This window comes from Lentzea sp. NPDC055074 (assembly GCF_053608005.1).
The window spans coordinates 109,775-165,342 of the sequence record NZ_JBSGUQ010000017.1 but is presented as its reverse complement, the minus strand read 5'-3'; the positions used below and the strand labels follow the sequence as shown (position 1 = coordinate 165,342).

59 protein-coding genes and 2 riboswitches (2 of these 61 running past the window's edge) are annotated in these 55,568 nt (G+C 70.3%); of the genes, 36 read left to right on the top strand and 23 right to left on the bottom strand.

Annotated features, from left to right (window positions below):
- The 12 genes from ACWF7A_RS32395 to ACWF7A_RS32340 all read left to right on the top strand — a co-directional run.
- Positions 1-205: the 3' end of an enolase C-terminal domain-like protein gene (locus tag ACWF7A_RS32395; protein WP_452254302.1), read on the top strand. 1,106 nt of this gene lie to the left of the window's left edge; only the last 205 of its 1,311 coding nucleotides appear in the window; the start codon falls outside the window, past its left edge; the stop codon is at positions 203-205.
- Complete coding sequence (locus tag ACWF7A_RS32390; protein WP_452254301.1) at positions 198-950, top strand: SDR family NAD(P)-dependent oxidoreductase; 753 nt, start codon at positions 198-200, stop codon at positions 948-950. The genes ACWF7A_RS32395 and ACWF7A_RS32390 overlap by 8 nt, the downstream gene beginning before the upstream one ends.
- A 14-nt stretch (positions 951-964) precedes the next feature.
- Positions 965-1,999 carry a sugar ABC transporter substrate-binding protein gene (locus ACWF7A_RS32385; protein ID WP_452254300.1) on the top strand — a complete coding sequence of 345 codons (1,035 nt, stop codon included), beginning with the start codon at positions 965-967 and terminating at the stop codon, positions 1,997-1,999.
- Positions 1,999-3,474 (top strand): sugar ABC transporter ATP-binding protein, encoded by a 1,476-nt coding sequence (locus tag ACWF7A_RS32380; RefSeq protein ID WP_452254299.1) that lies wholly within the window; start codon positions 1,999-2,001, stop codon positions 3,472-3,474. Before ACWF7A_RS32385 ends, ACWF7A_RS32380 begins: the two co-directional genes overlap by 1 nt.
- Positions 3,471-4,487, top strand: coding sequence for an ABC transporter permease (locus ACWF7A_RS32375; RefSeq protein ID WP_452254298.1), 1,017 nt, complete (start codon positions 3,471-3,473; stop codon positions 4,485-4,487). The genes ACWF7A_RS32380 and ACWF7A_RS32375 overlap by 4 nt, the downstream gene beginning before the upstream one ends.
- A 3-nt stretch (positions 4,488-4,490) precedes the next feature.
- Positions 4,491-4,802, top strand: a complete 312-nt coding sequence (locus tag ACWF7A_RS32370) for an L-rhamnose mutarotase (protein ID WP_452254297.1) — start codon at positions 4,491-4,493, stop codon at positions 4,800-4,802.
- Complete coding sequence (locus ACWF7A_RS32365; protein WP_452254296.1) at positions 4,799-5,755, top strand: aldo/keto reductase; 957 nt, start codon at positions 4,799-4,801, stop codon at positions 5,753-5,755. The genes ACWF7A_RS32370 and ACWF7A_RS32365 overlap by 4 nt, the downstream gene beginning before the upstream one ends.
- On the top strand, positions 5,752-6,582 hold the full coding sequence (locus tag ACWF7A_RS32360; protein WP_452254295.1) for an amidohydrolase family protein: 831 nt from the start codon (positions 5,752-5,754) through the stop codon (positions 6,580-6,582). Before ACWF7A_RS32365 ends, ACWF7A_RS32360 begins: the two co-directional genes overlap by 4 nt.
- Before the next feature lie 249 nt (positions 6,583-6,831).
- The gene (locus ACWF7A_RS32355; RefSeq protein WP_452254294.1) at positions 6,832-9,612 is read left to right on the top strand and encodes an ATP-binding protein; all 2,781 of its coding nucleotides are present in this window, start codon (positions 6,832-6,834) and stop codon (positions 9,610-9,612) included.
- 10 nt (positions 9,613-9,622) lie between these two features.
- A complete protein-coding gene (locus ACWF7A_RS32350; RefSeq protein WP_452254293.1) occupies positions 9,623-10,495 on the top strand; it encodes an alpha/beta fold hydrolase in 873 nt (290 codons plus the stop codon).
- Between the two features lie 9 nt (positions 10,496-10,504).
- Positions 10,505-11,311: an alpha/beta fold hydrolase gene (locus tag ACWF7A_RS32345; protein WP_452254292.1), complete on the top strand. Its 807-nt coding sequence runs from the start codon at positions 10,505-10,507 to the stop codon at positions 11,309-11,311.
- An 80-nt stretch (positions 11,312-11,391) separates the two neighbouring features.
- Positions 11,392-12,009: a DUF1345 domain-containing protein gene (locus ACWF7A_RS32340; RefSeq protein WP_452254291.1), complete on the top strand. Its 618-nt coding sequence runs from the start codon at positions 11,392-11,394 to the stop codon at positions 12,007-12,009.
- A gap of 122 nt (positions 12,010-12,131) precedes the next feature.
- On the opposite strand, the gene dapA is transcribed toward ACWF7A_RS32340, so the two are convergent.
- On the bottom strand, positions 12,132-12,992 hold the full coding sequence (gene dapA, locus ACWF7A_RS32335) for a 4-hydroxy-tetrahydrodipicolinate synthase (protein WP_452254290.1): 861 nt from the start codon (positions 12,990-12,992) through the stop codon (positions 12,132-12,134).
- Between the two features lie 89 nt (positions 12,993-13,081).
- Here dapA and ACWF7A_RS32330 point away from each other — a divergent pair, with 89 nt between their 5' ends.
- Genes ACWF7A_RS32330 through ACWF7A_RS32320 form a run of 3 tightly spaced genes read left to right on the top strand, consistent with a single transcriptional unit; the run spans position 13,082 to position 14,991 of the window.
- Entirely contained in the window at positions 13,082-13,942 is an 861-nt protein-coding gene (locus ACWF7A_RS32330; RefSeq protein WP_452254289.1) for a LysR substrate-binding domain-containing protein, read from the top strand.
- Positions 13,943-13,990: 48 nt separating this feature from the next.
- Positions 13,991-14,803: a helix-turn-helix domain-containing protein gene (locus tag ACWF7A_RS32325; RefSeq protein ID WP_452254288.1), complete on the top strand. Its 813-nt coding sequence runs from the start codon at positions 13,991-13,993 to the stop codon at positions 14,801-14,803.
- 8 nt (positions 14,804-14,811) lie between these two features.
- Positions 14,812-14,991 carry a DUF397 domain-containing protein gene (locus ACWF7A_RS32320; protein WP_452254287.1) on the top strand — a complete coding sequence of 60 codons (180 nt, stop codon included), beginning with the start codon at positions 14,812-14,814 and terminating at the stop codon, positions 14,989-14,991.
- Here ACWF7A_RS32320 and ACWF7A_RS32315 read toward each other — a convergent pair.
- Entirely contained in the window at positions 14,988-15,662 is a 675-nt protein-coding gene (locus ACWF7A_RS32315; RefSeq protein WP_452254286.1) for a FadR/GntR family transcriptional regulator, read from the bottom strand. The genes ACWF7A_RS32320 and ACWF7A_RS32315 overlap by 4 nt on opposite strands.
- A 189-nt stretch (positions 15,663-15,851) precedes the next feature.
- Between ACWF7A_RS32315 and nagA the strand changes: the two genes are divergently transcribed.
- Both nagA and ACWF7A_RS32305 read left to right on the top strand, forming a co-directional pair.
- A complete protein-coding gene (gene nagA, locus ACWF7A_RS32310) occupies positions 15,852-17,051 on the top strand; it encodes an N-acetylglucosamine-6-phosphate deacetylase (RefSeq protein WP_452254285.1) in 1,200 nt (399 codons plus the stop codon).
- A 122-nt stretch (positions 17,052-17,173) separates the two neighbouring features.
- Positions 17,174-17,362 carry a hypothetical protein gene (locus ACWF7A_RS32305; RefSeq protein WP_452254284.1) on the top strand — a complete coding sequence of 63 codons (189 nt, stop codon included), beginning with the start codon at positions 17,174-17,176 and terminating at the stop codon, positions 17,360-17,362.
- A gap of 56 nt (positions 17,363-17,418) precedes the next feature.
- Here the strand turns inward: ACWF7A_RS32305 and ACWF7A_RS32300 are convergent, their stop codons facing one another.
- The 5 genes from ACWF7A_RS32300 to ACWF7A_RS32280 are packed head-to-tail and all read right to left on the bottom strand — an operon-like array spanning position 17,419 to position 22,982.
- Positions 17,419-18,462, bottom strand: a complete 1,044-nt coding sequence (locus tag ACWF7A_RS32300; RefSeq protein ID WP_452254283.1) for an SIS domain-containing protein — start codon at positions 18,460-18,462, stop codon at positions 17,419-17,421.
- Positions 18,459-19,877, bottom strand: coding sequence for a glycoside hydrolase family 3 protein (locus ACWF7A_RS32295; protein ID WP_452254282.1), 1,419 nt, complete (start codon positions 19,875-19,877; stop codon positions 18,459-18,461). Before ACWF7A_RS32295 ends, ACWF7A_RS32300 begins: the two co-directional genes overlap by 4 nt.
- A 3-nt stretch (positions 19,878-19,880) precedes the next feature.
- The gene (locus tag ACWF7A_RS32290; protein ID WP_452254281.1) at positions 19,881-20,699 is read right to left on the bottom strand and encodes a carbohydrate ABC transporter permease; all 819 of its coding nucleotides are present in this window, start codon (positions 20,697-20,699) and stop codon (positions 19,881-19,883) included.
- Positions 20,699-21,697 (bottom strand): carbohydrate ABC transporter permease, encoded by a 999-nt coding sequence (locus ACWF7A_RS32285; RefSeq protein WP_452254280.1) that lies wholly within the window; start codon positions 21,695-21,697, stop codon positions 20,699-20,701. Before ACWF7A_RS32285 ends, ACWF7A_RS32290 begins: the two co-directional genes overlap by 1 nt.
- A gap of 10 nt (positions 21,698-21,707) precedes the next feature.
- Positions 21,708-22,982, bottom strand: coding sequence for an extracellular solute-binding protein (locus tag ACWF7A_RS32280; RefSeq protein WP_452254279.1), 1,275 nt, complete (start codon positions 22,980-22,982; stop codon positions 21,708-21,710).
- A 223-nt stretch (positions 22,983-23,205) separates the two neighbouring features.
- Here ACWF7A_RS32280 and ACWF7A_RS32275 point away from each other — a divergent pair, with 223 nt between their 5' ends.
- Positions 23,206-23,961 (top strand): GntR family transcriptional regulator, encoded by a 756-nt coding sequence (locus ACWF7A_RS32275; protein ID WP_030480591.1) that lies wholly within the window; start codon positions 23,206-23,208, stop codon positions 23,959-23,961.
- The gene (locus ACWF7A_RS32270) at positions 23,895-25,418 is read left to right on the top strand and encodes an MFS transporter (RefSeq protein WP_452254278.1); all 1,524 of its coding nucleotides are present in this window, start codon (positions 23,895-23,897) and stop codon (positions 25,416-25,418) included. Before ACWF7A_RS32275 ends, ACWF7A_RS32270 begins: the two co-directional genes overlap by 67 nt.
- Here the strand turns inward: ACWF7A_RS32270 and ACWF7A_RS32265 are convergent.
- Together ACWF7A_RS32265 and ACWF7A_RS32260 are read right to left on the bottom strand one after the other, a co-directional pair.
- Entirely contained in the window at positions 25,392-26,300 is a 909-nt protein-coding gene (locus tag ACWF7A_RS32265; RefSeq protein WP_452254277.1) for a threonine ammonia-lyase, read from the bottom strand. The two genes, ACWF7A_RS32270 and ACWF7A_RS32265, sit on opposite strands and share 27 nt — an antisense overlap.
- Positions 26,297-27,226 (bottom strand): threonine ammonia-lyase, encoded by a 930-nt coding sequence (locus ACWF7A_RS32260; protein WP_452254276.1) that lies wholly within the window; start codon positions 27,224-27,226, stop codon positions 26,297-26,299. The genes ACWF7A_RS32265 and ACWF7A_RS32260 overlap by 4 nt, the downstream gene beginning before the upstream one ends.
- A gap of 63 nt (positions 27,227-27,289) precedes the next feature.
- Here ACWF7A_RS32260 and ACWF7A_RS32255 point away from each other — a divergent pair, with 63 nt between their 5' ends.
- The gene (locus ACWF7A_RS32255; protein WP_452254275.1) at positions 27,290-27,775 is read left to right on the top strand and encodes a hypothetical protein; all 486 of its coding nucleotides are present in this window, start codon (positions 27,290-27,292) and stop codon (positions 27,773-27,775) included.
- A gap of 529 nt (positions 27,776-28,304) precedes the next feature.
- Positions 28,305-29,285, top strand: a complete 981-nt coding sequence (locus ACWF7A_RS32250) for a S1 family peptidase (RefSeq protein WP_452254274.1) — start codon at positions 28,305-28,307, stop codon at positions 29,283-29,285.
- Positions 29,286-29,338: 53 nt separating this feature from the next.
- On the opposite strand, the gene ACWF7A_RS32245 is transcribed toward ACWF7A_RS32250, so the two are convergent.
- A complete protein-coding gene (locus ACWF7A_RS32245) occupies positions 29,339-30,229 on the bottom strand; it encodes an NADP-dependent oxidoreductase (protein ID WP_452254273.1) in 891 nt (296 codons plus the stop codon).
- Between the two features lie 49 nt (positions 30,230-30,278).
- Between ACWF7A_RS32245 and ACWF7A_RS32240 the strand changes: the two genes are divergently transcribed.
- Complete coding sequence (locus tag ACWF7A_RS32240) at positions 30,279-30,842, top strand: TetR/AcrR family transcriptional regulator (protein WP_452254272.1); 564 nt, start codon at positions 30,279-30,281, stop codon at positions 30,840-30,842.
- On the opposite strand, the gene ACWF7A_RS32235 is transcribed toward ACWF7A_RS32240, so the two are convergent.
- Together ACWF7A_RS32235 and thiE are read right to left on the bottom strand one after the other, a co-directional pair.
- On the bottom strand, positions 30,825-31,586 hold the full coding sequence (locus ACWF7A_RS32235; RefSeq protein WP_452254271.1) for a dioxygenase family protein: 762 nt from the start codon (positions 31,584-31,586) through the stop codon (positions 30,825-30,827). The genes ACWF7A_RS32240 and ACWF7A_RS32235 overlap by 18 nt on opposite strands.
- 31 nt (positions 31,587-31,617) lie before the next feature.
- Complete coding sequence (thiE, locus tag ACWF7A_RS32230; protein WP_452254270.1) at positions 31,618-32,256, bottom strand: thiamine phosphate synthase; 639 nt, start codon at positions 32,254-32,256, stop codon at positions 31,618-31,620.
- A gap of 26 nt (positions 32,257-32,282) precedes the next feature.
- A riboswitch (TPP riboswitch) is annotated at positions 32,283-32,394 on the top strand.
- Positions 32,395-32,397: 3 nt separating this feature from the next.
- On the opposite strand from thiE, the gene ACWF7A_RS32225 reads away from it, so the two are divergent.
- The 4 genes from ACWF7A_RS32225 (at position 32,398) to ACWF7A_RS32210 (ending at position 34,818) form a co-directional block, all read left to right on the top strand.
- Positions 32,398-33,345 (top strand): FAD-dependent oxidoreductase, encoded by a 948-nt coding sequence (locus ACWF7A_RS32225; protein WP_452254345.1) that lies wholly within the window; start codon positions 32,398-32,400, stop codon positions 33,343-33,345.
- A complete protein-coding gene (gene thiS / locus ACWF7A_RS32220) occupies positions 33,342-33,542 on the top strand; it encodes a sulfur carrier protein ThiS (RefSeq protein WP_452254269.1) in 201 nt (66 codons plus the stop codon). Before ACWF7A_RS32225 ends, thiS begins: the two co-directional genes overlap by 4 nt.
- A 1-nt stretch (position 33,543) precedes the next feature.
- Positions 33,544-34,299, top strand: a complete 756-nt coding sequence (thiG, locus tag ACWF7A_RS32215; RefSeq protein WP_452254268.1) for a thiazole synthase — start codon at positions 33,544-33,546, stop codon at positions 34,297-34,299.
- A gap of 75 nt (positions 34,300-34,374) precedes the next feature.
- Complete coding sequence (locus tag ACWF7A_RS32210; protein WP_229693556.1) at positions 34,375-34,818, top strand: MarR family winged helix-turn-helix transcriptional regulator; 444 nt, start codon at positions 34,375-34,377, stop codon at positions 34,816-34,818.
- A gap of 41 nt (positions 34,819-34,859) precedes the next feature.
- On the opposite strand, the gene ACWF7A_RS32205 is transcribed toward ACWF7A_RS32210, so the two are convergent.
- Complete coding sequence (locus ACWF7A_RS32205; protein WP_452254267.1) at positions 34,860-35,288, bottom strand: SRPBCC domain-containing protein; 429 nt, start codon at positions 35,286-35,288, stop codon at positions 34,860-34,862.
- 96 nt (positions 35,289-35,384) lie between these two features.
- On the opposite strand from ACWF7A_RS32205, the gene ACWF7A_RS32200 reads away from it, so the two are divergent.
- Positions 35,385-35,702: a hypothetical protein gene (locus ACWF7A_RS32200; RefSeq protein ID WP_452254266.1), complete on the top strand. Its 318-nt coding sequence runs from the start codon at positions 35,385-35,387 to the stop codon at positions 35,700-35,702.
- Here ACWF7A_RS32200 and thiD read toward each other — a convergent pair.
- From thiD to ACWF7A_RS32185, 3 genes are all read right to left on the bottom strand, one after another.
- Positions 35,645-36,460 carry a bifunctional hydroxymethylpyrimidine kinase/phosphomethylpyrimidine kinase gene (gene thiD, locus ACWF7A_RS32195; RefSeq protein ID WP_452254265.1) on the bottom strand — a complete coding sequence of 272 codons (816 nt, stop codon included), beginning with the start codon at positions 36,458-36,460 and terminating at the stop codon, positions 35,645-35,647. The genes ACWF7A_RS32200 and thiD overlap by 58 nt on opposite strands.
- Positions 36,457-38,097, bottom strand: a complete 1,641-nt coding sequence (thiC, locus tag ACWF7A_RS32190; RefSeq protein WP_452254264.1) for a phosphomethylpyrimidine synthase ThiC — start codon at positions 38,095-38,097, stop codon at positions 36,457-36,459. The genes thiD and thiC overlap by 4 nt, the downstream gene beginning before the upstream one ends.
- Positions 38,089-38,211, bottom strand: a riboswitch (TPP riboswitch). (Overlaps the previous gene by 9 nt.)
- A gap of 709 nt (positions 38,212-38,920) precedes the next feature.
- On the bottom strand, positions 38,921-39,523 hold the full coding sequence (locus ACWF7A_RS32185; protein ID WP_452254263.1) for a LysE family translocator: 603 nt from the start codon (positions 39,521-39,523) through the stop codon (positions 38,921-38,923).
- Positions 39,524-39,595: 72 nt separating this feature from the next.
- On the opposite strand from ACWF7A_RS32185, the gene ACWF7A_RS32180 reads away from it, so the two are divergent.
- Complete coding sequence (locus ACWF7A_RS32180) at positions 39,596-40,534, top strand: aldo/keto reductase (RefSeq protein ID WP_452254262.1); 939 nt, start codon at positions 39,596-39,598, stop codon at positions 40,532-40,534.
- On the opposite strand, the gene ACWF7A_RS32175 is transcribed toward ACWF7A_RS32180, so the two are convergent.
- Positions 40,531-41,112, bottom strand: a complete 582-nt coding sequence (locus tag ACWF7A_RS32175; RefSeq protein WP_452254261.1) for a peptide deformylase — start codon at positions 41,110-41,112, stop codon at positions 40,531-40,533. The two genes, ACWF7A_RS32180 and ACWF7A_RS32175, sit on opposite strands and share 4 nt — an antisense overlap.
- 108 nt (positions 41,113-41,220) lie before the next feature.
- Between ACWF7A_RS32175 and ACWF7A_RS32170 the strand changes: the two genes are divergently transcribed.
- The 3 genes from ACWF7A_RS32170 to ACWF7A_RS32160 all read left to right on the top strand — a co-directional run bounded on the left by ACWF7A_RS32170 (position 41,221) and on the right by ACWF7A_RS32160 (position 44,407).
- The gene (locus tag ACWF7A_RS32170) at positions 41,221-41,499 is read left to right on the top strand and encodes a DUF3263 domain-containing protein (RefSeq protein WP_089910320.1); all 279 of its coding nucleotides are present in this window, start codon (positions 41,221-41,223) and stop codon (positions 41,497-41,499) included.
- A complete protein-coding gene (locus ACWF7A_RS32165) occupies positions 41,499-42,107 on the top strand; it encodes a LytR C-terminal domain-containing protein (protein ID WP_452254260.1) in 609 nt (202 codons plus the stop codon). Before ACWF7A_RS32170 ends, ACWF7A_RS32165 begins: the two co-directional genes overlap by 1 nt.
- Before the next feature lie 143 nt (positions 42,108-42,250).
- Positions 42,251-44,407, top strand: a complete 2,157-nt coding sequence (locus ACWF7A_RS32160) for an AAA family ATPase (protein ID WP_452254259.1) — start codon at positions 42,251-42,253, stop codon at positions 44,405-44,407.
- 54 nt (positions 44,408-44,461) lie between these two features.
- Here the strand turns inward: ACWF7A_RS32160 and pssA are convergent, their stop codons facing one another.
- The 4 genes from pssA to moeA all read right to left on the bottom strand — a co-directional run bounded on the left by pssA (position 44,462) and on the right by moeA (position 48,970).
- Positions 44,462-45,418: a CDP-diacylglycerol--serine O-phosphatidyltransferase gene (pssA, locus tag ACWF7A_RS32155; protein ID WP_452254258.1), complete on the bottom strand. Its 957-nt coding sequence runs from the start codon at positions 45,416-45,418 to the stop codon at positions 44,462-44,464.
- Entirely contained in the window at positions 45,418-46,113 is a 696-nt protein-coding gene (locus tag ACWF7A_RS32150) for a phosphatidylserine decarboxylase (RefSeq protein ID WP_089908648.1), read from the bottom strand. The genes pssA and ACWF7A_RS32150 overlap by 1 nt, the downstream gene beginning before the upstream one ends.
- A gap of 204 nt (positions 46,114-46,317) precedes the next feature.
- Positions 46,318-47,745: a M48 family metallopeptidase gene (locus tag ACWF7A_RS32145; RefSeq protein ID WP_452254257.1), complete on the bottom strand. Its 1,428-nt coding sequence runs from the start codon at positions 47,743-47,745 to the stop codon at positions 46,318-46,320.
- 28 nt (positions 47,746-47,773) lie between these two features.
- Positions 47,774-48,970 carry a molybdopterin molybdotransferase MoeA gene (gene moeA, locus ACWF7A_RS32140; RefSeq protein WP_452254256.1) on the bottom strand — a complete coding sequence of 399 codons (1,197 nt, stop codon included), beginning with the start codon at positions 48,968-48,970 and terminating at the stop codon, positions 47,774-47,776.
- A gap of 70 nt (positions 48,971-49,040) precedes the next feature.
- On the opposite strand from moeA, the gene ACWF7A_RS32135 reads away from it, so the two are divergent.
- From ACWF7A_RS32135 to groL, 4 genes are all read left to right on the top strand, one after another.
- Positions 49,041-49,682, top strand: coding sequence for an AIM24 family protein (locus ACWF7A_RS32135; protein ID WP_452254255.1), 642 nt, complete (start codon positions 49,041-49,043; stop codon positions 49,680-49,682).
- Positions 49,683-49,770: 88 nt separating this feature from the next.
- Positions 49,771-49,977, top strand: a complete 207-nt coding sequence (locus ACWF7A_RS32130) for a cold-shock protein (RefSeq protein WP_030470913.1) — start codon at positions 49,771-49,773, stop codon at positions 49,975-49,977.
- Positions 49,978-50,057: 80 nt separating this feature from the next.
- On the top strand, positions 50,058-51,281 hold the full coding sequence (locus ACWF7A_RS32125) for a serine/threonine-protein kinase (RefSeq protein ID WP_452254254.1): 1,224 nt from the start codon (positions 50,058-50,060) through the stop codon (positions 51,279-51,281).
- A gap of 222 nt (positions 51,282-51,503) precedes the next feature.
- The gene (groL, locus tag ACWF7A_RS32120; protein WP_452254253.1) at positions 51,504-53,123 is read left to right on the top strand and encodes a chaperonin GroEL; all 1,620 of its coding nucleotides are present in this window, start codon (positions 51,504-51,506) and stop codon (positions 53,121-53,123) included.
- A 786-nt stretch (positions 53,124-53,909) separates the two neighbouring features.
- Here the strand turns inward: groL and ACWF7A_RS32115 are convergent.
- Both ACWF7A_RS32115 and ACWF7A_RS32110 read right to left on the bottom strand, forming a co-directional pair.
- Positions 53,910-54,386, bottom strand: a complete 477-nt coding sequence (locus ACWF7A_RS32115) for a carboxypeptidase regulatory-like domain-containing protein (RefSeq protein WP_169746023.1) — start codon at positions 54,384-54,386, stop codon at positions 53,910-53,912.
- A gap of 5 nt (positions 54,387-54,391) precedes the next feature.
- On the bottom strand, positions 54,392-54,997 hold the full coding sequence (locus ACWF7A_RS32110; protein WP_452254252.1) for an RNA polymerase sigma factor: 606 nt from the start codon (positions 54,995-54,997) through the stop codon (positions 54,392-54,394).
- Between the two features lie 354 nt (positions 54,998-55,351).
- On the opposite strand from ACWF7A_RS32110, the gene ACWF7A_RS32105 reads away from it, so the two are divergent.
- A protein-coding gene (locus ACWF7A_RS32105) for a copper homeostasis protein CutC (RefSeq protein ID WP_452254251.1) crosses the window boundary here: on the top strand, positions 55,352-55,568 show its 5' portion. It continues 443 nt past the right edge of the window; 217 of the gene's 660 nt are visible here — the first part of the coding sequence; its start codon is at positions 55,352-55,354; the stop codon falls past the right edge of the window.

The window sequence follows — 55,568 nt, the reverse complement described above, 5'->3', positions numbered from 1 at the left end:
GATCTCCGGAGATGTCGGCGAGCGCGTGATCGAGTGGGTCGACCACCTGCACGAGCACTTCCTCGACCCGGCCGTCGTCGAGAACGGCCGCTACCTGGCGCCGTCGCAGCCGGGCTTCTCCGCCCAGCTCAAGGACGAGACGCTGGCCGACTACGTCTACCCCGAGGGTCCTGTGTGGACTGCTCTGGAGGCCGAGAATGACTGACTTCGAAGGACTCGTCGCCGTCGTCACGGGCGGTGCGTCCGGCATCGGTCTCGCCACGGCGGAGCTGCTGTCGAGCCGCGGCGCCACGGTCGTCGCGCTGGACCTGAACCCGGACGTGAAGGACCCGCTGGTCGGGATCCGCGCGGACGTGTCCGACGACGAGAGCGTCAAGGCGGCCGTCGCCGAGGTGGTCGAACGGTTCGGGCGGCTCGACGTCGTCGTGAACAACGCCGGCATCGGGGCGCAGGGCGACGTCACGGCCAACTCCGACGAGGAGTGGTCGAAGGTTCTGAACGTCAACGTGCTGGGCATGGTCCGCGTCTCCCGGGCCGCCGTGCCGCACCTGCGCACCTCGCCGTCCGCGGCGATCGTCAACACGTGCTCCATCGCTGCCTGGGCCGGGCTCCCGCAGCGTGCTCTCTACTCGGCCAGCAAGGGCGCGGTGTACTCGCTGACGCTCGCGATGGCCGCCGACCACGTCCGCGAAGGCATTCGCGTCAACGCGGTCGCTCCCGGCACGGCGGACACCCCGTGGGTGGGCCGTCTGCTCGACTCGGCACCGGACCCCGCCGCCGAGCGGGCCGCGCTGGAGGCACGCCAGCCGCACGGCCGGCTCGTCTCCGCCGAGGAGGTCGCGGGAGCCATCGCCTACCTGGCGAGCCCGCTCTCGGGTTCCACCGCCGGCACGATCCTCGCGGTCGACGGTGGCATGCACGGCTTGCGCTTGCGTCCCCAGCAGCCATGAAAGGCAAGACAACGATGAAGCGTCGCAACCTCACCGCCGCGGTGTGCCTCGCGCTCGCCGGTGCACTGACACTGTCCGCCTGTGGTGGCGGAGCAGCCGGAACCGGAGCGAGCGGGGTCGGCCCGATCGGTGCCGACCACCCGCGTGCCGACACCGACTTCTGGAACTCCTACATCAAGTACTTCCCGGACAAGGCCAAGGACCTCGGCCTCAACCTGCTGAACCCCACCAACTCGCAGAACAAGGTGGAGAACCTGGTCGCCAACGCGCAGTCCCTGCAGTCGCTGGGCGCCAAGGCGATCATCATGGCGCCGCAGGACACCGGCGCGATCGCGTCCACCCTGGACCGCCTGGAGAAGGCGAACATCCCCGTCGTCACCGTCGACACCCGCCCGGACAAGGGCAAGACCTACATGGTCGTGCGCGCGGACAACAAGGCGTACGGCGAGAAGGCCTGCAAGTTCCTCGGCGACAAGCTGGGCGGCAAGGGCAAGGTCGTCGAGTTCCAGGGCGCGCTCGCGTCGGTCAACGGCCGCGACCGCTCCGAGGCGTTCGCCGCCTGCATGAAGAAGGACTACCCCGGCATCACGGTGTTCGAGGAGCCGACCGACTGGGAGGGCCCGAAGGCGTCCGCGGCCCTGCAGACCCGGCTGAACCAGCACCCGGACATCAACGGCATCTACATGCAGGCCGGTGGCGCGTTCCTCACGCCGACGCTGCAGGTGTTGCGGCAGAAGAACCTCATCGTGCCGCCCACCGACCCGAAGCACATCTTCATCGTCTCCAACGACGGCATCCCGCAGGAGCTGGAGGCGATCCGCAAGGGCGAGATCGACGCGACCGTCTCGCAGCCGGCCGACCTCTACGCGCAGTGGGCGCTCTTCTACGCGAAGGCCGCGGTCGAGGGCAAGACGTTCCAGCCCGGCAAGACCGACCACGACTCGACCATCGTGGACACCGGCGGCGGCCGCCTGGAGGACCAGCTCCCGGCTCCGCTGATCACCAAGGAGAACGTCGACGACAAGGCGTTCTGGGGCAACCAGATCTGATGAGCGAATTCGCGGCTGTCGCGCGTGGCGTGACGAAGAGGTTCGGGCGGACGCTCGCGCTGGACGACGTGGGCATCGAGATCCGCGCCGGTGAGTCGCACGCGCTGGTCGGTCGCAACGGCGCGGGCAAGTCGACGCTGGTCTCGGTCCTCACCGGCATGCAGACGCCGGACACGGGCGAGGTCACCTTCTTCGGCGACCCCGCGCCGCCCGTCGCGGACAGCGCGGCGTGGCGCCGGCACGTCGCCTGTGTGTACCAGAAGTCGACGGTGGTGCCGGAGCTGTCGGTCGCCGAGAACCTGTTCATCAACAGGCAGGACCTCGGCGGCGGGCTGATCAGCTGGAAGAGGCTTCGCGCCGAGGCCTCGTCGCTGCTCGAGACCTACGACGTGGCGGTGCGGCCGGACGCGCTGGTGTCCACGCTGACCGTCGAGCAGCGGCAGCTCGTCGAGATCGCGCGGGCGCTGTCGATCGGCTCGCGGTTCGTGATCCTCGACGAACCGACCGCGCAGCTCGACGGCCCGGCGATCGAGCGGCTGTTCGACCGGATGAGGTCGTTGCAGGACAAGGGAGTGACGTTCCTGTTCATCTCCCACCACCTGCAGGAGGTCTACGAGGTCTGCCAGACGGTGACGGTCTACCGCGACGCGCGGCACATCGTCACCGCCGCGGTGGCCGAGATGTCGAAGCCCGCCCTGATCGAGGCCATGACCGGGGAGGCCGGCGGGTTGAACGTGCCCAGCGGTGACGACCGGCCGTCGTTCACCGAGGAGGTGCTGACCGTGTCGTCGTTGAGCGGCGACCACTTCTCGGACATCTCGCTGTCGGCGACGCGCGGTGAGGTCATCGGGCTCGCGGGCAGCGCGTCGTCGGGCAAGCACGAGTTCGCCGAGACCGTCTACGGACTGCGCAAGCCGTCTCTGGGCACGATCTCGGTCAACGGTTCGGTCGTGCGCGGTGGCGACGTCCCGGCCGCGTTGAAGGCCGGAATCGGCTGTGTGCCAAGGGATCGGCACCACCAGGGCCTCGTGCTGGACCTGTCGATCGCGGAGAACGCGACGATGAGCACGGCGAACGCGTTCGTGTGGCCGTCGGCGCAACGGTCGGCCGGCAGCACGGCGATCGCGTCGTACGACGTCAAGGCCGCGGGCCCCGACCAGCCGGTGTCGGACCTGTCCGGCGGCAACCAGCAGAAGGTCGTGATGGCGCGTGCGCTGGCCGGCGACCCGTCGGTGCTGGTGCTGATCAACCCGACCGCGGGTGTCGACGTGAAGTCCAAGGAGTCGCTGCTCGGGGTCGTCGACGCGCAGGCGCGGCGGGGCAAGGCGGCGATCGTCGTCTCGGACGAGCTCGACGACCTGCGGGTCTGCGACCGCGTGCTCGTGCTGTTCCACGGCGAGGTCGTGAAGGAGTTCGGCCGCGGCTGGCGCGACCAGGAACTGATCTCTGCGATTGAAGGAATGAGCACGGAATGACCAAGGCCATGACACCGCCGGTCTCGGCGACCGCGCCTTCGGAGAAGCAGAAGTTCCGGCTGGCGCGCTACCAGGACCTCGCTCTGGTCCCGGTGATCATCCTGTTGCTGGTCGTCGGGGCGATCCTCTCGCCGATCTTCCTGACGCCGGGCAACCTGATCGCGGTGCTGACCCAGCAGAGCGAGCTGTCGTTGCTGGTGCTCGGGCAGGCGATGATCCTGATCGTCGGCAAGATGGACCTGTCGCTCGAGTCGACGGTCGGTCTCGCGCCCGCGCTGGCGGTGGCGTTGATCATCCCGTCGTCGGCCGGTGGGCTGGACGTCGGGCTCGCGGCCTGGCTGGCGCTGCCGCTGTGCATCCTGATCGGCGTCGCGATCGGTGGCCTGAACGGGTTCCTGATCCTCAAGGTCGGCCTGTCCGGGTTCATGGTGACGCTGGGCATGCTGACGATGCTGCGCGGCCTGCAGCTCGCGATCACCGAGGGCAAGTCGCTGATCGACGTGCCGGAGTCGTTCCTGTACCTGGGTTCCACGACCTGGCTCGGGCTGCCGGCGGCGGTGTGGATCTGCATCGTCTGCTACGCCGTGGGCATCTTCGTGCTGAAGTACCTGCGCGCAGGCCGTTCGCTGTACGCCATCGGCGGCAACTCGGAGGCCGCGCGTGCCGCCGGCATCCGGGTCGACCGCGTGGTGTGGACCGTGCTGATCATCGGTTCGGTGCTGGCCGTGATCGCGGGCATCCTGATGACCGGACGGCTCGGGTCCGTCGCCGCCACGCAGGGCGAGGGCATGATCTTCCAGGTCTTCGCGGCCGCGGTGATCGGTGGCATCTCGTTGAACGGCGGCAAGGGCACGCTGTTCGGTGCGCTGTCGGGTGTGCTGATGCTGGGGCTGGTCGAGCAGATCCTGCGGTTGCAGGGCGTCTCCGGCTTCTACATCAAGGCCTCGTACGGTGCGGTGATCATCCTCGCGCTGATCGTGACGCGGTTCGCCACCGGGCAGAAGCAGGAGTGAGCGTTGGAGACCGTTGCGCTGCACACCCGGCTGCGCGAGGGACGCGAGGCCGACTACGACCGCATCCACGCGACGATTCCCCGGGAGCTGGACGGGGCGTTGCGCGAGGCCGGGGTGCGGTCGTGGCGGATCTGGCGTTCTGGGCGCGAGCTCTTCCACCTCGTCGAGGTCGATGACTACCGCGCGATGCGCGCGCATCTGGCCGAGCACCCCGCCAACGTTCCGTGGCAGGCTCGGATGGCCGAACTGCTGGAGGTCGAGGACGACTACTCCGGCGCCGAACCCGCTGTGCGACTCGTGTGGGAGCTGCCGTGAAGATCGATGTGTCCCGTCTGGGCTTCGGTGGCGCGCCGATCGGCAACCTGTACCGGGAGATCTCCGACGAGGAGGCGCTCGGGGCGGTCGAGGCGGCGTGGCAGACGGGCGTGCGCTACTTCGACACCGCGCCGCACTACGGGCTCGGGCTGTCGGAACGCCGGATCGGACTGGGGCTCGCCGGACGGCCGCGCGACGAGTACGTGGTCTCGACGAAGGTCGGGCGCGTGCTGGAGCCGTTCGACGGCGAAGGGTTCGACGACGAGGGTTTCGCGGTCCCGCGCCACTTCCGCCGGATCCGGGACTACTCGGCCGACGGCGTGAAGCGGTCGCTGGAGTCCTCTTTGGAGCGTCTCGGGACCGATCGGGTGGAGGTCGTCTACATCCACGATCCCGACGAGTACTGGGACGCGGCGTTCTCCGAGGCCTATCCGGCCCTGGAGTCGTTGCGGTCGCAGGGTGTCGTGGGTGCCATCGGCGTCGGCATGAACCAGTGGGAGATGCCGGAGCGGTTCGTCCGCGAGACCGACATCGACGTGGTGATGCTGGCCGGGCGGTACACGTTGCTGGAGCAGCCTTCGCTGCCCTCATTCCTGCCTTTGTGTCTGGAGCGCGGTGTTTCCGTGGTGGCGTGCGGGGTGTTCAACTCCGGACTGCTGTCCAAGCCCGAGGTGGCCGCCGACGCGAAGTACAACTACGAGGACGCGCCCGCTGCCCTGGTGGCACGGGCCCGGGCCGTCGCCGAGGTGTGCTCGCGGCACGGCGTGACGCTGCCCGAGGCGGCGATCCAGTTCGCTCTCGGGCATCCGGCGGTGGTGTCGGTCGTGATCGGGGCGCGCAACTCCGGGCAGATGACCTCGAACGCGGCCTACTTCTCGGCGCCGATCCCCGCCGGGCTGTGGGCCGAGCTGAAGTCGCTGGGGCTGCTGGGCGAGGAGGTTCCGACGCCGTGATCGTCGACGCTCACCACCACCTGTGGGACCTGTCGGTGCGAGACCAGGACTGGATCACCGACCCGCCGATGGGCGTGATCCGGCGGTCGTTCCTGGAGCCCGACTTCGTCGCGGTGGCGTCGGAGGTGTCCACGTCCGTGCTGGTGCAGACGGTGTGCGTGCCGGAGGAGACGCCGGAGTTCCTCGCCGTGGCGGCCTCTTCGGACGTCGTCGGCGCGGTGGTGGGCTGGGTCGACCTGACGTCCGCGGCTGTCGGTGACGCCCTGACGGCGTTGGTGGACTCGCCCGACGGCTCGTGGCTGCGCGGGATCCGGCACCAGGTGCAGGGCGAGCCCGACCCGGAGTGGTTGTGCCGCAAGGACGTCTGGCACGGGCTCGCCCAGGTCGGCGCGCACGGGCTGGTCTACGAGCTGCTGACGCTGCCGCACCAGTTGCCGGCCGCGCGCCGGACCGTGGCGGCGTTGCCGCAGGTGGGGTTCGTGGTGGACCACTGCTCGAAGCCCGCGATCGGAACGGATCCGGGGGAGTGGGCCGCGTCGATCCGCTCGCTGGCGGCGCACGAGAACGTGACGTGCAAGCTGTCCGGGCTCGTCACCGAGGCCGACTGGACGTCGTGGAGCGTCGCCGACCTGCGGCCGTACTTCGAGGTCGTGCTGGACGCGTTCGGCCCCGAGCGGCTGATGTTCGGCTCGGACTGGCCCGTCTGCCTGCTGGCCGCGACCTACGACGAGTGGCTCGGTGCCGCCCGGGAGTTGACCTCCGAGCTGTCTCCCGACGAGCAGGCCTCGATCTTCGCGGGCACCGCCGGCCGGGTCTACGCGCTCTGAGCACGGTCACCGACCGCGGCTGTGCCGGTCGCCGAGTGTCCCGATCGACGTTGTCAGAGCCCCGGCACCGGGGCGTGGATGTGAACCGCACCACCTCGTGAGCGACGAGCCCCGTGGGATGTTCAGTCGGGTGCTCGAATACCCCCGTGGGCAGCGGAGTCCTCGCTTTGCCCGAAGCGACGCGCGTGCCATTCTGCGGACCGCGGCCGCTCGCCGGCAGCGGGACGTCACACGGAAGAGAGAGCGCGCATGCAACGACGGGCGCTGCTGGGTCGCGAGACGGAGCGCCGTGCACTGGCCGCCCTGGTCGAGCAGGCCGCCTCGGGGTCGGGCGGCGCTGTGGTCGTCCTCGGCGCCCCCGGCATCGGCAAGTCGGCGTTGGTCGCGGAGGCGGCGGCGCAGGCCGCCGACCACGGGACGCGGGTGATCACGGCGGTGGGCGTGGAGTCGGAGGAGGACGTGCCCTGCGCCGGCCTGCACCAACTGGTCCACCAGCTCCGAGACGGGATCGACGACCTGCCGGCGCCGCAACGCGCTGCCCTGCGCGCGGCCGTCGGGCTCGTCGACGAGTCCGTGCCGGACCTCTACCTCGTCGGCCTGGCCGCACTGACCCTGCTGTCGGACGCGGCCGTGAAGGCACCGCTGCTGGTGGTCGTCGAGGACGCCCACTGGATGGACCGGGACAGCCTCGACGTGCTCGGGTTCGTCGCGCGGCGGATCGAGTCCGACCCCCTCGCCCTGGTCGCCGTCACCCGCTGCCTCGACGACCGGCTCGGCTGCGCCGGGCTGCCCGTGCTGCACCTGGACCCGCTGACGGACGAGGTGTCGGGGGAGCTGCTCGACGCGGTCGCCCCCGGCCTGGGGCAGCAGGTGAGGCGGCGACTGCTGGTGGAGGCGGCCGGGAACCCGCTGGCGCTGACCGAGCTGCCGGTCGCGCTGCGGTCGGTCGGTGGTGCCTACGCCCTCACGCCGGGGCCGCTGCCGTTGACCGAGCGGCTGGAGCGGACCTTCACGGCACGCGTCTCCCGGCTTCCGGCCGACACACGGGCGGTCCTCCTCCTCGCGGCTCTCAACGGTGACGGAACGATGGACGAGTGCCTCGCCGCCGCTGCCCGGATGCTGGGGACCGCGGTCGGCGTCGCCGCCCTCGAGCCGGCGGTCGGCGCGGGCCTGCTCGAGCCCTGGGGGATGGTCTTCCGGCACCCGCTGGTCCGTTCGGCGATGCACCACGCCGCGACGGCCGCGGAACGCCAGGCCGCGCACGCCGCTCTCGCCCACGAGCTCCAGGGCCGGCCCGACCGGCAGGCGTGGCACCGCGCCGCCGCCACCGCCGGTCCCGACGAGCACGCGGCGCGGGATCTCGACCTCACCGCCGGCAGGGCCGTGCGGCGCGGTGGCGTCGGCGCGGCACTGGCCGCGCTGCGGCGAGCGGCCGAGCTGACCGCGGACCCCTCCGCTCGCGCGGACCGGCTGCTGCGCGCGGCCGAGCTCGCCCTGGAGTCGGGCCAGAGCGACGTCGCGGCGCACCTGGTCGCCCGGGCGCGCTCGCTGGACCTGTCGGTCCGGGACCAGGGCCGTGCGGCCTGGGTCGGCATCGCCCTGGTCGAAGGGGCGGCGCAGGGGGAGGGCACCGCGACCGCCGAGCTGGCCGAGCTGGCCGTCGAGATCGCCGCCGGTGGTGAGCCCGTGCTCGGACTGCGCATGCTGTGGGGCGCGGTCCTGCACTGCTTCTGGGGAGAGCCGGGACCGGCCGCTCGGCTGCGGGTCGCCGCCGCGGCGGGCCGGATGTCCGTGGACGCGGACAACGCCGACCTGGTGGCCCTGCGGGCGTACTGCGCACCCGTCGAGAGCGGACGAGCGGCCCTCGAGGCACTGGCCGGTCAGCTGGAGCGCTCGTCCGAGGACGCCGAGGGCGACCAGCTCCTGGGCGCCGCCGCGGTGACGGTGGGCGCTCCCGCCCTGGCCGGCCGGCTGACCGCGAGGTCGCTGGACCTGCTCCGGGCACAGGGACGTCTGTCGATGCTGGCCCGGGCGCTGTGCGTCCAGGCGGGCAGTGCCGCTCGTCTCGGCGACGTGCGCGCTGCTCACCTCGCCGCCGAGGAGGCCGCGGAGCTGGCCCGGGAGACCGGTCAGCCCCTCGTGCACGCCATGGTGCACGCCATCCGCGCACAGATCGCCGCCGTCTGCGGCGACCCGCGGGCGGAGGCGTGGGCAGCGGAGGCGGAGCGCACCGCTCTGCCCTGTGGCGCGCGTCCGGCACTGGCCATCGTGCAGATGGCCCGCGGCCAGGAAGCACTCTGCCAGGGGCGCTACGGCGACGCCTTCGGTCACCTGCAGCGCGTCTTCGACCCCGTCGATCCCGCTTTCCACCCCTGGCTGCGGTTCTACGGGGTCGCCGAACTGGTCGAGGCGGCCGTGCGCAGCGAGTTCTCCGAAGCGGCGCGGGAGGTTCTGCGGGAGCTGACGCCTCTCGCGGAGGGGACGCCCTCGCCCGCCCTGCACTGCGGGGTGAGCCTGGCCCGAGCCCTGCTCAGCCCGCCGGACGCCGCCGAGCAGCTCTACCGGGCGGCCCTCGACGCCGTGCCCGTCGACTGGCCGTTCGAACGGGCGCGGGTGCACCTCGCCCTGGGCGCGTGGCTGCGGCGGCACCGGCGGCCCGCGGACTCCCGCGTCGTCCTGCAGGCCGCCCGCGAGGTCTTCGACGCGCTCGGCGCGTCGGCCTGGGCGGAGCGGGCACGCCAGGAGCTGCGCGCGGCGGGCACGTCCTCACCACGCCAGGACCCGGCCGCCGTCGACCGGCTCACGTCGACCGAGCTGCACGTCGCCCAGCTCGCCGCGCAGGGGCTCACCAACCGGGAGATCGGCGAGCGGCTGTACGTCTCGCCCAGGACGGTGAGCACGCACCTGCAACGGATGTTCCCCAAACTGGGCGTGACGTCACGGGGCGAGCTCGCCTCGGTGCTGCGCGGCACGATGACGTACGCCGAAGACGTAGTCCAACGGACGCGGCCGGCCCTGCTCGCTCCCTAGGTTTCGTGCCGTGCCCGATCCGCACACGGCGGACGGGCGGGAAGGCACCATGGGAACCATCACCGTCGGCACCGAGGGCTCGACCGATGTCGAGCTGTACTACGAGGACCACGGCTCCGGCCAGCCGGTCGTCCTGATCCACGGCTACCCGTTGGACGGGCAGTCGTGGGAGAAGCAGACCGACGCGCTGGTGAAGGCCGGCTACCGGGTCATCACCTACGACCGCCGGGGCTTCGGCCGGTCGAGCAAGACCATGACGGGCTACGACTACGACACCTTCGCGGGCGACCTCGACAAGGTCCTGACCCGGCTCGACCTGAACGACGTCGTCCTCGTCGGCTTCTCGATGGGCTCGGGCGAGGTCGCCCGCTACCTCGGCACCTACGGCTCGCAGCGCGTGGCGAAGGCGGCCTTCCTCGGCGCGCTCCAGCCGTTCCTGCTGCAGACCGAGGACAACCCCGCGGGCGTGCCGCAGTCGGTGTTCGACGGCATCGCCGCGCAGGCCGAGGCCGACCGCTACGCCTGGTACGAGAACTTCTTCGTCGACTTCTTCAACACCGACGAGACCCTCGGGTCCCGTCTCAGCGACGCCGCGCTGCGGGCGAACTGGGCCACCGCCATCGCCTCGGCGCCCGTGGCGGCGTACGCGTGCGTCCCGGCGTGGCTGACGGACTTCCGGGCCGACGTGGAGCGCATCGACGTGCCGTCGCTGATCCTGCACGGCACCGCCGACCGCATCCTGCCGATCGACGCCACCGCCCGCGAGTTCCGCCGCCGCCTGCCCGACGCGCGCTACGTCGAGATCGACGGCGCGCCGCACGGCCTGCTGCTCACCCACGCGGCCGAGGTCAACGCCGCCCTGATCGCCTTCCTCACAGACTGAGAACCGGACATGCACACGCTCACCCACCGCACCACCGCTCTGCTGCTCGTGTTCCTCGTCGCCGCCGGTCTCACCCTGTTCGGCATCTCGAACGCGGTGGCCGCCTACCCGGCTGCCGGGCAGAAGCCCACGATCGTCCTCGTCCACGGCGCCTTCGCCGACGGCGCGAGCTGGAACCCCGTCATCGAACGGTTGCAGCGACGCGGTTTCACCGCCGTCGCCGTGGCCAACCCCCTGCGCGGAGTCGCCTCCGACGCCGAGGCCCTCGACGCGCGTCTCGCCGCCATCGACGGCCCCGTGGTGCTCGTCGGCCACTCCTACGGCGGCGCCGTCATCACCAACGTGAAGGCACGTTCCCCGAAGGTGAAGGCTCTGGTGTACGTCGCCGCCTTCGCCCCCGCCGAGGGGGAGGCAGCGGCACAGCTCGCCGCGAAGTACCCCGGCGGCACGCTGGGCGAGACGCTGGCACCGGTCCCGCTGCCCGACGGCTCGGCGGACCTCCACATCAAACCCGCGCTCTTCCGGCAGCAGTTCGCGGCCGACGTCCCGGCGCGGCAGGCCGCTCTCATGGCCAGCACCCAGCGACCCATCCGGGACGCCGCCCTGAACGAGGCGTCCGGCACGCCCTCCTGGGCGAGCGTCCCCTCGTGGTTCCTGCTGGCCGGTGCCGACAAGAACATCCCCGTGCGGGCGCAGAAGTTCATGGCCGACCGAGCCGGCTCACGCACCACCGTGACGGTCGACGGAGCCTCGCACGCCGTGGCGGTCTCGCGTCCGAACGCGGTCGCCGAACTGGTCCTCCGCGCCGCGGGCTGACGCCCTCCCGGCCCCGCGACCAGGAGGGTCGCGGGGCCGGTCCGACCGGCCACCCCCTGCTGTCCCGACGAAGGAAAGTCATGCGCTTCAGCCCGTCCGTCGTGCTGTCCCGGATCATCGAGGGCACGCTCGTCCTGCTCGGTTTCCCGATCTTCTTCCTGGACGACCTCAGGTGGATCGCGTTGTGGGACGTCCTCGCCGTCGTCTACCTCGCGATCCGCATCATCCGCCTCAGGCGCGGCAAGCGGGCGGGCGACGACCAGGGCGCGTGGGTCAAGACCGCGCTGGGCCGCCGCAGCGGCACGCTGTTCACGTTGATCACCAGCGTCATCGGGATCATGGCCGGCCTGCTCATCGTGGTCAGCGAGGAGGGCAGCCAGGAGGCCATGAACGGCAAGATCGTGGGTGTGCCCGCGGTGCTGCTGGCGTGGGGGATCCTGCACTTCGGCTACGCCGACCGCTACGCGCAGGCGTACTACGCCGCCCTGCCCGAGAAGCTGCTGGTGTTCCCCGGCACCGAACACCCCACGTTCATCGACTTCGCGTACTTCTCGTTCACCGTCGGCACCACGTTCGCCGTCTCCGACGTCGAGTCGCACACCTCCGGGATCCGGCTGCGGCTTCTCGCGCACGGCGTGCTGTCGTTCGTCTACAACACCGCGATGCTCGGCATCGCCATCGGCGTGATCGGCGGCTGATCACGCCGAACGTCCACCCGGCTCATCTCCGATGCCGGATCGAACACGCCTCCTCGCGCCACCCCCCGCTGCCTGGAAGTGGGCTGGTGGGGGAAGGTCGACGTGCTCCTCCGGTGCTGCAGCTAGGCGAAGAGGGCGTTCAACTCGTTGATCAGCTCCGGCGTCGCGCCGACGAGCGGTTCGCGGACCGGGCCGGACGGCAGGCCGAGCAGGTTCAGCGCGGCCTTGACGGCGACGGCACCGGGCTCGCGGGTCATGATCGCGGTGATCACCGGCAGCAGCGCCTGGTGGCGGCGCAGGGCCTCCTTGTTGTCGCCCTCGTCGTAGGCGTCGAGCATCGCCTTGATCTCGTTGCCGACGACGTGGCCGACGGTGCTGACCGTGCCGACGCCGCCGATCGAGTACAGCGGCAGGATCAGCTCGTCGTTGCCGGAGTAGTAGTCGAGGCCGGTCTCGGCGATCACGCGGGCGGTCGCGAGCAGGTCGACCTTGCAGTCCTTCACGCCGACGATCCGCGGGTGCTCCGCCAGCCTCAGCAGCGTCTCGGTGTCGATCGCGGTGCCCGTGCGGCCGGGGATGTCGTAGAGCAGCGCCGGGAGGCCGGACGCGTTCGCCACCTGCCGGAAGTGGTTCTCGACGCCCTCCTGCGTGGGCTTGCTGTAGTACGGCGTGACGACCAGCAGGCCGTCCGCGCCGCTCTCCTCGGCCTGCTTCGAGAGCTCGACGGTGTGGCGCGTGGAGTTGGTGCCGACACCCGCGAGGATCTGCGTCCGGTCGCCGACGGCCTCCTTCACGGCCCTGATGATCTGCGCCTTCTCGGCGTCGGTGGTCGTGGGCGCCTCGCCGGTCGTGCCGTTGACGACCAGCCCGTCCGCGCCACCCTTGTCGACGAGGTGCGCGGCCAGCTCCTGCGCACCCTTGAGGTCCAGGTCACCGTCGGGGGTGAACGGGGTGACCATCGCTACCAGCACTCGTCCGAACATGACTCCAGCGTGGCTCCAGTTTTCGCAAAGTTCCAGTTAGAAGTTCTGCTCGGAACGTTAAGCTGAGCTTTGTGTTGGATGTGCGACGGTTGAGATTGCTCCACGCTCTGTCGGTCCACGGCACGGTCACGGCCGCCGCCGAGGCCCTGCACGTGACCTCGCCGGCGGTCTCCCAGCAGCTGGCCGCCCTGGAACGCGAGGCCGGGGTCGCCCTGGTCGAACGGGACGGGCGGCGGCTCGCGCTGACCCGCGCCGGGCATGTTCTGGCGGCCCACACGCAGCTGGTGCTGGACCAGCTGGCCGCGGCCGAGGCCGACCTGGCCTCGCTGCGCACGTCCGTCTCGGGTGTCGTGCGCGTCGGGGCGTTCGTGTCCGTCGCCGCCCTGCTGCCGCGCGTGATCCAGGTGCTGCGGCAGGCGCACGGGTCCGATGTGGAGCTGTTCGTGCACGAGATGGAACCGGAGGCGTCGCTCCCCGCCCTGCGGCGCGGGGACGTCGACATCGCGGTGATCCACTCGTACAACATCATGCCGCGGTCGCTGCCCGAGTCCTGCGAGTCGTTCGAGCTGTTCGTGGAGCCCGTGAACGTGGCGCTGCCGTTGAGCGACCCGTTGGTGCAGCAGGACTCCGTCGACCTCGCGGTGCTGGCCGACCGGCCGTGGATCATGCCGCGCACCGACGCCTCGTGCCACGAGCTGACCCAGCGGGCGTGTGGCGCCGCCGGGTTCGTGCCGCGGGCGCAGGCCTACTGCGACGACTTCGGGGTGATGTGCGGGCTGGTCGAGGCCGGGCTCGGGGTGGCGCTGGTGCCGTCCGTGGCGCGGCGGCCCGGGGTGGCGTTGCGGCCGTTGAAGCAGGAGGTGTTCCGGACCGTGTCGGCGGTGGTGCGGAACCGGGCCGACGGGCAGCCTGCCGTGCGGGCGGTGCTGGAGCAGCTACGCCAGGTCTAGGCGCGGTGAGAATCTCAGATTCCAGATCACGCCGATACCGTTTCATTCGTGTCCGAACCCACCTTCCGGCAGCGGCGCCTCGGCAGGGCTCTCCAGGCGCTGCGCGAGAGGGCGCGGCTCAGCCAGAAGGACATCGCCGAGCGGCTGCGCTACAACATCGCGAAGGTCAGCCGCATCGAGAACGGCCAGGTCCCGGACTACAGCGCGTTCGAGACGATGCTCGACGTCTACGGCGTGATCGCCGACGACCAGGAGCCGTACGTCGAGATGTGGCAGCTCGCGGACGAGAAGGCCTGGTGGCACCAGTACCGGCTGGAGGATCAGGGCTACATCAGCCTCGAACACGACGCCACGGTGATCCTGACCTTCCAGGCGAGCTATGTCCCTGGCCTGTTGCAGACGATGAGGTACATGCGCGCGCTGTTCGCCAGCGTGCGGTCGCCTCGGTCGAAGAAGTGGGTCGAGGACCAGATCGCGATTCGAGCACGCCGACGGCAGCGCCTCGAGGCTGACAAGCCGGTCCGGTACCACGCGATCGTCACGGAATCCGCGCTTCGCCACGCAGACCGGGAACAGCTGGCGTACATCAACGAGGTGGCCGGGCTGCCCAGCGTCACGGTGCAGGTCATCCTGGACTCGGTGGGGCTGCACGAGGGGTACAACGGTTCGTTCACCCTGCTGGATTTTCCTTACCCCAGCGACCCCCGCGTGCTGTACGTCGAACACACCGAAGGGTCGATCCACATCGAGGATCCGGCTCGGGTGAAGTCGGCTACCCTCACCTTCAAGCACCTCTCGAAGCTGGCGTTGACTCCGGAGGAGTCCGCCGCGTTGATCGAGAGGTTGGCTGCCGAGAGGTAGGGATCGAAGTGTCCGTCGTGTGGCGCAAGAGCAGCCGTAGCAACAGCGGGGGAAACGGCGACTGCGTCGAGGTGGCGCTGAACAGCTCCACCGCGCTGGTGCGTGACTCCAAGAACACGCCGTCGACCATCGTCGTACCGGGCTGGGGCGTGTTCCTGGACGCCGTCAAGCGCGGCGACTTCGACTAGGCCAGGTCCGACAACCACTGCTCCACGCCGGCCACGTGCACCGTGGACCAGCTGCGCGCCAGCTCCGGCTGATGGGCGGCCAGCGCGTCGACGATGGCGCGGTGCTCGGCGACCGTGCGGTCGACGGCGTTCGACTGGGTGATGCCGCGCCAGATCCTCACCCGCACGGTGGGGCCCGCCAGCGTGTCGAGCAGCTGCGCCAGGTAGGCGTTGCCCGAGCACTGGGCGATGGCGCGGTGGAAGTCGAGGTCGTGCTCGACCAGTTCCTCCACGGACTTGGCGCCCTCGGCGGCGTCGCACAGCGCGCGGAGCTTGACGATCTCGTCCGCGTCCACCCTCTGGGCGGCCATGGCGGCTGCCGCGGGCTCGAGGATGCGGCGGACTTGGAGGACTTCCAACACCGAATCTTCGCCGCGGTGCAGGTCGAGCACGAAGGACAGCGCACCGAGCAGGTCGTCGGCTCTGAGCGAGGAGACGTACGTGCCGTCGCCCTGCCGGACGTCCAACACCCGGACGAGTGACAGCGCCTTCACCGCCTCGCGCAGCGAGTTGCGCGACAGACCAAGACGTTCTGCCAGGTCAGCCTCACGTGGGAGGCGATCGCCGGGCTTCAGCTCGCCCGAAACGATCATCTCTTTGACGCGCAGGATCGCGTCGTCGGTGACTGCCACGGCACCCTCAACTCGTCGTAGACCTCGGATGTCTGGGGACCAGTATGCGCCACGGATGGTCATCTTCGTGGCACGCCGGTCATTTCGGACCTCATTCACCAAGTGGTTTGTGAGATGGTTATCTAGTAACGACACGTGACGTGAACCCCTGTTGTGGCCATAATGGTCTGGACCATTCAAGGAGGGATCTTGGACGCCGTTGTCGCAGCACCGCGCGCTTTGCTCGGTCGCACGATCGTCGGTCCTGCCTCGGTGCGGATCAGGGACGGCCGCATCGTCGAGGTGACCACCGGTGAAGCACCACCCGGCGCGGAGGTCCTGTCCGACGGCCTGCTGACGCCGGGCCTGGTCGACGTGCAGGTGAACGGCGCCGTCGGCGTCGACTTCGCCGAGGTGGACGCCGCCGGAATGCGTTCCGTGGCCGAAGCTCTGCCGTCCACCGGTGTGACCCGGTTCTTGCCCACGTTGATCACCGCACCGGTCGACGTGGTGTTGAGGCAGGCCAGGGCCGTGCTCGCCGCTTCCGCCGCACTGCCGGACGGAGTGGGTGCCCGGCCGCTGGGCGTACATCTCGAAGGCCCCTTCCTGTCGCCCAAACGGGCAGGGGTGCACGACCCGTCGTTCATGGTCGAGCCTGGTCCTGACCAGATCTCGGCGCTCCTCGACGACGAGCTCATCCGCCGCGCCCTGCGGATGGTGACGATGGCTCCCGAACAGCCCGGTGGTCTGGAGGCGGTCCGCCGTCTCGTCGAGGCCGGCGTGCTCGTCGCGGTGGGCCACTCCGATGCCACGGGTGAGCAGACCCGTGCCGCCGCGGACGCGGGTGCCCGGATGGTGACGCACCTGTTCAACGCCCAGAGGCCGTTGGGACACCGTGAACCCGGTGTGCCCGGCGTGGCTCTGGTCGACGAACGCTTCACCCTCGGGCTGATCGCGGACCTCGCCCACGTGGGTCCTGACGTGTGTCGTCTCGTGTTCAACGCCGCCGGGGCACGAGTCGCACTGGTCACCGACGCCGTGGCCGCCGCAGGGATGCCGCCCGGCCGCTACCACCTCGGTGGTGCGGACGTGCTGCTCACCGAGGACGGTGTGCCGCGGTCGCCGGAGGGCACGATCGCGGGTTCGGCGCTCACGCTCGACCGCGCCGTGCGCAACATCGTGTCCGTGGGTGTTCCTGTGGCGGACGCTCTCGCCTCGGCGACCATCGTGCCCGCCGAGGTCATCGGCGAGTCCGGTCTCGGTCGCCTGGCGCCGGGTGCCGTCGCGGACCTGGTGTGGTGGGACGACGACCTGCGGCCCAAGAAGGTCTGGGTCGACGGTCGGGTCGTGTTCGACGCGGCGGTGCCGGCCGTGCCGGTCGCGGCCGGGTACGCCACCGCGGGGCAGTAGGACGAACGACGAGGGGCGCCTTCCCGGAGTGGATCGGGGGAGGCGCCCCTCGTCGCGTTCAGATCCAGTTCGTTGCGATGATCGTTGCGTTGGATTTCCATCCCGTTGCAACGAAATAGTCGATGTCGAGCACGGGGCTGGGGACGATGCGGGACGCACAACGGCGGCACGATGGGCCACGCCGCGTTGATGTACCCGACGGCGGCAGGACCCTGACCGCCGCGCTGAACTACGTCGACGACGCGGACCTGTCACTGGCGCAGGCGTTCCAGGCCGTCACGAAGAAGCTCGTCGAGGACGTTTTCGGCTGAGAGAACGAAAAGAGCCCCGCCTGGGGGGACCAGGCGGGGCTCTTCGGTTCGCGCGATCAGAGCGTGCGCGTGACCTTGTTCAGGCCGCGAGGGCTGTCCGGGTCGCCGCCGCGGGCGAGCGCCAGGCCGTGGGCCAGGCGCTGCACGGGCAGGATCTCCAGGACCGGTGCCACTTCCTCGGCCGTCTCCGGGATCGCGATCGACAACGTCGCTCCGACCTTCTCCGAGGCCGAGCCGACGGCCACCACGTCCGCGCCGCGCTGGTGCACCACGTCGAGGGCGTCGCGCAGCGAGTCGCCGCCCTTGCCCAGCGAGGTGATCGCGAGGACGGCCGTCTCGCCGTCCACCGCCGCCACCGGACCGTGCAGGAGGTCCGCGCCGCTGTACGCGCGGGCCGCCAGGTACGAGGTCTCGGCCAGCTTCAGCGACGCCTCCAGTGCCGTGGCGTAGGAGTAGCCGCGGCCCGTGGTGAGGACGCGGTCCACGAAGCGGTACCGGCGGACCGCCTCGTCGACGGTCGGGGTCGCCTGGTCCAGGGTCACCTGGGCCAGCTCGCCCAGTGACGCCGCCGCCTCGCCGTTGCCGCCGCGGACGGCGTCGATGAGCAGGTAGAGCGCCAGCAACGTCGCCGAGTAGGTCTTGGTGGCGGCCACCGCGTGCTCCACGCCCGCCGAGACGTCCACCGAGAGCTCGGCGGCCGCGTTCAGGGGCGAGGAGGCGGTGTTCGTGACGGCCACCGTCAGGGCGCCGCGCCTGCGGTAGGAGGCGGTGACCTCCAGCAGGTCGGGGGAGCCGCCCGACTGCGAGACCGTGACGAGCAGGACGTCGCGGAGGTCCGGCTCGGCGCCGTACAGCGTCGTGGTCGACGCCGAGACCAGGCCCGCGGGGAGCTGGAGCAGGATCTCCGTCAGGTACTTGGCGTAGATCGCCGCGTGGTCGCTCGAGCCGCGGGCCGCGAAGAGCACGAAGCGCGGGGCCCGTTCCCGGATCACGGCCGCCACCTCGGCGATCGTGGAACGCGAGGCGTAGAGGTCGGAGAAGATCGACGGCTGGGCCGCGATCTCCGCGGCCATGTGCCGGCCTGGCTGGGGCGTGGTCATGTCGTGCCTTTCAGGATCAGCTCGGCCGCGGCTCGGAGGCTCACCCGAGAACCGCCGTGGGTGTCGATGCGGGCGACGCTGCCCAGGTCTGGACCAGGCACGCCGGTTTCGACGTGCACGACGTCCTTGCCCAGATTAGTTAAGTTTGTTACCAGTTGTCGAGCGCCAGTGTGGCGGTGGGCGTCCCGGGTCACGACCACAATCGTGCGGTCACCTGCGGTTTTCGCAACTTCTTCCGCGGGGACGTCGCGCACCGCGATCACCTCCGTGCCCGGAAGTACCTCGCGCAGGTAGGGGCCGAGGCCCCACGGGACGTCGCCGACCGCGATCGACGGGTCCACCACCAGGTCGACGACGACCGGGTCCGCACCGACACTAACCCGGCCCCGCACCTCGACAGCGCGTCGAGCGGCTGTGAGACCGATCTCGGCGTCGTGGGCGTCCACGGAGGTGGGCGGAAGGCCCAGGGCCAGGGAGCGGGCGGCGGCCTGGGTCAGGCGTTCCTCGGACAGGTCGCCGGACTTCACGGCCGCGACGATCGAGTCGATCAGCCACTGCAGGTCCTCGTCGTCGAGGGACATGCCGCCGAGGCACAACGAGTCGACGCCCGCGGCCAGCGCGCGCACGGCACCGACGGCCAGGTCTCCGCCGACGGCCTTCATGTCCAGGCCGTCCGTGATCACCGCGCCGGTGAAGCCCAGCTCGGTGCGCAGCAGGTCGATGGCGTGCTTGTTCAGCGTCACCGGCGCCGGACCCCACTCGGGGATCACGAGGTGGCCGGTCATGATCGAGCGGACGCCCGCGTGCACGGCCGCCTGGAACGGGACGAGCTCCACGGCCCGCAACTGCTCCTCGGTGCGGGGGAGCACCGGCAGCTGCTCGTGAGAGTCCTCAGTGGACGCTCCGTGGCCCGGGAAGTGCTTGGCGCAGGCGGCGACGCCCACGGCCTGCAGTCCCTCCACCCACGCGGCGACGTGCCGCGCGGCGACCACCGGGTCCGAGCCGAACGCGCGGACGCCGATGATCGGGTCGTCCAGCGTCAGCACCAGATCCGCGGAGGGCGCGAGGTTCAGCGAGATCCCGCACTTCGCCAGCCGCGCGCCGATGGACGCGGCCACCGAGCGCGTGAGGTCGAGGTCGTCCACCGCGCCCAGGGCGTGGTTGCCCGGCACCTCGGAGCCGCGACCCGCGTCGAGACGCGTGACGTCGCCGCCCTCCTCGTCGATGCCGATCACCACGTCCGGGCGCACCGAACGCAGTTCGGTGCACAGCTTCGTCACCTGGGCGTCGTCGACGACGTTGCGTCCGAAGAGCACAACGCCGCCGAGGCCGTCAGCGACCCGCCGCAGCAACCAGTCGGGGGCGGTCGTTCCGGTGAAGCCGGGAAGCAGAACGGCAGCGGCCAACTGATCCACGCGTCATCCCTTCACAGCACCGGCGGTGACGCCGGCGACCATCTTGCGTTGCACGATGAGGAAGAACACCAGCGCGGGCACGGTGAACAGGGCGGACGCGGCCATCGCGCCACCCCAGTCGGTGCCGAACGCGGTCTGGAACCCGGACAGCCACACGGGCAGCGTCTCGCTGTCCTGGCTGCGGATCAGCACCTTGGCGAAGAGGAACTCGTTCCACGCCGTGATGAACGCGAACACCGAGGTGGCCACGAGACCCGGTCCGAGCAACGGCAGCGTCACCTTCTGGAACGCTCCCCAACGGCCGCAGCCGTCGACCATCGCGGCCTCTTCGAGCTCCGCGGGGATGCCGTTGACGAACCCGCGCAACGTCCACGCGCAGAACGGCAGCGTCACCGCGAAGTACACGAGGATCAGCGACGTGAGGTGCTCGTAGAGCCCGAGGTCGCGCATCATCAGGAACATCGGGATCAGCAACGCCTCGAACGGCGCCATCTGCGCGACGAGCATCAGCAGCACGAAGCTCTTGCGGCCGCGGAAGGCGAAGCGCGACATGGCGACCGCCGCCGTGATGCCGATGACGATCGCCGCGACGACCGCGGTCAGCGTCACCAGGAGGCTGTTGCCGAGCGAGGACAGGAAGCCCGGCTTCGTCCACGCCGTCACGAAGTTCGTGAACGTCACGGAGAACGGGATCAGGTCGTAGTCCGACGTGATCGTCGAACCCTTGGGCTTCAACGCCGACGTGACCATCCAGTACGTCGGGAAGATGAAGAACAGCGCGAGAGCGACTCCCGCGAGGTTCGCCGCGGACTTCTTGAGCATCAGATCTTGCCCTCCTCCGTCTGCAGCAGCTTGCGCAGGTACTGGAACGTGATCAGGCCGAGGATGACCATCATCAGCACGGAGATCGCGGCCGCGACGCCGAAGTGGCTCTTCGCGATGCCTTCCAGGTACTGCAGCACCGGCAGGGTCGTGCTCTCACCGCTGGGACCGCCCTCGCGGAACACCCAGATCTGGGCGAAGACCTTGAAGTCCCACAACGTCGACAGGAACGTCACCATCATCAGCAGCTGCCGGATCTCCGGCCACGTCACCGCGCGGAACGTCTGCCAGCCCGTCGCGCCGTCGATGCCCGCCGCCTCGTAGAGGTCACGCGGGATGCCGACGAGCCCTGCGTAGAGCGAGAAGGCGAGGAAGGGGATCGCCTGCCACACGATCAGCAGCCCGACGACGGACAGCGTCGACGTGCCGGAGGAGAACCACGAGTAGCCGGCGAAGGAGTCGAAACCCAGCTGCACCAGCGTCTTGTTCAAGATGCCGTAGTTCTGGTCGAACATCCACTGGTAGACCGTGGTGGACGCGAGGATCGGCATGGCCCACGCGCAGAGCATCGCGATCTGCAGCGCGACCCTGACCCACGGGGTGAGCACACGCATCAGCAGTGCGATCCCGAGGCCCATGCCGACGGAGGCGACCACGACGGAGACGGTGAACACCAGGGTGCGCACCGAGACGTCCCAGAACCGTTCGTCCTGGAGCACCGTCACGTAGTTGTCGAGCCCGGTCCACACGATCTCGCCGCGGACCAGTTCACCGAGGTTGAGCTGGCGGAAGCTCGTCACGAACACCGAGACGACCGGCCAGCCGATCAGCCAGAGGATCGCGATGAGCGCGGGAGCGAGCAGCAGGTAGGGCAGCGCCCGGTCGAAGGCGCTGCCACGGCGGCGGCGCTTGCGCGCCCCACCCGTCACGGCAGGCGGCAGCGCCGGGGGGATGGTCCCCGCCGGCGCTGCCGTTTCGGTCGTTTTGACGGCCGTCATCTCAGCTGGGCTAGCCCAAGGCCTTGGTGATGGCGTCGCTCGCGTCCTTGGTCGCCTGGTCCAGCGGCTTCGCGCCGGACAGGTACGCGGTGAGAGCGTCCTTCAGCGGGTTCTGGCCCGCCTCGACGGCGCCCCACTTCGGCGAGCTCGGGGTGACCTTGCCGTTCGGCGCGGAGGCGGCGAGCGCCTTGCCGACCGCGTTGGTCTCGAGCTTCGAGGTGTCCTTCGAGGTACCGGGAACCGCGCCACCCTCGGCGAGCATGTCCTGGTACTTCTTGGACGACAGCAGCGACAGCCACTTCTTGGCGGCGGCCGCGTTCTTGCTGGCCGTCGGGATGGCGAGGTTCGAGCCACCGAGGAACACGGGGGCGGACGAGCCGGCCTTCTTGGACGGGATCGGGAACGCCGCGGTCTTGTCCTTGAGCTCCGGCTTGTCCTTGACGGCGCTGCCGAGCTCCCACGGGAGACCGATCATCATGCCGACGTTGCCGGTCTCGAAGACCTCGTACTGCTGCGGCTTCGCCTCGTCGGTGTCAGCCGGGGCCTTCTTGGCGGCGGAGGCGTCGTAGAGGGCCTTGTAGGCCTCGAAGCCGGCCTTGGACTGCGCGCTGTCGAGCGTGCTCGTCCACTTGCCGTTGTCCTGCTTGGCGATGTCGCCGCCCTCGTCCCAGATCAGGGACAGCAGGAAGTACCAGGACTGGCCAGGCAGGTACAGGGCCTGGAAGTCCGGGTTGGACGCGTTCGCGGCCTTCAGCTTGTTGATCGCGTCGATCCACTCGGCACGCGAGGTCGGCGGCGTGGTGATGCCGGCCGCCTGGAACAGGTCCGTGCGGTAGATGACGGTGCGGTTCGCGGCGTAGAACGGCACGCCGAACTGCTTGCCGTTGAGCGTCAGCGAGTCCTTCAGACCGCCCAGCCACTCACCGCTGTTGAACTGGCTCGCGTCCGCGGTCAGGTCGGCCAGGGTGCCCTGGTCGGCGAAGCCCGCGATCTGGGTGTTGCCGAGTTCGATGACGTCCGGCGGCGTGCTGCTCGCCAGCGCGGTGGTCAGCTTCTCCTGGATGCCGGTCCACTTCTGGACCTCGTACTTGACCTTGATCCCGTTCGCCGACTCGAACTCCTTGTTCAAGGCGTCGGTCAGGGTAGTCGGCGCGGAGCCGTCCATGAGCCACACGGTGATCTCTTTGGTCTCCGTGGTGCTACCGCTGTTCGTGCTCGTGCCACAGCCTGACACGGCCACTGCCAGCGCGGCGGCACCAGCAGCGAGTCCTCTCCAGCCCTTCACAGTTCGCGCCCTTTCACCAAGCCCGGCTCTCGGCCGAGCGGTCCAAGTGGTGTAGACCAATGCGGAACAGCGTGTGCTGCGTCACCGCGTCTGTCAAGCGCGTTGCCAAGACGTTGCGAAGTCATCGGACGAATTTCGGGGCGGATGTCGGGGGTTCGGACGCACGAATCGACACGGACAAGGCATCCTTGTGGGGCGTGACGTGGAGTGCGAGGAGGAGGCCATGCTGGAGACGACGCCTGCATCAGGCGTGGACGCCAGGACGCGTGCACAACGCGAACCCAAGTACTGGGGTCTCAAGCGGCACCTGCTCGACCTGTTGAGGGCGCTGCCGCCCGGTTCGCCGATCCCCACGGAACGGTCGCTGGCCGCGGAGTTCGACGTCTCCAGGACGACCGTCCGCCAGGCGCTCGCCGAGCTGACGGTCGAAGGCCGGCTGCTCCGGGTGCAGGGCAAGGGCACCTTCGCGGCGGAACCGAAGGTCGCCCAGAGGTTGCAGCTGTCTTCGTACACAGAGGACATGCGGGCCCAGGGACGTGTGCCGTCGTCGAAGCTGATCGAGGCTTCGGAGATGCCGGCGGAGGCGGAGCTCGCCCGCTACCTGGGCGTGCGTCCGGGTGCGAAGGTGCTGCGCCTGCACCGCCTGCGCCTGGCCGACAACGAGCCGATGGCCATCGAGACGACGCACCTCGCGCTGGGCCGCTTCCGCGGTCTGCGCCGGTACCTCGCGCCCGGTGCCTCGCTCTACCAGGTGCTGTCCGAGCGGTTCGGCGTCGAGATGGGCCACGCCGAGGAGACGATCGAGACGGCGCTCGCCTCGCCCGAGGAGGCGGAGCTGCTCGGCGCCGACATCGGCCTGCCGATGCTGCTGCTGTCGCGGCACTCGTTCGACACCGAGGGCAACCCGATCGAATGGGTGCGTTCGGTCTACCGCGGAGACCGCTACAAGTTCGTCGCCACGCTGAACCGGCCGTCTTGATCGCCTGGGGCACGCCGCGTGCTCGCCTGGTGCTCACCACGACGATCCTCGGGTCGGGCATGGCGATGCTCGACGGGACGATCGTCAACGTGGCGCTGCCCCGGATCGGCGCCGAGCTCAGCGCGTCGGTCACCGACCTGCAGTGGATCCTCAACGGGTACCTGCTCGCGCTGGCCTCGCTGATCCTGGTCGCCGGGTCGCTCGGCGACAGGTTCGGGCGCCGCCGGGTCTACGTCGTCGGCGTGATCTGGTTCGGCGTCGCGTCGCTGCTGTGCGGTGCCGCGTGGAACGTCCCGGTGCTGGTGGCGGCACGGGTGCTGCAGGGCGTGGGCGCGGCGTTGCTGACGCCGGGCGCCCTCGCGATCCTGCAGTCGTCGTTCAACCGGGAGGACCGCTCCCGCGCGATCGGCGCCTGGTCCGGGCTGTCCGGCGTGGCCACCGCGGTCGGGCCGCTGGTCGGCGGGCTGCTCGTGCAGGCCTGGTCGTGGCGGCTCGCGTTCCTGGTGAACCTGCCGGTCGCCGCGCTGTGCGTGGTCCTCGCGCTGCGATACGTGCCGGAGTCGCGCGACGAGACCTCGGGGCACCCGAACTACCTGTCCGCGCTGGTCGGCGCGGTCGGGCTCGCGCTGCTGACGGGCGGGCTCGTCGAGCAGTCGTACGTGGTGGCGGCCGCCGGCCTGGCCGCGATGATCGCGTTCGGGCTCGTCCAGAAGCGGTCCGCGGACCCGCTGGTGCCGCCGGAGCTGTTCCGCGACCGGACGTTCCTGGTCTCGAACGTGGTGACGTTCCTGGTCTACGCGGCACTGGGCGGCGTGATGGTGCTGCTCGTGCTGCAGCTCCAGATCTCTCTCGGGTACTCGCCGACGGCCTCGGGCCTCGCGAGCGTGCCGATCACGATCATCATGCTGCTGGCGTCCTCGACGTCGGGGAAGATCGCCCAGCGGTACGGGCCGCGGTTGCAGCTGATCGTCGGCCCGATCCTGGTCGGCGTGGGCATGTTGCTGCTGCGCAACGCCGTTCCCGGTGCCTCGTACGTCTTCGGAGTGCTGCCGGGCGTGCTCGTGTTCGGCATCGGCCTGGCGATCGTGGTGGCGCCGGTGACGGCCACCGTGCTCGCCTCCGCCCCTGATCACCACGCGGGTGTCGCGTCCGGCGTGAACAACGCCGTGGCCCGCACCGGCAGCCTGCTCGCGATGGCCGTGCTGCCCGCGGCGGTCGGGCTGATGGGCGAGGACTACGCGAACCCGGTCGTGATGACCGCCGGATGGCAGATGGCGCTCGTGCTGTGCGCGGTCGCGGCGATCATCGGCGGCGTGCTGGCGTTCGGCGTGGACAACGGCGTGCTGTCGGCGGCGCCGGAGCAGCAGGAGGCCCCGCACCCCGGGGAGTGCCTGCACTGCGGGGTGGAGGGGCCGCCCACGCACATCCGCTCAGGTGGCGAGAAGGCGCGCCAGTAGGCCGGGGTCGACGTTGCCGCCGGACACGACGGCGACGCCCCCGCCGCCGATCTTGCGCTGCGCGGCCACCGCGACGGCCCCGCTCGGTTCGGCGACCAGCCGCGCCCGGCGGGCGAGATCGGCGACGGCGGTGAGGATCTCGTCCTCCGACACCGTGACCACGTCGTCCACGTGCGCGCGGATGTGCGCCCAGGTGAGCGCCGAGGGTTCGTCCCGCAACGCGTCTGCGGCCGTCTGAGCCCGTTTCAGCGGGTCCCAGCGCACCAGTTCGCCCGTTGTGAGCGATTCCGCGATGTCCGCGGCCAGTTCGGGCTCCGCGCCGAGCACGCGGACGTCCGGGCGCAGCGACTTGATCGCCGTCGCGACGCCCGAGATCAGGCCGCCGCCGGACATCGGCACCACGACGGCCTCGACGTCCGGCAGGTCGGCGAGGATCTCCAGGCCGATCGTGCCCTGACCGGCGATCACGTCGGGGTGGTCGAACGGGGGGATCAGCGCCGCGCCGCGTTCCGCGACCAGGGCCTCCGCGCGCTCGACGCGTTCGGTGATGCCGACGATGAAGACCTCGGCCCCCAGCGCCCTCGTCGCCTCGATCTTGACCGCCGGGGTGTTGTCCGGCATCACGATCGCGGCGGGCACCCCGTGCAGGCGCGCGGCGAACGCCACGGCCTGCGCGTGGTTGCCACTGGAGTAGGCCACTACGCCGTTGGCACGATTCTCCAGGCGTGCCAACGCGTTCAACGCGCCGCGGAGCTTGAACGCGCCGATCGGCTGCAGGTTCTCCGGCTTGATCCATCCAGGACCGAACGGCAGCAACGGCGTGCGCACCACGTGGGGTGCGATCACCGCCGCCGCCGAACGGATGTCTGGGAGCGCGATCATCCGAGGATCGACGCGAACTGGGCCGGCTCGATGTTGCCTCCGGAGACCACCGCGACGGCCGGACCGGACGGCAGGTCGCGGTTCAGGTAGGCGGCGACGGCGACGGCGCCGCTCGTCTCGGACACGACCCGCGTGCGGCGGGAGATCTGCCTCACCGCGTCCCGGATCTCGTCCTCGGAGACGGTCACGACGTCGTCCACGTACTCGCGGATGTGCGCCCACGTCAGTTCGGACGGTTCGGCGCGCAGTCCGTCCGCGACGGTCCGGGCGCGATCGTGCGCGTCCCAGTGGACCTGCTCGCCGGCGGCGAACGACGCGGCGGTGTCACCGGCCAGCTCGGGTTCGACGCCGATGACGCGGACGTTGGGGCGCAACGACTTCACGGCCACCGCGACGCCGGAGATCAGTCCGCCGCCGCTCACCGGCACGAGGATCGTCGCCACGTCGGGGAGGTCGGCGCAGACCTCCAGGCCGATGGTGCCCTGGCCCGCGATCACGTCGGGGTGGTCGAACGGCGGGATGAGCGTGGCCTTCCGCTCCTCGACCAGTTCGTAGGCGCGCGACTCGCGTTCGGTGATGCCGACGACGAACACCTCCGCGCCGTGCGACCGCGTCGCGTCGATCTTGAGCTGCGGTGTGTTCTCCGGTACGACGATCGCGGCCGGCATGCCGAGGGTCCTGGCGGCGTAGGCGACCGCTTGCGCGTGGTTACCGCTCGAGTACGCCACGACACCGCGCGCCCGGTCCTCGGAAGGTATGCGGGACAACGCGTTCACCGCGCCGCGCTGTTTGAACGCACCGATCGGCTGCAGCGACTCGGGCTTGATCCACAGTCGTGAGTCGAACGGCAGCAACGGGGTGTGGACGACATGCGGGGCGATCGCGGCGGCGGCCGCTTGGACTTCTTCGAGAGTCACCAGGCGCATGCGTCGATGATGCACGTCACCAGGGCACAACCGGTGAACTGTGCCCAACGTCCTACGTGTGTCATGTCTGAGAAGGAGAAGATCACCCCCGTCAAGCTCATCGCGAGTGTGCTCGCCGCCGCCACCGCGGCCGTGCTGAGCCTTCGCCTCAACCTCGTAGGCACCATCGTCGGTGCCGTCCTCGCGAGCGTCGTGACCACACTCGGCGCCGTGTTCTACCAACGGTCGATGGAACGCGAAAAGCGTTGGCAGGTAGTAGCTGTCGGCGGCGTGCTCGTGTTCGTGGTGACCGTCCTCACGATGACGAGCGTCCAGCTCGTGACCGGCAGACCCGTCACGGCGGATCCGGGTACACCGTCCACAAGCACCCAGACCGAGACGCACACCGAGACGACGAAGACCGAGACGATGACCGTCACGGTTCCTCCGAGCACGTCCTCTCCATCGCCGTCGAGTGACACCACGACGACCGCGCCCTCGTCGACGACCGAATCCCGGCAGCCGACGGACAGCTCGACGCCCTCGTCGGCGCCCGACACCACTCGGTGATCACGTCACTACGTTGAGCGATAGTTAACTGTCAATTGCTACGCACCGCAGTTGATCTGTCGTGAGCTGTGACACACTTCGTTCACGTTCGAGGCGGGGCGTCATAGCCGACAGGCCCGCAACTTCACTCGAACGGGCGTAAAGATTCGGGCCGAAAGAGACCGGGAGGAGGCGCAATGAGGCTCGTGGCACGTCCGCTTGAGCCCGGCGCCGGCACTGGTTTCGAGAGGCAACAAGGGATGGGAGGGGTGGGGCGACCCCTGCCGCCGCCCCACCACCCGTCCCCCTAGAGCCCCCGAGAGAGGTCCCTGCAACCGATCTCTCGGGTTCCCCTGCACCCGAAAGTGAGGGAGACGTCTTGATGAACCGCACGAGTGCGGCCCGTGTAACCGGTGCCGTGTTGCTCGCCACCGGAGTCGTGACTGCTCTCAGCGTACCGGCGTTTGGCGCGCCTGCCGCACCAGTCGCCCCAACCGGTTCCGATACGGAGAGCTACCCGGCCGAATTGCTCCAAGCGGTCCAGCGTGATTTGGGCCTGAACGCTGACCAGGCACGCGTCCGTCTGGCTTCTGACCAGAAGTCGAGCGAGATCGCGGAGCAGTCGAAGGCGTCGCTGGGCGACGCGTTCGGCGGAGCCTGGATCGACCAGGCGAGCGGCAGACTGACGGTGGCAGTGACCAAGCCGGGACTCTCCGTGACCGGCGCGGACACCCAGATCGTGAAGAACTCGCTCACCCAGCTCAACGGGACCAAGTCGGTTCTCGACCTCATGACCGCCCCCGCGGCGATCACGAGCTGGCGCGTCGACGCGAAGTCGAACAGCGTCGTGGTCGAGGTCAACAAGAACGTCCGCGACGCCGCGGCGGAGAGCTTCATCGCCACCGCGAAGTCCATCGGCTCGACCGTGAAGGTCGAGGAGGTGACCGAGAGCCCCACGCCGCTGTACGACCTGCGTGGTGGTGAGGCCATCTACATGGGCGGCGGGCGTTGCTCGCTCGGCTTCTCCGTGACCGGTGGCTACGTCACCGCCGGCCACTGCGGCACGACCGGCACCGCGGTGTCCGGCTCCAACCGCGTCGCACAGGGCACGTTCGCGGGCTCGGTGTTCCCCGGCAACGACTACGCCTGGGTGCGCACCAACGCGAACTGGACCCCGCGCCCGTGGGTGAACCGCAGCGGCTCGAACGTCGTCGTGAAGGGTTCCACCCAGGCGGCTGTCGGCTCGCAGATCTGCCGTTCCGGTTCCACGACCGGATGGCGCTGCGGCACCGTGCAGGCGTTCAACCAGACCGTGAACTACCCGCAGGGCCAGGTCCGGGGCCTCACCCGCACCAACGCCTGTGCCGAGGGTGGCGACTCGGGTGGTTCGTGGGTGGCGGGTTCCGGCTTCGGCCAGGCCCAGGGCGTGACGTCCGGCGGTTCGGGCAACTGCTCGTCCGGCGGCACCACGTACTTCCAGCCGCTCAACCCGATCCTGTCGCGCTACGGCCTGACCCTCACGCGGGGCTAGGACTGCGCTGAGAACGCCGCGGCACCTGCGGGTGCCGCGGCGTTCTCGCGTTCTCAGACCAGCACGATCTTGCCGTGGGCGTGGCCGGTCTCGCTCAGTCTGTGCGCGTCGGCACCCCGGTCGAGCGGGAAGACTCCGGCGAGCGGGACGGTGAACGAGTCCAGTCCGGCCGCGATCGCGAGGCCGTGCAGCGCCTGGGGGTCGGCGCCGGGGCCGCCTGCCGTGTGGGTCAGCCGGACTCCGTGCTCACCGGACAGGTCGGCGATCGTGACCACGCGGTCCGGCGAGCCCGCGATCGTGATCAGTTCCGGAACCGTGCCCGCGCAGTGCAGGACGGCGTCCACTCCCGGGACCCGGTCCGCCAGGCCCTCGCCGTACACGACCGGCGTCGCGCCCAGCGAAGCCACGAAGTCCTGGGTCGCCGGACCGGCCGTGCCGATCACCTTCGCGCCCCGCGCGGCCGCGAGCTGGATCGCCACCGTGCCGACCCCGCCCGCGGCCCCCGCGATCAGCAACGTCGTGCCGTCGCGCACCCCGAGCAGGTCCAGCGCCCTGGTGGCGGTCTCCACGTTCGCCGCGGCCCCGCCCGCCTGCTCCCAGCTCAGGGTCGCCGGTTTCGGTGCCCACGCGGCCAGCACCGCGAACTCGGCGTTGGCACCGCCGAGCAGCGCCAGGTCGACCATCCCGAAGACCTCGTCGCCGACGCTGACGCCGATCACGCCCTCGCCGACCTCGTCGACGACTCCGGCCGCGTCCACGCCGGGCACGTGCGGCAACGGCAGCCGCTCGCCGAACATCCCGGACCGCAGGTAGGTGTCGCCGGGCGTGACCCCGGAGGCGCGCACCGCGACGCGGATCCGGCCGGGACCCGCGTGGGGTTCGGCGACCTCGGCGACGTGCAACAGGTCAGCAGGGCCGTACTCGGAGAACTGGAGTGCTCGCATGACGGCGAAATTAGTGGAACAGGGCGTCCACTTAGCCCAAACTGAGACGGTGACGGCGAATCTGACTCACAACCTGCGCTCGGACGCCCAGGACAACCGCGACCGGATCATGGCGGTCGCGCGCGAGGTGTTCGCTTCGGAGGGTCTCGACGTGTCGATGCGCGAGATCGCCCGCCGTGCGGACGTCGGCCCGGCGACCCTCTACCGCCGCTTCCCGACGAAGGAGGCGCTGGTGGTGGAGGCCTTCTCGGAGCAGATGGCGGCCTGCACCGCCGCGGTCGACGACGGGCTCGCGGACCCCGACCCGTGGCGCGGTTTCTGCCGGACGGTGGAGGAGGTGTGCCGGCTGCACGTGCTCGACCGCGGGTTCGCGGCGGCGTTCACGAGCGCCTATCCGAAGGCGATCGACTTCACCGCGGTGCGCGACTCGTCGTTCCGCTCGCTCGCCGAGCTCATCCGCCGGGCGAAGGCGGCCGGACGGCTGCGGGCCGACTTCTCGGTCGACGACGTGGTGCTGCTGCTGATGGCGAGCTCGGGCGTCCGCAACGGGACGCCCGCCATCGCACGCCGGCTCTCCACGCTGTTCCTGGAAGGCTCAGCTGAACTGCACTGACCGCTTCGAGAGCCCGTACCAGAAGCCGTCGACGCTGGTGCGGGCCTTCTCGTCGCTCGCCGCGCCCAAGGCGACGAACAGCGGCGCGAAGTGCTCGGTCCTCGGGTGGGCGATCCCGGCGGCCGGCGCCTTGGCCTGGAAGTCGAGCAACGCGTCGACGTCGCCGTTCGCGAGCTGCCGGTGGGCCCAGTCGTCGAACTCCTTCGACCACGACGGCGGCTCGTAGTCCGGTCCGGCCGGGAAGTTCACGCAGCTCAGGTTGTGCGTCATGAAGCCGCTGCCGACGATCAGGACGTTCTGGTCGCGCAGCGGCGCCAGCTTGCGGCCGATCTCGTGCAGCTCGCGAGGGTCGAGCGTGGGCATCGACATCTGCAGCACCGGCACGTCGGCGTCCGGGAACATCTCCTTCAGCGGCACGTAGGCGCCGTGGTCGAGGCCGCGCTGCTCGTCCTGCTCGACGTGGCCGCCGAGCAGCTTGCGGACGTCGTTCGCGAGCTCTGGAGCGCCGGGAGCCTCGTACTTCACCTCGTAGTAGCGCTGCGGGAAGCCCCAGAAGTCGTAGACCAGCGGCACGGTGGTGGTCGCGCCGATGGTGGTCGGCGCCTCCTCCCAGTGCGCGGAGACCATGAGAACGGCCTCCGGGCGCGGGAGGGTGGCGGACCAGTCCCGGAGCTCTCTGGTCCACGTCTCGTCGTCAGCCAGCGGGGGAGCCCCGTGGCTCAGGTACAGCACAGGTGCGCTCACGTCTCCGAGAGTACGCCTGTTAGTTCAAATTTCAACTACTAAGTTCGAGTTTGAACGACTCGGCGGCCCGGCGGGGGTCCTCGGCGTCGGTGATGGCCCGCACGACGACGACTCGGGTGGCTCCGGCCTCCTTGACCTCGTGGAGGTTCGTGAGGTCGATGCCGCCGATCGCGAACCACACGCGGTCGCTCTTCGTGGCGCGGACGAGGTCGAGTCCCGGTGCGGGGCGGCCCGGCTTGGTCGGGGTCGGCCAGCACGGGCCGGTGCAGAAGTAGTCGACGCCGGGTTCGCCGGCCGCCGCCGTCATCTGGCCGACGTCGTGGGTGGAGCGGCCGATCACCACCTCGTCGCCGAGGATCCTGCGGGCGAGCGGGACGGGCAGGTCGTCCTGGCCGAGGTGCAGCACGTCGGCTCCGACGGCGTGGGCGATGTCCGCGCGGTCGTTGACGGCGAGCAGCCTCCCGTGGCGTTCGGTGGCCTCGGCGAGCAGTTCGATCGCCTCGATCTCCTGCTTCGCCTCCAGTGACTTGTCTCGCAGCTGGATGACGTCGACGCCGCCCGCGAGTGCCGCGTCCGCGAACTCGGCCAGATCAGGCCGGTTCGGCGTGCAGAGGTAGAGGGTCGCGTCGGCGAGTCGTTGCCTGATCAGGTTTCCGTCGAGTCCTGGCACGCACGCACGTTAACCGTTATGTTGAAGTCGGTCCGCACGGGAGCCTGGAGAACACCGGGCTGAGAGGGAGCGTGGTTCGCTCCGACCGTCGAACCTGATCCGGGTCATGCCGGCGCAGGGAGCGTGAATGCCTTGAGCAGTGTGGAAGTGGCCGTCCGGGGTGGCGGTGTCATCGGGCTGTCCGCGGCACTAGCCGCGGCACGGGCCGGGTTCTCGGTCTCTGTGTCCGACCTCGGTTCACCGCACGCGGGTTCGCGCGTGGCGGGCGGCATGCTCGCGCCGTTGACGGAGGCGTGGCCGGGTGAGGAAGCCGTGGTGGCGCAGGGGGTCGAGGCCCTCGCGATGTGGCCCGCCTTCGCCGCGTCGATCGGTGTCCCGTTGTTCGAGGCGGGGACGCTGGCGGTCGGGACGCAACCCGGTGACCTCGCCGATCTGCGGCACGCGGGGGAGTTGCTGACGTCACGGGAGATCCGCGCCCTCGAACCCTCGCTGGGCCCGGCGGTGCGCGGCGGCGTGTACGCGGCGGGCGACCTGGCCGTCGACAACAGGGTGCTGCTTTCCGCGCTGTGGAAGGCTTGCCGGGACGCGGGGGTGAAGTCCGATGTGGACGGACAGGTCACCGTGATCGCGGCCGGGGCGTGGAGCGGGCGGCTGCACCCGGCGTTGCGCGACGTGATCCGGCCGGTCAAGGGCGAGATCCTGCGGCTCACCCACCGCCCCGGGGCGTTGCCGCCTCCACGTCACACGATCCGCGCGCTGGTCTCCGGCCGCCCGGTGTACCTGGTGCCGCGCGACGACGGACTGGTGGTCGGCGCGACCCAGTACGAGGCCGGGTTCGACACCCACGTGTCCGTCGCGGGCGTGCGGGACCTGCTGCGGGACGCGGAGACCGTGCTGCCGGGCATCGCCGAGTACGCGCTGACCGAGGCCGCCGTGGGGTTCCGCGCGGGCAGCCCGGACAACGTGCCGGTCGTGCGGTGGCTCGAACCGGGTGTGATCGCGGCGACGGGCCACCACCGCAACGGGTTGCTGCTCGCCCCGCACACCGCTCGGCTCGTGGTCGGGCTGCTCCAGGGAGGAAGTTCGTGAAGGCACAGGTGAACGGGACTCCCCGCGACTTGGCCGAGGGCACGTCGGTGGCCGCGGTCGTGACGCTGGTGGGAGCGCCCGACAAGGGCGTGGCCGTGGCGCTGGACGGCGCCGTGGTGCCGAGGGCGTTGTGGGACAGGACGATCGTGCCGGACGGCGGCGTCGTCGAGGTGCTGACCGCGGTCCAGGGAGGCTGACGTGGACGATCCGCTGATCATCGCGGGCCGGGAGTTCCGGTCCAGGCTCATCACCGGCACCGGCGGTGCCGCGAACCTCTCGGTGCTGGAACGGGCCCTCGTCGCGTCCGGCACCGAGCTCACCACCGTGGCGATGCGCCGCGTCGACGCCGCCGGGCAGACCGGCGTGCTGGAGTTGTTGCGGCGCCTTGGAATCGAGGTCCTGCCGAACACCGCGGGCTGCCGCACGTCCGCCGAGGCCGTGCTGACCGCCCAGCTGGCGCGCGAGGCGCTGGAGACGAACTGGGTCAAGCTCGAGGTCGTGCACGACGAGGAGACCCTGCTGCCGGACCCGGTCGAGCTGCTCGACGCGGCCGAGCGGCTCGTCCTGGACGGTTTCGTCGTCCTGCCCTACACCAACGACGATCCGGTGCTGGCGCGGAAGCTGGAGGACATCGGGTGCGCGACGGTCATGCCGTTGGGCTCTCCCATCGGTACGGGCCTCGGAATCCGCAACCCGCACAACATCGAGCTGATCACTTCCCGTGCTTCTGTTCCAGTAGTTCTGGACGCGGGCATCGGCACCGCCTCGGACGCGGCGCTGGCGATGGAACTCGGCTGCTCAGCGGTACTCCTGGCGACCGCCGTCACACGGGCCCAGGACCCGGAACGGATGGGTGCCGCCATGCGTTGTGCGGTCGAGGGCGGACGGCTGGCGCGCTTGGCCGGACGAATTCCGCGGCGCTTTTGGGCCCAAGCGTCTTCGCCGGGTCTCTGAGTCGCTACCTTGGGTACTCACGTGTTGGGGGATGATTGACCACTACCTGAAATCCGCCGAGGAGGACGACAAGCCGTGACGGCCCCCATTGACGCCGAGGTCGAGGACGCGACCGCGCGTCTGTACCTGGCGATCGGCCGGCTGGCCCGGTTGCTGCGACGCACCGGTTCCCCCGGACTCGGCCCCGGCGCGGTCTCCGCGCTCGCCACCCTCGCACGCTGCGGCCCCATGCGCCTGGGAGACCTGGCGAACAAGGAGGGCGTGGCGCCCCCGACGTTGTCGCGCATCGTCGCCGCCCTGGTCGAGGCCGGGTACGTGAAGCGCGAACCCGATCCGCAGGACGGCCGTGCCTGGCTCGCCACCCCGACGCCCGAGGGCGAGACGATGGTGTCCGGCGTGCGGTCCGCGCGGGTGCGGGAGCTGCAACGGCGGATCGAACAGCTGACGCCGGAACACATCTCGGCGCTCGTCGGCGCGCTGGACGCGCTGGAGACGCTGGTCGGCGAGGAGCCGAAGTAACCGTGTGAGGGTGCGCGAGCAGTCGCCGGACTGCTCGCGTCTCATCGCGGCGGGTTCTCGGTCAGCGCTCGACGGAGCGCGTGGTTGAACGCGTCGAACTCCGCGACCAGCACCTCGCGGGTCTGCGCCAGCACCCCGGCGGCCATCGTCCCGCTGAAGCTCTCCACGTTCACCAGCCGCGTGCCGCCATCTGTCTCGCTGAGCTCCCAGCGATGACGCCCGAAGAACGTCTCCGGGTCGCCACCCTGCGAGGCCAGCACGTGCGGCTCCATCGAGGTGATCTCGCCGTCGAAGTCGCGTTCGAACGGCGTCCCCTTGGCCGCCTTCACCTTGGTGTGCAAGCCCTCCACCAGCGTGTACTCCATCACGGGGTTCCAGCGGGCATAACCCGCGAAGTCCACCAGCACCCGCCACACGTCGTCGATCGGCGCCGGGATGACCAGTTCCGTCCTGACCTCGTTCTCCTGCACGGTTGTCAAGCATGGTGGGACGGTCCAGCGATTTTCCGGTAGCGGGTCCGGCGGCTCGGAGTCCGAACCGGCTGTCACGGCTGAGCACCGACCGCGGTGCGTGCACGGCTTCGCCGGCCACGCGGTTCGGCGGCCCCGCCTCACGACCAGCGTTCGGAGCACTTCGCGAACGTGGCCGAGCACCTGGCGCGCGACGGCGGGATCACGCACCGGTTCCGCGCCCGCGACCGCGCTCTCCGCGGCCACTTCGCCCCACTGCGCGGCGAAGTGGCCGCGGTCGTCGCGTTCCTCGAAGGAGCGTCGACGGTCCGGCTGCTCGATCCCGGGACGACCGACCCGAGGGCGATGCGCGCCCGCTACCTGTCGAGGCTCCAGAACGGTGACACCGGGCCGACGCCGGCACCCAGCGGGTAGGCCGCCGCGACGGACTTCACGATGAAGTCCTTGCCGAACCGCACGGCCTCGGGCACGGAAGCACCACGAGCGAGCGCCGAACTGATCGACGACGCCAGGGTGTCGCCGCTGCCGTGCGTGTTCTCGGTGTCGTAGCGCGGGCCGGGCAGTTCGATGAACTCGCGGCCGTCGTAGAGCAGGTCGAGGCACTCCGGGTCGTCCCACATGTGGCCGCCCTTCACGAGCACCCACTCCGGGCCCAGCGCGTGCAACGCCTCCGCCGCCACGCGCTGGTCCTCGCGGTCCTTCACCGCGATCCCGGTGATCAGCCGCACCTCGTCGAGGTTCGGCGTCACCAGGGTGGCGCGCGGGAACAGCAGGCCGCGCAACGCGTCCAGGGCGTTGTCGGCCAGCAACTGGTCGCCGTGCATGGACGCCGAGACCGGGTCGACGACGAACGGGATCCTGCCCGAGCCGATGCCGACGCGGTCCAGTGCGGGCGTGATGGCCTCGATGATCCGCGCCGACGCGAGCATGCCGGTCTTCGCGGCCTGCACGCCGATGTCCTCGGCGACCGAGACGATCTGCGCCGCGACGACGTCCGCCGGGATCTCGGAGACCCCCGTGACGCCCACCGAGTTCTGGACCGTCACGGCCGTCAGCGCCACACAGCCGTGCACTCCGCACGCGAAGAGCGAGCGGAGGTCGGCCTGGATGCCCGCACCACCGCCGGAATCGCTTCCGGCGATGGTGAGCACCCGCGGGGGTGCCTCGGTCACGAGGTCTCCACGACCGGGAGGTAGACCTTGTTGCCCGTGTCGGCGAACTCGCCGGACTTCTCCGCCATGCCCGCCTCGATCGCCTCCACTGTGGACAGTCCGCGTTCCTCGGCGTAGCGCCGCACGTCCTGCGTGATCTTCATGGAGCAGAACTTGGGCCCGCACATCGAGCAGAAGTGCGCCGTCTTCGCCGGTTCCGCGGGGAGCGTCTCGTCGTGGAACGAGCGCGCGGTGTCCGGGTCGAGCGACAGGTTGAACTGGTCCTCCCACCGGAACTCGAAGCGCGCCTTGGACAACGCGTCGTCCCAGTCCTGGACGCCGGGGTGGCCCTTGGCGAGGTCGGCGCTGTGGGCCGCGATCTTGTACGTGATCACGCCCGTCTTCACGTCGTCGCGGTTCGGCAGGCCGAGGTGCTCCTTCGGCGTGACGTAGCAGAGCATCGCGGTGCCGAGCCAGCCGATCTGCGCCGCACCGATCGCCGACGTGATGTGGTCGTACGCCGGCGCGATGTCCGTGGCCAGCGGCCCGAGGGTGTAGAACGGCGCCTCGCCGCACCACTCCTCCTCGAGCCGCACGTTCTCGGCGATCTTGTGCATCGGCACGTGGCCGGGGCCCTCGATCATCACCTGGACGTCCTTCGCCCGCGCGATGTGCGTGAGCTCGCCCAGGGTCCGCAGTTCCGCGAACTGCGCCTCGTCGTTGGCGTCCGCGATGGAACCCGGCCGCAGCCCGTCACCCAGCGAGAACGTGATGTCGTAGGTGCGCAGGATGTCGCAGAGCTCCTCGAAGTGCGTGTAGAGGAAGCTCTCCTTGTGGTGCGCGAGGCACCACCCGGCCATGATCGCCCCGCCGCGCGAGACGATGCCGGTGACGCGCTTGGCCGTCATCGGCACGTACCGCAGCAGCACGCCCGCGTGCACGGTCATGTAGTCAACGCCCTGTTCGGCCTGCTCGATCACGGTGTCGCGGTAGATCTCCCACGACAGCGCGGCCGGGTCGCCGTTGACCTTCTCCAGCGCCTGGTAGATCGGCACGGTGCCGATCGGGACCGGCGAGTTGCGCAGGATCCACTCGCGCGTCTCGTGGATCCGCTTGCCGGTGGACAGGTCCATGATCGTGTCGGCACCCCAGCGGGACGCCCACACCATCTTGTCGACCTCGTCCTCGATCGACGACGACACCGCGGAGTTGCCGATGTTGGCGTTGATCTTCACGAGGAACTTCTTGCCGATGATCATCGGCTCGGCCTCGGGGTGCTTGCGGTTCAACGGAATGACCGCACGCCCGATGGCCACCTCGTTGCGCACGAACTCCGCGTCGAGGTTCTCGCGCACCGCGATGTAGCGCATCTCCGGGGTGATGATCCCGGCCTTCGCGTACGCGAGCTGGCTGACAGCTCCGTTGATCGGTTCCCGTGCGGCGATCCACTCCGACCTCAGGCCGGGCAGTCCACTGTGGACGTCGATCGTCGCGTTGTCGTCGGTATACGGACCGGAAGTGTCGTAGAGATCGACATGCTCGCCGTTGGTCAGTTCCACCCTGCGAAAAGGCACACCATCGCGGTACACCTTGCGCGAGCCCGAGATCGGGCCCGTGGTCACACTGGGCTTGACCGAACGGTCGTCAAGTGCCGTCACGACATTCCTCCCTACGCCGGCATTACCCGGTCAGGTTCAGGCGGTCGGTGACACCGGCACTACTGCCAGTCACCCTCTCAGCCCGCTCTGGCGCGAGCTCCCGCGTTTTCTTGAGTTGTCGAGAACCGACCATAGTCAGCGCGCGCCGCAGCTGCCAAGGGCGTCGTTTGCCCCTAATCTCTTCCTCGTGGCTGATCACCAGCCGTTCCCGCCCGGCGCGCGACGCGGCCAGCGTCCCGCCGTGGTCTCGGCATGCCCTTCCTGCGGAGAACTCGCAGGTCGCGGCTACCCCGACTGCGGTTTCTGCGCCGAGCTGCTCGACCAGTTCTGGCTCGCGGACTGGGAGGCGCTGCGGACGTCGTCGCAGCTCGCCGACCGGGAACTCGCCGAACTGGTGACCGCGGCGGACGTCGGCCAGTACCCGTGGACGTGCGTCGACTGGGCGATGACGCTGCTCGCGTGCTCCCGCTGCGGTGCCGAGCTCGGCACCGGGCCGGTCGAGTGCGTGCGGTGCGCGGTCACCGAGGAGCGCCGCTGGAGCTGGGACCACTCGGCCCACCCGTACACGATGAGCGCGAACGAGCACCTGCTGCGCGTCGCCCGGGCCGCCCTGCGCGCACCTCACCGGCGTCGTCCGGCCGTCGTGCAGGCCTGGCAGCTGGTGCTGCCGTTCCTGATCGCCGGTGAGGTGATCGAGTTCGGCCGCCTGGACCGGATCCGCGCGCACGTGCTGGCCGGCGGCTACGCGTCGATGGCCGCCTGCCACACCTTCGCCGAGCTCGCCGGGCTGCCCGAGCTGTTCTGGCGCCGGGGCAACCCGATCTCAACGCGGGTCGAGTACCAGCCGGACTCCGAGCGCCAGCAGCACGCCGCCCGACAGCTTCTCGAGCGCGGGACGGACCCGAGGCCTGCTGAGCCAGCCCCTGATCGTGTGCAGGATCGACACGATGACCAGGTACCAGACGGTGTCGATGAGAACCCAGCCGACGGCGAGGAAGAGCAGAACCCCCTGGCCGGCCTCCCCGGCAGGCACGAACTGCGGTAGGAACGAGATCGCGAACACGCCGAGCTTCGGGTTGGCCAGGTTCACGACCAGGCCGCTGCGGAACGCGTGGCTCGCGGGTGGCGGCTCGGCGTTCGGCAGGCTCTTGCTGATCAGGGCCTTGACGCCCAGGTAGATCAGGAAGACCGCGCCCGCGATCCGGAGCCCGTGGTAGGCGATCTCGGACGCCGTGAGCAGGACGGACAGGCCGAGAGCCGCGGCGATCGCCCAGCAGGCCACGCCGACCTCCATGCCGAACACCGTCGCCAGCGCGGCTTTTCGCCCGTGCACCGACTGTCGCAGGACCATGGCCGTGCCAGGTCCGGGCGACAGCGCGATGAGGAACGAGGCCGCGACGAAGGCGACGATGTTGTCGATGGGCATGCCCTTGATGGTCGCTGGTGCTCGCAACTCGTTTCTTGACCTGGAGCGCGCTCCAGGATGTTCGCTGGTGCCATGACCTTGGAACTGGGGAAGCTGGGATTCGGCACGTGGGCCATGGGCGGCCCGTTCTCGGGCCCGGACGGGCTGCCGGTCGGGTGGGGACCCGCTGACGACGGCGAGTCGGTCAGGGCCTTGCGGCGGGCGGTCGAGCTGGGCGTGACGCTCTTCGACACCGCCGACGTGTACGGCTGCGGGCACGCGGAGAAGCTGGTCGGGCAAGCGTTTGCGGGCATGCGCGACCAGGTGGTGATCGCGACGAAGTGGGGCTGCGGGTTCGACGCGGCCGCGAAGCGGATGACGGGGGACGAGGGGTCGGTCGCGTACCTGCGCGGCGCCGTGGAGGCGTCGTTGCGGCGGCTGGGGACCGACCGGATCGACCTGTACCAGCTGCACGTCGGAGGGCTGGGCCTGGAGGAGGCGGCGCTGCTGCGCGACGAGTGCGAGGCGCTGGTGGCCGCGGGCAAGATCCGCGCCTACGGGTGGAGCACGGACGACGTCGAGCGGGCGCGGTTCTTCTGCGAGGGGCCGCACGGGATCGCTGCTCAGGCCGACATCAACCTGCTGTTCGACAACCCGGAGATGTACGCGGGGGAGTACGCGGTGCTGTGCCGCCGGCCGTTGGCGATGGGCCTGCTGGCCCGGGAGGAGTTCGGTGAGCTGCCCCCCGACGACGTGCGCGTGACGAACCCGTCCTGGCTGCGGTTCTTCGTCGACGGGAAGCCGTCACCGGAGTACTTCGAGGCGCGGGAGGCCGTCCGGGACGTGCTGACCTCGGGCGGCCGGACCCTGGTGCAGGGAGCACTGGCCTGGTTCTGGGCGCGTTCTCCCCGCCTGGTCCCGATCCCGGGAGTCCGGACGGTGGCGCAGGTCGAGGAGAACGCCGGCGCGCTCGCGTTCGGGCCGTTGGGCGTGGACGAGCTGAAGCAGGTGGAGGCGGTGCTCCGCCCCTAGTCCTCGTCGTCCTCGTCGAAGTTGGCCGGGTCGTTCGGGTCCCAGGACAGGCCCGGCTGGTTCCACTCGTTGTCGCGCAGCATCCGCTTGGCCTCCTTCTTGTACCGGCCGACGAGGCGGTCGGTGTAGAGGTAGCCGTTGAGATGGTCCGTCTCGTGCTGCAGGCAGCGGGCGAAGAAGCCGGTGCCCTCGACCTCGAACGGCTGCCCGTCGAGGTCCTTGCCCGTCACCTTCGCCCAGTGGGCGCGTCCGGTCGGGTACGCCTCGCCGGGCACGCTCAGGCAGCCCTCGAAGTCGTCGTCCGGGTCCGGCATGGTCTCCGGGATCTCCGACGTCTCGAGCGTCGGGTTCACGATCGCGCCGCGGTGCTGGACACCCTCGTCGTCCGGGCAGTCGTAGACGAAGAGCCGCAGGTCGACACCGATCTGGTTGGCCGCGAGCCCGACACCACGAGCGGCTGCCATCGTCTCGAACATGTCGGCGGCGAGGCTCTTCAGCTCGGTGTCGAACTCGGTGACCTCGCGCGTTGGGTTGTGGAGCACGGGGTCGCCGGCGATGCGGATGCGGTGGACGGCCATGGCTGAACTTTATGCGGTCCAAAACTGTCGGTGTCGCGCGGTACGTTGGAACGATCACGTGATTGAATTGCCCGCACCTGAGATGGTGTGGCGACCGTGGGGAGCCAGATGGATCACGCCGAGACGCTCACCTCCGCTGACGGGCTGACCAGCCGCGAACGCACGATGCTCGCGTTCGAGCGTCAGTGGTGGAAGTACTCGGGATCCAAGGAACAGGCCATCAGGGAACTGTTCGACATGTCCGCGACCCGCTACTACCAGCTGCTCAACGCGCTCGTTGAATCCGAAGCCGCCCTGGCTGCCGATCCGATGCTCGTCAAACGGCTGCGCGGAGTCAGGACAGGCCGCCAAAGGGTTCGCGCCCGCGCCAGGAGCACCGAGGACTGATGACCTCCCCCGAGTCCGCAAGCCCGTCCCGTCCGGCCAAGGCCGCCGGCTTCGCCCTGCTCGGCGTCGCCGCCGTGGCCCTGATCATCGGTGTGGTCAGCCTGTTCGGCGGTGGGTCGGACACACCGCCGTCCGCCGAGGGCAGCTCGACCGCGCCGCCTCCCCAGACGAGCGCGGGGTCGCCGACCGCGCCGACGGAGGCGTCGTCCACGCAGCCGCCCGCGGCCACCACGACGGCTCCGCCCGCCACCACACCGTCGTCGACCTCCGCCGCCGTGCCGCCTCCGCCGGTCACCCAGCCGGGGGCCGCGAAGGTGCCGGTCCGCGTCTACAACAACTCGACGATCACCGGCCTCGCCTCGAAGGCCTCGGACGCGGTGCGGTCGAACGGGTGGACCGTCGCCGACACCGGCAACTACTCGCAGGGCACCATCCCCACGACGACGGTGTACTACCGGCCGGGGACGGACGAAGAGGCCTCCGCCAAGGAGCTGGCCGAGGTGCTGCGCGCTCGGGTCGAGCCCCGGTTCGACGGCATCGAGAAGGCGCCCACGGGCATCATCCTGATCGTCACCAACGACTTCCAGGGTCCGTCCAAGAACAAGTGAGGGTCCGCCGCCGGCGCTGCCCGGGGTCGTTCGCCGGCCCCGGGGCGTCGCTTTACCGGACTTTCCCCGGTCGCACCACCGAGAACCACGCCAGGCGCGGCTCTCACAGGACCGGACCGCGGCACAGGCCCTAGAGTCGTGGCGTGATCACGCTGACGGCTCGACTGTCCCCGTCCGCACTGGACAGCCGGCGCGGTGTCGTCCGGCTCCACCCCGAGGTGCTCGACGCGCTCGGCCTGCGCGCCTGGGACGCGGTGAAGCTCACCGGCGCCCGCGTCAGCGCCGCTCTCGCCGCCGCCAGCGACCAGCCGCCCGGCGTGGTGCTGGTGGACGACGTGACGCTGACGAACCTCGGCATCGTCGAGGGGTCCGAGATCGTCGTGGCGCCGATCCAGGTGACGGCCGCGCGGTCCATCACCGTGGCGGGGTCGCGGCTGGCCTCCACCGCGTTGACTCCGGACACCGTGCGGCTGGCCCTGACCGGCAAGGTGCTCACGGTCGGCGACAGCGTGTCGTTGCTGCCGCAGGACCTCGCGCCGCCGCCCGGCGTGAACGTGTCGGAGACGCGGCGGAAGCTGTCCAACGCCATCGGCATGACGTGGACCAACGAACTGATCACCATCACCTCGACCGACCCCTCCGGGCCGGTGGCGGTGCAGCCGTCGAGCGTGGTCGGGTGGCGCGAGGCCCAGGCCGCGGCACCGGTGACGCCGGTGGTGGTGCGCGAGACGCACGAGGCGCTGCCGGTCGCGGACCTCGTCGGGCAACGGGAGCAGGCGCGCAGGCTCGCCGAGTGGCTGGAGCTGATGTTCCGGCAGCCCGAACTGCTGACCAAGCTCGGTGCGGCGGCTCGGCTCGCCGCTCTGGTCAGCGGACCCGAGGGGGTCGGCAAGGCCACGTTGGTGCGAGCCGTGGCCAGGTCGGTGGACGCGTCCGTCGTGGAGCTGGCCGCGCCGAGCATCGCCGTGCTGGAGCCCGGCGCGATGGCCAAGCAGCTCGCGGACGCGATCTCCAGCGTTCCCGAACGGCCGACGGTGCTCCTGCTCACGGACATCGACGCGCTGCTGCCGTCGACGCCGCCTCCGGTGGCCACGGTCGTGCTCGACATCCTGCGGACCGCCGTGGCGCGCCCCAACCTGGCGTTGATCGTCACGTCCGCGCGGGCCGAGTCCGTGGACGCGCGGTTGCGGGCGCCGGACCTGGTGGACCGGGAGCTCACGCTGCCGTTGCCCGACGGCGCGACGCGCACGGAACTGTTGCGGGTGCTGCTGAGGGACGTGCCGCTGGAGTCCGATGTGGACTTCGGCGCGGTGGCCGAACGGGCGCCGGGCTTCGTGGCGGCGGACCTGTGCGCGTTGCGCCGGGAGGCGGCGGTGCGAGCCGCGCTGCGCCAGCGCGAGGTCGCCGAACCCCGTGTGGGACAGGAGGACCTGCTCGGCGCGCTGCAGACCGTGCGGCCTCTCTCGATGTCCGCGTCGGACACCATCCAGACCGGTGGGCTGACGCTGGACGACGTCGGCGACATGGTGGAGGTCAAGCAGGCGCTGACCGAGGCCGCGCTGTGGCCGTTGCGCTACCCGGACTCCTTCGCGCGCCTCGGTGTCGAGCCGCCGCGCGGGGTGCTGCTGTACGGGCCGCCCGGCTGCGGCAAGACGTTCCTGGTGCGGGCGCTGGCCGGGACCGGGCAGCTGAACGTGCTGACGGTCAAGGGCGCCGAGCTGATGGACAAGTTCGTCGGCGAGTCGGAACGGGCCGTGCGCGAGCTGTTCCGCCGGGCCGCCGACGCCGCCCCGGCCCTGGTGTTCCTGGACGAGGTGGACGCGCTGGCGCCCCGCCGCGGCCAGTCGTCGGACGCCGGCGTGGCGGACCGGGTGGTCGCGGCACTGCTGACGGAGCTCGACGGCGTGGAACCGTTGCGGGACGTGGTGGTCATCGCCGCCACGAACAGGCCCGAGCTGATCGACCCGGCGCTGCTGCGACCCGGACGGCTGGAGCGCCTGGTGTACGTGACGCCACCGGACGCGGCCGCGCGGACGGAGATCCTGAAGGCCTCGTCGCGCAACACGCCGCTGGCCGCGGACGTGGACCTGGCCGCGCTGGCCGAGGAGCTGGAGATGTACTCGGCGGCCGACTGCGCGGGGCTGGTGCGGGAGGCGGCGCTGACGGCGATGCGGGAGTCGCTGGAGGCGGCGGAGGTGACGCAGGCGCACCTGGCGAAGGCTCGCGAGAAGGTGCGGCCGTCGCTGGACCCGATGCAGCTGGCGACGCTGGAGGCGTACGCGACCGGCCGTCAGGCCTGACCGAACGGAGAAGGCCCCGGCACACGAGGTGTCCGGGGCCTTCTCCGTTGTGCGTCAAGGCTTCTGCTGGCGCCTGAGCCCCAACTGCCGCCAGGAGCGACGACGGCCGTTCGCGCCGTCCGCCACCGTGGGCGCGGCACCGTCACGACGGGGCCGGCGCACCGCGCGCATGGCCGCACCGGCCACACGACCGTGCAACGGCTGACGCAACCCGAGCCGGCGAGCCGCGACGCCGTGCGCGCGCTTGATCGCGCGGCGGTCGGCACCGGTGACGGTCCACGCCTCGGGGTGCTTCGACAGCCACAGGTAGCGGCGCACCGAGTACGGCAGGTGCGCCAGGTACACGACCATCGCGATGATCAGCGCCACCAGCGGGTACGTGATGACCGCGGCGGCCAGCAGTCCGACGGCGACCAGCAGCGGCGCCACCGCGCGCGGCGGCACCTTCACGGTCTTCACGGACAGCGTCGGGATGCGCGACACCAGCAGGATCGCGACGACGACGGTCCACGCGCCCACCACGTACGGGTTGTTCCACCAGCCGTCGCTGCGCACCTGCTCCTCGATGATCAGGGGCAGCAGCAGCAACAGACCGCCTGCCGGAGCGGGCACGCCGACGAAGAACTCCTTCGCGAACGGCGGCTGTTCCTTCTCCAGCAACGTGTTGAAGCGGGCGAGGCGGACCACCATGCAGACCGCGAAGATCAGCGCGATGACCCAGCCGGCGCGGTTGCCCTCGAACTTCCAGAGGTAGATCGCGAGGGCGGGCGCGACGCCGAACGAGATGGCGTCGGCCAGCGAGTCCAGCTCCGCGCCCATCTTCGACGTCGCGTCCAGCAGGCGGGCGATGCGGCCGTCCAGGCCGTCGAACACGGCGGCCGCCGCGATCGCGGTGATGGCCGCGCCCCACATGCCGACGTTCGCGAAGTGCACGGCGGACAGGCCCGAGCACATGGCCAGGACCGTGATCGCGTTCGGCAGGAGGCGAACGCCGGGCCCGCTGGGTGCCATCAGGCTTCCGGAAGCTCGGCGAGGACGGTCTCGCCGCCGATGGTGCGCTGGCCGGCCTCGACCAGGACGCGGCTGCCGCGCGGCACGTAGAGGTCCACGCGCGAACCGAAGCGGATCAGACCGTACGTCTGGCCGGCGGTGACCTTCTCGCCCTCGGCGACCTCGCACACGATGCGGCGGGCGACCAGGCCGGCGATCTGCACGACGACGAGGTCGTGTCCGTCGACCGTGCGCAGCCACACGGTGTTGCGCTCGTTCTCCTCGGAGGCCTTGTCGAGGTCGGCCGAGAGGAACTTGCCGGGGTGGTACGAGACCTGGACGACCTCGCCGTCCGCGGGCACGCGCTGCACGTGCACGTCGAAGACGGAGAGGAAGACGCTGACGCGCGTCATCGGCTGGGAGCCGAGGCCGAGCTCGGCCGGCGGGACGGCGTCGACGACGTGCGAGACGGTGCCGTCGGCCGGGGCCACGGCGAGGTTCGGACGGGTCGGCGTCACGCGCTTCGGCTCGCGGAAGAACCACGCCACCCACGCCGTGACCAGCGCGAGGACGACGCCCAGGCGCTTGAAGCGCAGCCGGACGAGGAGGGTCGCGATCGCCGCACCGGCGACGAACGGGCGCCCTGCCGGGTGCATCGGCGGCACCATGCCGCGCGCGAGTTCGAGGAAGTGGGAGACGGGCTTCTCGCTGCTCATCGTGTCTGTGGGTTCCGTAGCTTCCGTGGATTGTCGGGCGGCATCACGCTACGGCAACACGCCAAACCGCCCATCGGGACTGCCGGAAAGACAAGTGGCCGGTAGGCCCGTGCATCCCCCGACGAATGCACGGGCCGACCGGCACCTGCGGTCAGTGTAATCCCCGTCACATGGGGTGAACAACGGCGCTGGGTGAGCGTTCCGTCACAGTCCGTCGACGCCGAGGGTCTGCAGCCTGAACCGCACCTCGGGGACCCGGTTGGCGTCACGCACGGCGGGCTCGACCAGGTCGTCCGGGTAGACCGCAGCTCCGTCCGCCATCCGCAGCAGGAACAGTCCGCCCCAGTTGAGTTCCAGCTGCGCGCGGTCAGCCGTGACGAGCAGGTCGGCGACCATGCACCCGAGCAGTTCCGTCACGGCCTCGACGGCCGCGTCGTGCACCTCGGCCTGGGTCAGCGACGCGTCCACGGGTGCTCCCGTGAGCTTGTGCAGCTGCGCGCCCGCCAGTGCCCCGAGCACGTCGGCGATCGTGTCGCCGACCTTGCTCACGCGTCCCGCGTGCCGCAGCAGGTCGGCGTGCCGCCGGACGAGCGCCGGACCGGCCAGCCGCGCCAGTTCGTCCCAGGCGATCGGCGGCCCGTGCACGCCGACCAGCGCCGCGACCTCCTCGGGAGGGGTGCCGTCGAGCAGCGGCCACGACGACCGCTCGTCGATCGCCTCGGCCACGACCCCGGCGAACGGCGAGAGCCGCGCGATCGTCGCGACCCGCTCCCGGATCGGCGGGTGGCTGTCGAACACCGACGTCGGCTCCTGAGCGGCCAGCAGCGGCTCGATCTCCCGCAACTGGTGCACGCGCCGCGGGTGGTCCAGGTACGCGCGGAAGCCCTCCAGCAGCGGTGGCGTGCGTCCGGCGGACACGGCCAGCGACACGTACCAGCGCTTGTAGTCCGCCCAGGCGACGCCCAGCGGGCCGCCGCGCAGCAGCGAACGCACCGAGGCCTCGCGCCCGGCCGCCGCGACGGACACCTCGTCGGCGAACCGCTCGTGCTTGCGGCTCTCCGAGGCCGCGACCAGCGCGTACAGCTTCGCCCACCCGTAGAGGACCCCGGTCAGGTAGCTGCCGCCCTGCTCGCTCGCCAGACCGAGGGCCACCCTCGCCCGGGAGGTGAGCGCGGAGAGCCGGGTGTGGCCGCCGCCGTAGTGGCCGAGCTCGTGCGCCAGCACCGACCGCAGTTCGCCGATGGTCATCCCGGCCAGCCACGGCAGACCGAGACTCATGTAGCGCGTGCCGCGGCGCTCCCAGACGGACGCGTTCGCCTCGTCGACGAGCCGGATCTCGTCGGGAGTGCGGGTGCCCGCGATCACCGCGAGCTCGTCGACGTGCCGCCAGAGCTCGGGGTGCGTCGCGCGGGTCAGCGAGACGCCGGTCGCGGGCGGGCGCGCCCAGACCGCCCTGACCACCGCGTACAGCGTCGGCAGGCCCACGATGAGCGCCAGCGTCACGAGCCACCAGCCGCCCTCGGGTTCTCCTCGTTCGAACAGGAGGAACGCCAGGACGCCCAGCCACCCGACGATGCCCACCGCGAGCACGAAGAACCCGGCGAGCATCGCCAGCGCGAATGCCGCTCTCATGTCCTGCTTCCCCCAGATCGTTCAGTGCCTACTGCAGGTATCTCACGGTGACCTCTGTTCCCGCAGGCAGTTCGGTCACGTCCTCGGGCACCTCGATCAGGCAGTTCGACAGCGCGAGCGCCGACAACAGGTGCGATCCCGGACCACCGACCGGCGTCACGACCTCGCCGGACGCCGGGTCGTGCAGCCCGCGCCGGAACTGCGTCTTGCCCGCCGGCGACGTCAGCGCGGACGTGATCCTGGCCCGCGCGCTGCGGCGTTCGAGCTGGGTGTGACCCATGGACGCCATCAGCGCCGGCCGCACGAACACCTCGAACGACACCTGCGCGCTCACCGGGTTGCCCGGCAGCGACAGCACCGGCACGCCCTCGTAGCGGCCGGAGCCCTGCGGCCCGCCCGGCTGCATCGCGACCTTGGTGAACTGCACGTCGTGGTCCGCGAAGGCGTCCTTGACCACCTCGTACGCGCCCGCGCTGACCCCGCCGGACGTCACGATCACGTCCACCGCGCCCAGGTACGGCTTCAGCGCGCTGTGGAAGGCCTCCACGTCGTCCGGCACGAACCGCAGCCGGGTGGCGACGCAGCCCGCGTCCCGCACGGACGAGGCGAGCATCATGCCGTTCGACTCGTAGATCTGGCCGAGCTCCAGCGGCCGGCCCGGTTCGACCAGCTCGGAGCCGGTCGACAGGACCAGCACGTGGGGACGGCGGCGCACCGGTAGCTCGGGCAGGCCGAGCGCGGAGGCGAGACCGAGCGTGGACGGGCGCAGCACCGTGCCCGCGGCCAGCACCGCGTCGCCCTTCCGCACGTCGTCGCCGCCTACGCGGATGTTCTGACCGGGCTCGACGGCCCGGTTGATCTCCACGGTGTCGGTGGCGCCGTCGGTCCACTCGACCTGGACCACCGCGTCCGCGCCGGGAGGGATCGGCGCACCGGTCATGATCCGTTGCGCGGTGCCGGGTGCCAGCGGGGTCAGCTCGGTGCGGCCGGCCGGGATGTCGTCGGTCACGACGAGACGTGACGTCCCTTCCCGGTTCAGGTCGGCCGCCCGCACCGCGTACCCGTCCATCGCCGAGTTGTCGAACGGCGGCAGGTCCAGCGGCGCGCTGACGTCGGCGGCGAGCACGAGCCCGAGGCACTCCTCGAGCGGGAGCTGCAGCACGGGCATCGACCCGACGAGCTCCGCGACGCGATGGCGGTGTTCGGCGACAGTGGTGGGGGGCACGACTGCATACTGCCAACGTCGCGCCGGTCGTGACGATCGCAGTGACCGAATCCTCCCGGAGGTGTTGTTCGTGCAGGTCCGGACCAGGCACACACCGACGTTCGGCGTGGCGAGACTCGTGCTCGCGCCCGGCGAGGCGGTGCTGGCCGACCCGCTGACCATCGCGGCGACCAGCTACGGGCTCGTGGTCGAGGTGAAGGGCGCGGGCGCCAAGGCCGTCGCGCTGTGCACGGCGGGCGCGGAGGGCGGCTGGCTCGACGCGGCCCCCGTGCTGCCCGGAGACCTGCACCAGATCGAGCTCGACGGGACGCACGGCTGGTGCATCGCCCGGCACAGCTGGGTCGCGTCGAGCAGCACGGTGGCGATGAACCCGGGGGCACCGCCGATGCAGGCGATCTTCGGGGGCGTCGAGGGCTTCATGACCTACGCGCACGGCCAGGGCTCGATGGTGCTCGCCTGTTACGGCGCACTCGACCTCGTGACGCTGGAAGCGGGAGAGGCCGTGACCATCAGCAGCGATCACGTCGTCGCGTTCGCGGACACCGTGCAATGCCGTCTCCGGCCGTCGGTACCCGATGGCGTGCAATCCATTCAGACGGGCGAGGGGCTGGTGTTCGACTTCGCTGGTCCGGGAGCCGTGCTGACCCAGGCGCGAGGGCCCCGGCGACTCACCACCTGGTTGCGCGCCAACGGAGTCAGCCCTCGTTCATGACTCCGTAAGGAGGTATCCGCGTGAGATTTCTTCTTTTAGCGTTGCTCTCTGCGCTTTGCGTGAGATGCGTGATCTGAAGGAGGACGTCTTGGCTCTCGGTACCGTCAAGTGGTTCAACTCCGAAAAGGGATACGGCTTCATCGCAACCGATGGCGGGCCCGACGTGTTCGTGCACTACTCGGCGATCCAGATGGAAGGCTTCCGGACGCTCTCAGAAGGCGACCGGGTGGAGTTCGAGGTGCAGGCCGGGCGGGACGGGCGCAGCCAGGCGTCGGACGTGCGCCGCGCCGGTTAGGCACCGGTCGGAGATCACTTCGGTCACGCCTTTGGCCAACCCGGGACAAGCCGATCCGGCCGGACGTTAGGCTGCCTTGCGTGTCGGAGGACCTGAGCGGGCGACGAATCGCGCACTACCGGATCGATGGTGTGCTCGGCCGCGGTGGCATGAGCGTGACGTACCGGGCCACGGACGTGAGACTGGGCCGCAAGGTCGCGCTCAAGGTCATCGGTGAGCACCTCGCCCCCGATGCCGAGTTCCGCGAGCGGTTCGTGGACGAGGCGCGCAACACGTCCGCGATCGACCACGCGAACATCGTGCCGCTGTACGACTTCGACGAGGTCGACGGCCTGCTGTACATCGCGATGCGGCTCGTGGACGGCCAGGACCTGGCCGGTCACATCAAGGAGGGGCCGCTCACCCCCGCGCGCACGTTGACGCTGCTCGCCCAGGTGGCCGAGGCGCTCGACATGCTGCACGGCAAGGGGCTCGTGCACCTCGACGTGAAGCCGGCGAACGTGCTGGTCACGCAGAAGGAGGGCGTGCGCGAGCACGTCTACGTCGCCGACTTCGGCCTGACCCGCCGCGGCGCCACCGGCCACCGCACCCGAACGGGTGATTTCCTCGGCTCGCCGACCTACGCGGCGCCGGAACACCTGCGGGGCGAGCCCGTCGACGGCCGCACCGACCAGTACGCGCTCGCGTGCATGCTCTTCGCCTGCCTGTCCGGCCGCCCGCCGTTCCAGGGCGGCGTGCAGGAGGTCATCGCGGGCCACCTCAGCAACGTCGTGCCCGCGCTCTCGCAGCTCGTGGCGTTGCCGCCGGCCATCGACGAGGTCATCCGCAAGGGCACCTCGAAGGACCCTGCGCAGCGGTTCGCGAACTGCGCCGAGCTGATCAACGCCGCCCGCGTCGCCCTCGCCGGGGTCGCGCAGGGCTCGGCTCCCGCTCAACTCGGGCCGCAGTCCGGCTCGTTCCCCGCTCAAGGGCCGGTCTCGGGGCCGATGCCCGCGCAGCAGGACCAGTTCCAGCGCGCCTACGCGCAGCAGCTGCAGGACCCGGTCCGGCTGCGCCCGCCGAACCAGGTGGGCGCGAGCGCGTTCACGTCGACCCGCAAGAAGGAGCGCCCGGCGTGGTTCGCGCCGGTCGTCGCGGCCGCGGTGGCGATCGTGGTGATCATCGTGCTGGTCGTGATCCTCTCGCCGGGTGACGAGCCCGCGCGGCAGCCGAAGACCAACTCCTCGCCGACGCTGAACATCGGTGACGAGCCCACGTCGAAGAAGCCCCTGCCGACCTCTGTGCCGGTGCGCACATCACGCTGAGAGTCGCCTGGGAGTCGTCCGGGTTCGCTTGCACTCGCCGTGCCCGAGTGCTAAACACGAACTAGCACTCGGCTCGTCCGAGTGCCAAAGCAGTGAGGCTGGGAGGGTGAGGCCCTCCGGGGTCGTCCGTCGCGGGCACCAACCTGGCCACTGCACCGTGTTCCGCTGTGGGCGTGTGCCCGCAGTGGCCCAGAATCCACAAAGGCGGAGGAACACACCGCAATGGCCAAGATGATTGCGTTCGACGAGGAAGCCCGTCGCGGTCTCGAGCGCGGGATGAACATCCTCGCTGACGCCGTCAAGGTGACGCTCGGCCCGAAGGGCCGCAACGTCGTGCTCGAGAAGAAGTGGGGCGCGCCGACCATCACCAACGATGGCGTCTCCATCGCGAAGGAGATCGAGCTCGAGGACCCGTGGGAGAAGATCGGGGCCGAGCTCGTCAAGGAGGTCGCGAAGAAGACCGACGACGTCGCGGGTGACGGCACCACCACCGCGACCGTGCTCGCCCAGGCACTGGTCCGCGAGGGCCTGCGCAACGTGGCCGCGGGCGCGAACCCGCTCGGCCTCAAGCGCGGCATCGAGCAGGCCGTCGAGGCCATCGCCGAGCAGCTGCTGAAGAACGCCAAGGAGATCGAGACGAAGGAGCAGATCGCTGCTACCGCGTCCATCTCCGCCGCTGACCCCACGATCGGCGAGCTCATCGCCGAGGCGATGGACAAGGTCGGCAAGGAAGGCGTCATCACCGTCGAGGAGAGCAACACCCTCGGTCTCGAGCTCGAGCTCACCGAGGGCATGCGCTTCGACAAGGGCTACATCTCCGGTTACTTCGTGACCGACCCCGAGCGCCAGGAAGCCACGCTGGAGGACCCGTACATCCTCCTGTTCGGCTCCAAGATCTCCACGGTCAAGGACCTGCTCCCGCTCCTCGAGAAGGTCATGCAGGGCGGCAAGCCGCTCCTGATCATCTCGGAGGACGTGGAGGGCGAGGCCCTGGCGACCCTGGTCGTCAACAAGATCCGCGGCACCTTCAAGTCCGTCGCCGTCAAGGCGCCCGGCTTCGGTGACCGCCGCAAGGCCATCCTCCAGGACATCGCCACCCTCACCGGTGGCCAGGTCATCACCGAGGACGTCGGCCTGAAGCTGGAGAACGCCGACATCTCGCTGCTGGGCAAGGCCCGCAAGGTCGTCGTCACGAAGGACGAGACGACCATCGTCGAGGGTGCCGGTGACGCCGACCAGATCCAGGGTCGCGTCAACCAGATCCGCGCCGAGATCGAGAAGTCGGACTCCGACTACGACCGCGAGAAGCTCCAGGAGCGCCTCGCCAAGCTCGCCGGCGGCGTCGCCGTCATCAAGGCGGGCGCGGCCACCGAGGTCGAGCTCAAGGAGCGCAAGCACCGCATCGAAGACGCGGTCCGCAACGCCAAGGCCGCCGTCGAGGAGGGCATCGTCGCCGGTGGTGGCGTCGCGCTGCTCCAGGCCGCCGAGGTCGCCTTCGCGGGCCTGAAGCTCACGGGCGACGAGGCCACCGGTGCCAACATCGTCAAGGTCGCCGTCGAGGCGCCGCTGAAGCAGATCGCCGTCAACGCCGGCCTCGAAGGCGGCGTCGTGGTCGAGCGCGTCAAGTCCCTGCCCTCGGGCGAGGGCCTCGACGCCGCGACCGGCGAGTACAAGGACCTGATCAAGGCGGGCATCATCGACCCGGCCAAGGTCACGCGTTCCGCGCTGCAGAACGCCGCGTCCATCGCCGCCCTGTTCCTGACGACGGAAGCCGTCGTCGCGGACAAGCCGGAGAAGAACGCCGCTCCGGCCGCGCCGGACGCCGGCGGCATGGACTTCTGAGTCCGTCCGCTTCGCTTCACCTCTGAAAGGCCCGGTTCGCTTCGGCGAGCCGGGCCTTTCGGCATGCCGGGGCGGAGGAGCCGTGCAGGGCCGGGCGCAGCGGGCACGCCAGGGGTGCGGGACGAGCTGCTGAGGCGCGGAGGGCTTGCTGGCGAGCGTGCCGGGACGGCTGCGGGGACGCGCAGGGGCTCGCGGGGCAACGGCTGGCTTGCGAGGAACGTGCGGGGTGCGCATGCCTAGACGGGTCATGGAAGGCGTGAGGATCGGCATGCCGGAGACGAGCCGTGAAAGGTCTGGCCGAGGTGAGCCGGGGCCGGCGGCGCGTAGGCGAGTCGAGAGCCGACCAACGGCAACTGGGCCGGCCGGTGGCGGCGGAGGTGTCCGGAGTGAAGCTGGAGGGCGTGGGACCGGCGGCGCGGAGCGGCTGCCGGCGAGGTGAACCGCAGAGGCAGGATGCGGCGATGGCAGGCCCAGGCCCCGGCAATTCAACGCAATGGCGCAGCCGAGCCGTGTGAACCTTCACAGCCGGGCAGCGGGCAGAAAGCAGTCACGACGGCGATCGGGGCTCGACTTCGGGTGCGTGGCCTTGAACTTGACCATTCGGCCGGGCTTCACAGACCGGCCTTCAAAGGCAGAGAAAGGCCTCGCAAGGGTCCTGAAGTCGAGCCCCGATCGCGATCGTCGCGAAGTGGCGATGACCAGCTCCGTCTCGTCCCCACCTGCGCAACCGCCCTCACAAGGCGGCAAACGCAACAAACCCCAGAACCCAGAAACGCCACCAAAAAATCAAAGCATGATCGTGGGCGTGACAACAGTCCGCCCAGGCTCCCCGCGAGAGTTCACCAAATGCACCAAGATCTGCGTGGTCCCAGCCGGTACGTCCGGCAGAACGAACCGCCCACCGTCATCAGCCCGAGTGCAGGAGGACTGATGATCGGCCACCCGAACCTCGACCTCGTGCTCCCCGGCCGGCACCAGCCACCCGTCGATCCGGTGCCGTGACCCGGTCGAGGTGAAGTTCACCATCAACGTGAGGTTGTCGACGGTGAAGGTGATCGTGCCGGTCTGCCCGCCCCGGACCCCGGCGAACGATCCCGCGCGTTCCCACCGGGCCACTTCCACGTCCAGCGACTCCAGGGCGATCGCGAACTTCACGCGGTCCACCAGGTCGGCGGGTGGCGGGTCCAGTTCGTCGACGAGCCTGTTCAGTTCGGAGAGGACTGCGGTGTCCTCAGGGCCCCTGCGGTCGTCGCGCGGGTCGATCTCGTTCACCGCGATCCTCCTTCCGTCTCCAGGTAGTTGCGCAGCAGTGTCAGACACCGTCCCCTGGTCGGACCGATGCTGCCGTGGGGCATGGCCAGTGCCTCGGCGACTGCCCTGTACTCCGCGCGGCCCGCGAGCACGGTGAGCCGGAGCAGTTCCTGGCACCTCGTGGTCAGGCGGCCGAACGCGAGCCACAGGCGGCGGTCGCGGTCGTCCATCAGCGTCACGTCCTCGGGCAGGCCGGTGTCGGACTCGAGCTGTTCGGCGTATTCGTCGGACAGGTGCGTTTCACGCTTGTTGGGTGTCCAAGTTCGGCGCGCTTCACGCCTCGTCGTGACCACCAGGTAGCCGACCAGGGCTTTTGGCTCGTTGATGTTCTCGATGTTCTTCAAGAACGCGAGCCACACGGTCTGCACGACGTCTTCCGCGGAGGTTCGGTCGAGTCCCTGTCCGCGCGCGACGTGCCACAGCAGCGGGGTCAGCTCGTCCACCAGAACGTTCAGCGCGTCCCGGTTGCCCTCGCGTGCCGCCGACACGCACATGGCGTGCCGTTCGGTGCCCTCAAGCCCGTCCCACGGCGGTCGGTCGTCCGCCGTGTGCAGCTCGTCCATGCAGCACCTCCGATCGGCCGCCCTGTCAGCGCCGTCCGCCAACTCATGAAGGGCTAACTGGGCGGTAGATACCAAATTCACTCGATTGGAGCAGTATTGCCGCCAAGTGACCCTCATCTTCCTCCGGGTACGCCAGCGGCCCGTGATTCCCCCTCCGAGTCACGGGCCGCCAGTGATGGGAGCTCGCGCCGGCCGGCACCCCTCGAACCGGCTGACGCTCGCTCCACGCCTGAACAAAGCGCTCAACGGAAAAGAGCGAAACTCAGGCGAGCAGATACAGCCTCTGACGCACCGAACGGCCCGTGCGCTCCCGATTTCCGAAAGCACACGACAAAGAACGTTATGGTCTAGACCATGCCGATTCTCGAAGTGATCGCACTGGACGCGCAGGACGCGCAGGCTGCTCAGGCCGGCGGCGCCGACCGGCTCGAACTGGTCGCCGACATGGCCTCGGACGGCCTCACGCCGTCGGTCTCCACCTTCAAGGAGGTCCAGAAGGCCGTCGACATCCCCATCCGCGTGATGCTCAGGGACGCCAAGGGGTTCGCGCCCGGTGACCTCAGGCAGCTGC

Excerpts from the sequence above, each read along its gene's own strand:
- pssA (WP_452254258.1), bottom strand. The coding sequence starts at position 45,418 with ATGGCACCCAGCGGGCCCGGCGTTCGCCTCCTGCCGAACGCGATCACG.
- ACWF7A_RS32145 (WP_452254257.1), bottom strand. The coding sequence starts at position 47,745 with ATGAGAGCGGCATTCGCGCTGGCGATGCTCGCCGGGTTCTTCGTGCTC.
- ACWF7A_RS32390 (WP_452254301.1), top strand. The coding sequence starts at position 198 with ATGACTGACTTCGAAGGACTCGTCGCCGTCGTCACGGGCGGTGCGTCC.
- ACWF7A_RS32300 (WP_452254283.1), bottom strand. The coding sequence starts at position 18,462 with ATGACCACGCCCCAGCCAGGCCGGCACATGGCCGCGGAGATCGCGGCC.
- ACWF7A_RS32340 (WP_452254291.1), top strand. The coding sequence starts at position 11,392 with ATGCGCTTCAGCCCGTCCGTCGTGCTGTCCCGGATCATCGAGGGCACG.
- groL (WP_452254253.1), top strand. The coding sequence starts at position 51,504 with ATGGCCAAGATGATTGCGTTCGACGAGGAAGCCCGTCGCGGTCTCGAG.
- ACWF7A_RS32270 (WP_452254278.1), top strand. The coding sequence starts at position 23,895 with ATGGGTGCGTTCGGTCTACCGCGGAGACCGCTACAAGTTCGTCGCCAC.
- ACWF7A_RS32180 (WP_452254262.1), top strand. The coding sequence starts at position 39,596 with ATGACCTTGGAACTGGGGAAGCTGGGATTCGGCACGTGGGCCATGGGC.
- ACWF7A_RS32285 (WP_452254280.1), bottom strand. The coding sequence starts at position 21,697 with ATGACGGCCGTCAAAACGACCGAAACGGCAGCGCCGGCGGGGACCATC.
- ACWF7A_RS32345 (WP_452254292.1), top strand. The coding sequence starts at position 10,505 with ATGCACACGCTCACCCACCGCACCACCGCTCTGCTGCTCGTGTTCCTC.
- ACWF7A_RS32170 (WP_089910320.1), top strand. The coding sequence starts at position 41,221 with ATGGATCACGCCGAGACGCTCACCTCCGCTGACGGGCTGACCAGCCGC.
- ACWF7A_RS32380 (WP_452254299.1), top strand. The coding sequence starts at position 1,999 with ATGAGCGAATTCGCGGCTGTCGCGCGTGGCGTGACGAAGAGGTTCGGG.
- ACWF7A_RS32245 (WP_452254273.1), bottom strand. The coding sequence starts at position 30,229 with ATGCGAGCACTCCAGTTCTCCGAGTACGGCCCTGCTGACCTGTTGCAC.
- ACWF7A_RS32290 (WP_452254281.1), bottom strand. The coding sequence starts at position 20,699 with ATGCTCAAGAAGTCCGCGGCGAACCTCGCGGGAGTCGCTCTCGCGCTG.
- ACWF7A_RS32185 (WP_452254263.1), bottom strand. The coding sequence starts at position 39,523 with ATGCCCATCGACAACATCGTCGCCTTCGTCGCGGCCTCGTTCCTCATC.
- ACWF7A_RS32385 (WP_452254300.1), top strand. The coding sequence starts at position 965 with ATGAAGCGTCGCAACCTCACCGCCGCGGTGTGCCTCGCGCTCGCCGGT.
- ACWF7A_RS32265 (WP_452254277.1), bottom strand. The coding sequence starts at position 26,300 with ATGATCGCGCTCCCAGACATCCGTTCGGCGGCGGCGGTGATCGCACCC.
- ACWF7A_RS32275 (WP_030480591.1), top strand. The coding sequence starts at position 23,206 with ATGCTGGAGACGACGCCTGCATCAGGCGTGGACGCCAGGACGCGTGCA.
- ACWF7A_RS32150 (WP_089908648.1), bottom strand. The coding sequence starts at position 46,113 with ATGAGCAGCGAGAAGCCCGTCTCCCACTTCCTCGAACTCGCGCGCGGC.
- dapA (WP_452254290.1), bottom strand. The coding sequence starts at position 12,992 with ATGTTCGGACGAGTGCTGGTAGCGATGGTCACCCCGTTCACCCCCGAC.
- ACWF7A_RS32260 (WP_452254276.1), bottom strand. The coding sequence starts at position 27,226 with ATGCGCCTGGTGACTCTCGAAGAAGTCCAAGCGGCCGCCGCCGCGATC.
- ACWF7A_RS32305 (WP_452254284.1), top strand. The coding sequence starts at position 17,174 with ATGTCGAGCACGGGGCTGGGGACGATGCGGGACGCACAACGGCGGCAC.
- ACWF7A_RS32110 (WP_452254252.1), bottom strand. The coding sequence starts at position 54,997 with ATGGACGAGCTGCACACGGCGGACGACCGACCGCCGTGGGACGGGCTT.
- ACWF7A_RS32175 (WP_452254261.1), bottom strand. The coding sequence starts at position 41,112 with ATGGCCGTCCACCGCATCCGCATCGCCGGCGACCCCGTGCTCCACAAC.
- ACWF7A_RS32255 (WP_452254275.1), top strand. The coding sequence starts at position 27,290 with ATGTCTGAGAAGGAGAAGATCACCCCCGTCAAGCTCATCGCGAGTGTG.
- ACWF7A_RS32355 (WP_452254294.1), top strand. The coding sequence starts at position 6,832 with ATGCAACGACGGGCGCTGCTGGGTCGCGAGACGGAGCGCCGTGCACTG.
- ACWF7A_RS32165 (WP_452254260.1), top strand. The coding sequence starts at position 41,499 with ATGACCTCCCCCGAGTCCGCAAGCCCGTCCCGTCCGGCCAAGGCCGCC.
- ACWF7A_RS32375 (WP_452254298.1), top strand. The coding sequence starts at position 3,471 with ATGACCAAGGCCATGACACCGCCGGTCTCGGCGACCGCGCCTTCGGAG.